Annotated in this window: 51 protein-coding genes (2 of these 51 cut by a window edge); 24 read left to right on the plus strand and 27 right to left on the minus strand. The window is 50.1% G+C overall.

Translation table 11 applies throughout. The features are described from left to right. Together P2H89_RS05925 and P2H89_RS05930 are read right to left on the minus strand one after the other, a co-directional pair. Window positions 1-18: the 5' end (the start) of a DUF58 domain-containing protein gene (locus P2H89_RS05925; RefSeq protein ID WP_275825653.1), read on the minus strand. Its footprint begins 858 nt before the window's first position; 18 of the gene's 876 nt are visible here — the first part of the coding sequence; it begins with the start codon at window positions 16-18; its stop codon lies beyond the left edge, outside the window. A 1-nt stretch (window position 19) separates the two neighbouring features. Continuing rightward, entirely contained in the window at window positions 20-1,015 is a 996-nt protein-coding gene (locus tag P2H89_RS05930) for a MoxR family ATPase (protein ID WP_275825654.1), read from the minus strand. Between the two features lie 259 nt (window positions 1,016-1,274). Here P2H89_RS05930 and P2H89_RS05935 point away from each other — a divergent pair, with 259 nt between their 5' ends. Both P2H89_RS05935 and P2H89_RS05940 read left to right on the plus strand, forming a co-directional pair. Further along, the gene (locus P2H89_RS05935) at window positions 1,275-1,901 is read left to right on the plus strand and encodes a DUF4159 domain-containing protein (protein WP_275825655.1); all 627 of its coding nucleotides are present in this window, start codon (window positions 1,275-1,277) and stop codon (window positions 1,899-1,901) included. 251 nt (window positions 1,902-2,152) lie between these two features. Then, on the plus strand, window positions 2,153-4,147 hold the full coding sequence (locus tag P2H89_RS05940; RefSeq protein WP_275825656.1) for an ATP-binding protein: 1,995 nt from the start codon (window positions 2,153-2,155) through the stop codon (window positions 4,145-4,147). A 135-nt stretch (window positions 4,148-4,282) separates the two neighbouring features. Here the strand turns inward: P2H89_RS05940 and P2H89_RS05945 are convergent, their stop codons facing one another. Continuing rightward, window positions 4,283-4,849 carry a hypothetical protein gene (locus P2H89_RS05945; RefSeq protein ID WP_275825657.1) on the minus strand — a complete coding sequence of 189 codons (567 nt, stop codon included), beginning with the start codon at window positions 4,847-4,849 and terminating at the stop codon, window positions 4,283-4,285. 367 nt (window positions 4,850-5,216) lie between these two features. On the opposite strand from P2H89_RS05945, the gene P2H89_RS05950 reads away from it, so the two are divergent. Continuing rightward, complete coding sequence (locus tag P2H89_RS05950; RefSeq protein ID WP_275825658.1) at window positions 5,217-5,570, plus strand: nuclear transport factor 2 family protein; 354 nt, start codon at window positions 5,217-5,219, stop codon at window positions 5,568-5,570. Window positions 5,571-5,673: 103 nt separating this feature from the next. On the opposite strand, the gene P2H89_RS05955 is transcribed toward P2H89_RS05950, so the two are convergent. Beyond that, entirely contained in the window at window positions 5,674-6,027 is a 354-nt protein-coding gene (locus tag P2H89_RS05955; RefSeq protein ID WP_275825659.1) for a carboxypeptidase-like regulatory domain-containing protein, read from the minus strand. A gap of 159 nt (window positions 6,028-6,186) precedes the next feature. Here P2H89_RS05955 and P2H89_RS05960 point away from each other — a divergent pair, with 159 nt between their 5' ends. The 4 genes from P2H89_RS05960 to P2H89_RS05975 all read left to right on the plus strand — a co-directional run bounded on the left by P2H89_RS05960 (window position 6,187) and on the right by P2H89_RS05975 (window position 15,210). Next, window positions 6,187-9,243 (plus strand): TonB-dependent receptor, encoded by a 3,057-nt coding sequence (locus tag P2H89_RS05960; protein ID WP_275825660.1) that lies wholly within the window; start codon window positions 6,187-6,189, stop codon window positions 9,241-9,243. A gap of 93 nt (window positions 9,244-9,336) precedes the next feature. Beyond that, window positions 9,337-10,683, plus strand: a complete 1,347-nt coding sequence (locus tag P2H89_RS05965; protein WP_275825661.1) for a RagB/SusD family nutrient uptake outer membrane protein — start codon at window positions 9,337-9,339, stop codon at window positions 10,681-10,683. A 62-nt stretch (window positions 10,684-10,745) separates the two neighbouring features. After that, window positions 10,746-13,346: a M14 family zinc carboxypeptidase gene (locus P2H89_RS05970; protein ID WP_275825662.1), complete on the plus strand. Its 2,601-nt coding sequence runs from the start codon at window positions 10,746-10,748 to the stop codon at window positions 13,344-13,346. 166 nt (window positions 13,347-13,512) lie between these two features. Next, window positions 13,513-15,210, plus strand: coding sequence for a glycosyl hydrolase family 28 protein (locus tag P2H89_RS05975; RefSeq protein WP_275825663.1), 1,698 nt, complete (start codon window positions 13,513-13,515; stop codon window positions 15,208-15,210). A gap of 9 nt (window positions 15,211-15,219) precedes the next feature. Here the strand turns inward: P2H89_RS05975 and P2H89_RS05980 are convergent, their stop codons facing one another. The 5 genes from P2H89_RS05980 to P2H89_RS06000 all read right to left on the minus strand — a co-directional run bounded on the left by P2H89_RS05980 (window position 15,220) and on the right by P2H89_RS06000 (window position 19,362). Beyond that, window positions 15,220-15,993 carry a slipin family protein gene (locus P2H89_RS05980; protein ID WP_275825664.1) on the minus strand — a complete coding sequence of 258 codons (774 nt, stop codon included), beginning with the start codon at window positions 15,991-15,993 and terminating at the stop codon, window positions 15,220-15,222. Between the two features lie 17 nt (window positions 15,994-16,010). Continuing rightward, complete coding sequence (locus P2H89_RS05985; RefSeq protein WP_275825665.1) at window positions 16,011-17,285, minus strand: nodulation protein NfeD; 1,275 nt, start codon at window positions 17,283-17,285, stop codon at window positions 16,011-16,013. Window positions 17,286-17,367: 82 nt separating this feature from the next. Then, complete coding sequence (locus P2H89_RS05990; RefSeq protein ID WP_275825666.1) at window positions 17,368-18,450, minus strand: glycosyl hydrolase; 1,083 nt, start codon at window positions 18,448-18,450, stop codon at window positions 17,368-17,370. A gap of 18 nt (window positions 18,451-18,468) precedes the next feature. Then, on the minus strand, window positions 18,469-18,741 hold the full coding sequence (locus P2H89_RS05995; protein ID WP_275825667.1) for a MoaD/ThiS family protein: 273 nt from the start codon (window positions 18,739-18,741) through the stop codon (window positions 18,469-18,471). 3 nt (window positions 18,742-18,744) lie between these two features. Further along, the gene (locus P2H89_RS06000; protein WP_275825668.1) at window positions 18,745-19,362 is read right to left on the minus strand and encodes a DinB family protein; all 618 of its coding nucleotides are present in this window, start codon (window positions 19,360-19,362) and stop codon (window positions 18,745-18,747) included. A gap of 769 nt (window positions 19,363-20,131) precedes the next feature. Between P2H89_RS06000 and P2H89_RS06005 the strand changes: the two genes are divergently transcribed. Continuing rightward, window positions 20,132-20,770 (plus strand): hypothetical protein, encoded by a 639-nt coding sequence (locus P2H89_RS06005; RefSeq protein WP_275825669.1) that lies wholly within the window; start codon window positions 20,132-20,134, stop codon window positions 20,768-20,770. Between the two features lie 41 nt (window positions 20,771-20,811). On the opposite strand, the gene P2H89_RS06010 is transcribed toward P2H89_RS06005, so the two are convergent. Next, window positions 20,812-23,481: a DUF5916 domain-containing protein gene (locus P2H89_RS06010; protein ID WP_275825670.1), complete on the minus strand. Its 2,670-nt coding sequence runs from the start codon at window positions 23,479-23,481 to the stop codon at window positions 20,812-20,814. 63 nt (window positions 23,482-23,544) lie between these two features. Between P2H89_RS06010 and P2H89_RS06015 the strand changes: the two genes are divergently transcribed. The 5 genes from P2H89_RS06015 to P2H89_RS06035 all read left to right on the plus strand — a co-directional run bounded on the left by P2H89_RS06015 (window position 23,545) and on the right by P2H89_RS06035 (window position 27,481). Continuing rightward, window positions 23,545-23,943 (plus strand): hypothetical protein, encoded by a 399-nt coding sequence (locus P2H89_RS06015; protein ID WP_275825671.1) that lies wholly within the window; start codon window positions 23,545-23,547, stop codon window positions 23,941-23,943. 301 nt (window positions 23,944-24,244) lie between these two features. Beyond that, window positions 24,245-24,643 (plus strand): hypothetical protein, encoded by a 399-nt coding sequence (locus P2H89_RS06020; protein ID WP_275825672.1) that lies wholly within the window; start codon window positions 24,245-24,247, stop codon window positions 24,641-24,643. Window positions 24,644-25,093: 450 nt separating this feature from the next. Next, window positions 25,094-26,659: a radical SAM protein gene (locus P2H89_RS06025; RefSeq protein WP_275825673.1), complete on the plus strand. Its 1,566-nt coding sequence runs from the start codon at window positions 25,094-25,096 to the stop codon at window positions 26,657-26,659. Between the two features lie 12 nt (window positions 26,660-26,671). Further along, window positions 26,672-26,887, plus strand: coding sequence for a GDCCVxC domain-containing (seleno)protein (locus P2H89_RS06030; protein ID WP_275825674.1), 216 nt, complete (start codon window positions 26,672-26,674; stop codon window positions 26,885-26,887). 102 nt (window positions 26,888-26,989) lie between these two features. After that, window positions 26,990-27,481 (plus strand): GNAT family N-acetyltransferase, encoded by a 492-nt coding sequence (locus tag P2H89_RS06035; RefSeq protein WP_275825675.1) that lies wholly within the window; start codon window positions 26,990-26,992, stop codon window positions 27,479-27,481. Between the two features lie 24 nt (window positions 27,482-27,505). Here P2H89_RS06035 and P2H89_RS06040 read toward each other — a convergent pair whose 3' ends face one another. The 7 genes from P2H89_RS06040 to P2H89_RS06070 all read right to left on the minus strand — a co-directional run bounded on the left by P2H89_RS06040 (window position 27,506) and on the right by P2H89_RS06070 (window position 34,956). Further along, entirely contained in the window at window positions 27,506-27,973 is a 468-nt protein-coding gene (locus P2H89_RS06040) for a (2Fe-2S)-binding protein (RefSeq protein WP_275825676.1), read from the minus strand. A 27-nt stretch (window positions 27,974-28,000) separates the two neighbouring features. Then, entirely contained in the window at window positions 28,001-30,280 is a 2,280-nt protein-coding gene (locus P2H89_RS06045) for a molybdopterin cofactor-binding domain-containing protein (RefSeq protein WP_275825677.1), read from the minus strand. A gap of 137 nt (window positions 30,281-30,417) precedes the next feature. Further along, entirely contained in the window at window positions 30,418-30,903 is a 486-nt protein-coding gene (locus tag P2H89_RS06050; protein WP_275825678.1) for a cupin domain-containing protein, read from the minus strand. A 5-nt stretch (window positions 30,904-30,908) separates the two neighbouring features. Next, window positions 30,909-33,092 carry a flavodoxin gene (locus P2H89_RS06055; protein WP_275825679.1) on the minus strand — a complete coding sequence of 728 codons (2,184 nt, stop codon included), beginning with the start codon at window positions 33,090-33,092 and terminating at the stop codon, window positions 30,909-30,911. 16 nt (window positions 33,093-33,108) lie between these two features. Continuing rightward, entirely contained in the window at window positions 33,109-33,561 is a 453-nt protein-coding gene (locus P2H89_RS06060) for a nuclear transport factor 2 family protein (RefSeq protein ID WP_275825680.1), read from the minus strand. A 183-nt stretch (window positions 33,562-33,744) separates the two neighbouring features. Beyond that, window positions 33,745-34,077, minus strand: coding sequence for a hypothetical protein (locus P2H89_RS06065; protein WP_275825681.1), 333 nt, complete (start codon window positions 34,075-34,077; stop codon window positions 33,745-33,747). A 36-nt stretch (window positions 34,078-34,113) separates the two neighbouring features. After that, on the minus strand, window positions 34,114-34,956 hold the full coding sequence (locus tag P2H89_RS06070; protein ID WP_275825682.1) for an aldo/keto reductase: 843 nt from the start codon (window positions 34,954-34,956) through the stop codon (window positions 34,114-34,116). A gap of 270 nt (window positions 34,957-35,226) precedes the next feature. Here P2H89_RS06070 and P2H89_RS06075 point away from each other — a divergent pair, with 270 nt between their 5' ends. Genes P2H89_RS06075 through P2H89_RS06085 form a run of 3 tightly spaced genes read left to right on the plus strand, consistent with a single transcriptional unit; the run spans window position 35,227 to window position 36,951 of the window. Then, window positions 35,227-36,123 (plus strand): helix-turn-helix domain-containing protein, encoded by an 897-nt coding sequence (locus P2H89_RS06075; RefSeq protein ID WP_275825683.1) that lies wholly within the window; start codon window positions 35,227-35,229, stop codon window positions 36,121-36,123. 22 nt (window positions 36,124-36,145) lie between these two features. Beyond that, window positions 36,146-36,544, plus strand: a complete 399-nt coding sequence (locus P2H89_RS06080) for a putative quinol monooxygenase (RefSeq protein ID WP_275825684.1) — start codon at window positions 36,146-36,148, stop codon at window positions 36,542-36,544. A gap of 5 nt (window positions 36,545-36,549) precedes the next feature. Next, window positions 36,550-36,951 carry a cupin domain-containing protein gene (locus P2H89_RS06085; protein ID WP_275825685.1) on the plus strand — a complete coding sequence of 134 codons (402 nt, stop codon included), beginning with the start codon at window positions 36,550-36,552 and terminating at the stop codon, window positions 36,949-36,951. Window positions 36,952-37,045: 94 nt separating this feature from the next. On the opposite strand, the gene P2H89_RS06090 is transcribed toward P2H89_RS06085, so the two are convergent. Then, entirely contained in the window at window positions 37,046-38,176 is a 1,131-nt protein-coding gene (locus P2H89_RS06090) for an RtcB family protein (RefSeq protein WP_275825686.1), read from the minus strand. A 265-nt stretch (window positions 38,177-38,441) separates the two neighbouring features. Between P2H89_RS06090 and P2H89_RS06095 the strand changes: the two genes are divergently transcribed. From P2H89_RS06095 to P2H89_RS06110, 4 genes are all read left to right on the plus strand, one after another. After that, a complete protein-coding gene (locus P2H89_RS06095) occupies window positions 38,442-38,981 on the plus strand; it encodes an HAD family hydrolase (protein WP_275825687.1) in 540 nt (179 codons plus the stop codon). 146 nt (window positions 38,982-39,127) lie between these two features. Beyond that, on the plus strand, window positions 39,128-41,416 hold the full coding sequence (locus P2H89_RS06100) for a histidine kinase dimerization/phosphoacceptor domain -containing protein (RefSeq protein WP_275825688.1): 2,289 nt from the start codon (window positions 39,128-39,130) through the stop codon (window positions 41,414-41,416). 103 nt (window positions 41,417-41,519) lie between these two features. After that, entirely contained in the window at window positions 41,520-42,146 is a 627-nt protein-coding gene (locus P2H89_RS06105) for a hypothetical protein (RefSeq protein ID WP_275825689.1), read from the plus strand. 43 nt (window positions 42,147-42,189) lie between these two features. After that, on the plus strand, window positions 42,190-42,774 hold the full coding sequence (locus P2H89_RS06110) for a hypothetical protein (protein WP_275825690.1): 585 nt from the start codon (window positions 42,190-42,192) through the stop codon (window positions 42,772-42,774). On the opposite strand, the gene P2H89_RS06115 is transcribed toward P2H89_RS06110, so the two are convergent. The 4 genes from P2H89_RS06115 to P2H89_RS06130 form a co-directional block, all read right to left on the minus strand. Beyond that, complete coding sequence (locus P2H89_RS06115) at window positions 42,771-43,433, minus strand: hypothetical protein (protein WP_275825691.1); 663 nt, start codon at window positions 43,431-43,433, stop codon at window positions 42,771-42,773. The two genes, P2H89_RS06110 and P2H89_RS06115, sit on opposite strands and share 4 nt — an antisense overlap. A 141-nt stretch (window positions 43,434-43,574) precedes the next feature. Beyond that, complete coding sequence (locus P2H89_RS06120; protein ID WP_275825692.1) at window positions 43,575-44,663, minus strand: type I restriction endonuclease; 1,089 nt, start codon at window positions 44,661-44,663, stop codon at window positions 43,575-43,577. Window positions 44,664-45,187: 524 nt separating this feature from the next. Next, a complete protein-coding gene (locus P2H89_RS06125; protein WP_275825693.1) occupies window positions 45,188-46,177 on the minus strand; it encodes a T9SS type A sorting domain-containing protein in 990 nt (329 codons plus the stop codon). A 21-nt stretch (window positions 46,178-46,198) separates the two neighbouring features. Further along, entirely contained in the window at window positions 46,199-47,383 is a 1,185-nt protein-coding gene (locus P2H89_RS06130; RefSeq protein WP_275825694.1) for a tail fiber domain-containing protein, read from the minus strand. 284 nt (window positions 47,384-47,667) lie between these two features. On the opposite strand from P2H89_RS06130, the gene P2H89_RS06135 reads away from it, so the two are divergent. Beyond that, entirely contained in the window at window positions 47,668-49,260 is a 1,593-nt protein-coding gene (locus P2H89_RS06135; RefSeq protein ID WP_275825695.1) for an arylsulfatase, read from the plus strand. An 87-nt stretch (window positions 49,261-49,347) separates the two neighbouring features. Here the strand turns inward: P2H89_RS06135 and P2H89_RS06140 are convergent, their stop codons facing one another. Together P2H89_RS06140 and P2H89_RS06145 are read right to left on the minus strand one after the other, a co-directional pair. Continuing rightward, complete coding sequence (locus tag P2H89_RS06140) at window positions 49,348-50,991, minus strand: tetratricopeptide repeat protein (protein WP_275825696.1); 1,644 nt, start codon at window positions 50,989-50,991, stop codon at window positions 49,348-49,350. Window positions 50,992-51,364: 373 nt separating this feature from the next. Then, window positions 51,365-51,769: a hypothetical protein gene (locus P2H89_RS06145; RefSeq protein ID WP_275825697.1), complete on the minus strand. Its 405-nt coding sequence runs from the start codon at window positions 51,767-51,769 to the stop codon at window positions 51,365-51,367. A 159-nt stretch (window positions 51,770-51,928) separates the two neighbouring features. On the opposite strand from P2H89_RS06145, the gene P2H89_RS06150 reads away from it, so the two are divergent. Further along, window positions 51,929-52,633 (plus strand): hypothetical protein, encoded by a 705-nt coding sequence (locus P2H89_RS06150; RefSeq protein ID WP_275825698.1) that lies wholly within the window; start codon window positions 51,929-51,931, stop codon window positions 52,631-52,633. Window positions 52,634-52,637: 4 nt separating this feature from the next. On the opposite strand, the gene P2H89_RS06155 is transcribed toward P2H89_RS06150, so the two are convergent. Beyond that, complete coding sequence (locus tag P2H89_RS06155) at window positions 52,638-53,474, minus strand: AraC family transcriptional regulator (RefSeq protein WP_275825699.1); 837 nt, start codon at window positions 53,472-53,474, stop codon at window positions 52,638-52,640. A 146-nt stretch (window positions 53,475-53,620) separates the two neighbouring features. On the opposite strand from P2H89_RS06155, the gene xylA reads away from it, so the two are divergent. Both xylA and P2H89_RS06165 read left to right on the plus strand, forming a co-directional pair. Next, entirely contained in the window at window positions 53,621-54,949 is a 1,329-nt protein-coding gene (xylA, locus tag P2H89_RS06160; RefSeq protein WP_275825700.1) for a xylose isomerase, read from the plus strand. A 1-nt stretch (window position 54,950) separates the two neighbouring features. Beyond that, on the plus strand, window positions 54,951-56,057 hold the full coding sequence (locus P2H89_RS06165) for a glycoside hydrolase family 43 protein (RefSeq protein ID WP_275825701.1): 1,107 nt from the start codon (window positions 54,951-54,953) through the stop codon (window positions 56,055-56,057). 98 nt (window positions 56,058-56,155) lie between these two features. Here the strand turns inward: P2H89_RS06165 and P2H89_RS06170 are convergent, their stop codons facing one another. Beyond that, window positions 56,156-56,677 carry a hypothetical protein gene (locus P2H89_RS06170; RefSeq protein ID WP_275825702.1) on the minus strand — a complete coding sequence of 174 codons (522 nt, stop codon included), beginning with the start codon at window positions 56,675-56,677 and terminating at the stop codon, window positions 56,156-56,158. A 460-nt stretch (window positions 56,678-57,137) separates the two neighbouring features. Beyond that, window positions 57,138-57,671, minus strand: the 3' portion of a protein-coding gene (locus P2H89_RS06175) for a hypothetical protein (protein WP_275825703.1). It continues 297 nt past the right edge of the window; the window shows 534 of its 831 coding nt (coding positions 298-831); the start codon falls outside the window, past its right edge; it ends in the stop codon at window positions 57,138-57,140.

The following is a 57,671-nucleotide window of genomic DNA, read 5'->3' on the forward strand; positions in this document are numbered from 1 at the left end:
GGGATCAGCTATGGGCATTCTACCATGCTTTGGGCCTTTCTATTACCTGTAAGAGTTTTTCGGTGACCATATCGGAGGTGACCTTCTCCGCATCTGCTTTGAAGTTCATGAGGATACGGTGGCGCAGTACGGGATAGGCCATGGCCTGTATATCGGCCGGGGTTACGGCATAACGTCCGTGCAGGAGCGCGCGTGCCTTGGCGGTCAATATCAGCGCTTGTCCGGCACGGGGACCGGCGCCCCATCGTACCCATTCTTTTACATAGTCGGCCGTTGTAGTATCGGGCCTGGTGGCGCGGACCAGTTTGCCTGCCCAGGCGGTGAGGTCGTCGCTGACGGTTACTTCCCGTACGAGGGTCTGCAACTGGATGATCTCTTCGCCGCTGACAATGGCTTCTACTTTATTTTTCTTTGTACCGGTGGTATTGCTGAGTATTTGTATCTCTTCCTGTTCGGACGGGTAGCCAATCTTTACATAGAGCAGGAATCGATCGAGCTGTGCTTCGGGCAGGGGGTAGGTGCCTGCCTGTTCGATGGGGTTCTGCGTAGCCAGGATAAAGAAGGGCCTGTCGAGGTGATAGGTTTTGCCTGCGTAGGTCACTTCAAACTCCTGCATGGCTTCGAGCAGGGCCGATTGTGTTTTCGGCGGGGTGCGGTTGATCTCATCGGCCAAAAGTATATTGGCAAAGAGAGGGCCTTTGGTAAAGGTGAACATCCGCTTGCCGGTTACGAGGTCTTCTTCGAGTATTTCGGTGCCGATGATATCGGACGGCATCAGATCGGGCGTGAACTGTATGCGGCGGAAGCTGAGGTGCAGGGCCTGCGACATGGTGCGTACCATGAGTGTTTTCGCGAGTCCTGGTACACCTTCCAGCAGGCAGTGGCCGCCAGCGAGCAGGGCAACGAGTATTTCTTCGAGTACTTCATCCTGTCCAACGATCACTTTCTGGATCTCTTGTTTCAGTAAGGATACCTTTTTAAGCAGGTCGCCTACTTTGTGCTCTGTTATTACCAACGTCGATAATAGTTTTGGTGATGATGATTATCTCTCTCTATGGAAGCAAAGACCGTGATCCTGTTTTACATGGCGTGGTGGGTAATTTACCCGGTAGCGACGGAAGTTCGTAATTTTTGACGTCATAACACCTGTTTTCTTTTGCCTGCCATTAAAAAAATAGAATTTTAATCTACATTTTATTCCGCTAATTTGTCGACCTCCAGGTGTGATGCTTAGATTGCATCGATCTGTAATGTGACAAGGCGCAAGCAGTTTTATGAGGCAAGGCAATACTTTTACTTTTACCCGCATCAGTTATCGTTCCGGCGACTGGGATACCGACCAGCGCATGCCGTCAAATTTATTGAACTCACTGGTCGAGTACACTACCATTCCTGTAAATCCGAAAGAGCGGATCGTGGAGCTGGGCAGTGAGGATATGTTTACGGCGCCCTTCTGCTACCTGAGCGGGCACAAGCTGGTGCAGTTCGATGCGCGGGAGCAGGCCAACTTCAGAAAGTATGTGCAGAACGGCGGCTTTGTTTTCGTAGACGACTGCAACCATGATATCGACGGGTTGTTTGCCAAATCGTTCGAGAGCCAGATGGCGAATACGTTTGGTCCGCCCGCTTTGAAAAAGATCCCCAATAACCACGAACTCTATCGTTCTTTCTTCACTTTTGAAAAGGGACCTCCTCCTACGTCATTCGAGCTCAATGGCTGGGGCGACGACCTGGTGCATGATTACCTCAAAGCGATTGAAATAAACGGCCGTATTGGCGTGCTGTACAGCAATAAGGACTATGGCTGCGAATGGGATTATGATTTCCGGAATAAGCGTTTTATGGCTGAGGACAATACGAAGTTTGGGCTGAATATTATTTTGTATGCGATGCAGACGTAGGGAAGGCACCTAGGCAACCAGGCGCCTAGGAATCGAGGGGGAAAGGCCCCGAGGCTGCTAAACAGTTAGGCAACGTAGATTCCCGACAAGCGCCGGGGTAACTCATCCAGGGAGGGCCGGATTAAATGTTTCTTACCTAAGACTTTACAGATTATGTTTTGATACCCTGGCAGGTGGATAAATTGGCTGCTGCGTAATGCTAATTAATTTAGTATTTATCCGTAATTTAGCTAACTACATTACCAATAGCTATGGCGGATATTAAGATCACGGGGAAGGGGATTCAGCGTGTGCTGAGCAAATTTGACTACCGGCAGGCAATTGCCGAATATATCTGGAACGGGTTTGATGCGCAGGCCACGGCGGTGAGCCTGGATTATGAAGCCAATGCGCTGGGGTTCCTTTCCAAGATCGAGATCAGCGATAACGGGTACGGTATCCATCGCACCAAGCTCGCGGAAAAGTTCTCTCCTTTCTTCGATTCGCAGAAAGCCATCGAGATCGAATCTCCCAAAAACACTTCTGCCGTGCATGGCAAAAACGGAGTAGGGCGGCTGACCTTTTTCAAGTTCGCCACAGAAGCCATCTGGCGCACGGTGTATGCCGAGAAGAAAAAGAAGTATGAATACTTTATCAATATCAAGTTCGAGTCGATCAATAAGTATGATAGTCCGGAGTCGGCTGTGCGGGAAGTGAAGTCAAAGACAGGTACTTCCGTTACCTTTTATAATATTCTTCCCGATCTCAATGAGGCGAAGTTGCAAGAGGAGTTAATGAGTTTCCTGTGCCTGGAGTTTGGCTGGTACCTGGAGTTGCACAAAGAGAACAGTTATGCTTTGCTCATCAATGGTCAACCCCTCGACTACTCGGCCCTGGTAGGGGATACCCAGCATTTCATGCTGAACCATGAAGATACCAGCACCCAGTTTGAAGTGCGGTATGTGCGGTGGAATGAGAAGATCAATAAAGAGTTCTCCAAATACTATTATATCGGGTCGGATGATACGGAGCGGTATAAAGAGTTTACCTCCCTCAACAACAAAGGGGATCATTTCTTTCACAGTGTGTTCATCAAGAGCGATTATTTCAACCAGTTCCGTTTCAGGGGTACGGGCACCGACCAGCAGTTGGCCCTTATTGGTGGTAACCGCATGGATGCTGTATTCCGGTACCTGCACAAGCGACTGCATCTCTACCTGCAGGACAAACGGAAACCTTACCTGAAACAATATACTGATGTGCTGATCGAGCAGTATGAGCAGGATAAAGTTTTTCCTGTATTCCCGGCCAATCCCTGGGATGGCCTACGCAAGGCTGAACTGGAGAACCTGGTGCGCAACCTGTACGAGATCCAACCCAAGTTATTCCTGAACCTGAACATCGAGCAGAAGAAAACCTTTGTGCGCCTGCTGAATCTGCTGCTCGATAGCCTGGAACGCGATAAGCTCTTCGCCATCCTGGATGGGGTGGTAGAGTTGTCGGCCGAGGAGCGACAACAGATGGCGGATGTGCTGCAGGTGACGCAGCTGGCGCGCGTTAACCATACCATCCGGCTGATCGAAGACCGGTACAAGACGATCGATCACCTGCGCGACCTGATCGTTCGAAAGGAGCTGAAGGCGAATGAGCGCGATCACCTGCAACAGCTGATCGAAGCGCATTACTGGATCTTTGGCGAACAATATCACTTAGTAACGGCGGCAGAGCCGAAGTTTGATGAAGCGTTGAGAAGGCATATTCATTTGTTGCGGGGCGAGGCGCCCGTGCGGCCGGTTGATCATGAGGACAAGTATCGCGAGATGGATATTTTCCTTTGCCGGCAGGATGTGCTGACGAATGAGATCAGGAATATCGTGGTAGAACTGAAGCACCCGAACCTGAAACTGGGTGAACAAGAACTGACGCAGGTGAAGAAATATATGAACGTGATCATGGACGAGCCGCAGTTTAACGGCGCCAATATGAGTTGGACCTTTTACCTGGTGGGGACGGATTTCAACAGCAAGGGAGAGATCGAAGCGGCGTTGGACAATGCGAAGCCGCATGGGGAGCCTTCGCTGGCCTTTAAAACCGGCCAGTACAAGATCTATGTGAAGAAATGGAGCGAACTGATCAACGAGTTTGAGATGAAGCACAAGTTCCTCAACGATAAGCTGCAGCTGGAGCGTAAGCTGTTGCACCAGCCGCTCGACACGGCGGGCGAAACAGTGGCAGCGGCGCGGGCTAATACGGCAGCGGTGCTGTAGGGTTGGGCGCGTGGGTGCAGGTTGCGTTGGTGGGGCCGGGTTGAGCTCGAGGGTAAGAGGTGGCCGGGGCGCTGGTTGCACAGGGGATTGCAAGGACCAGGTAGACCGCGGGCTGCTGTGGCACGAAGGGCATTCTTACAGAACCTGGTACTTCCGAATGATCCAGAAGAAGTTGTACAGTATAAAGAAGATGACGAGGGCGGCGTGGAAGCGTTCGTTGCGGGTGCGGATGGCGACCAGACACAGTATGACATGAATGGCGATGCGTATGAGGTATTCGGTGCCCAGCGATTGATAATACTCCACTCCCTTGAGGAAAGTGTCGCCTACATCAAACAGGAAGGATAAGCCGAGGAAAGAGAATATCCAGTTCTTCCTCGAATAGTAATACTCTTTATACCCTGCATATTCCTTCATGTCGTCGGGGAAGAGCAGGGAGCAGGTTATATAGTATACCACCACATAACTGATGATGAACAGGTAGACCTCGAAACTCCATTCTTTTACCCCTTTGAGCCTGATCTCCCACCACCAGAAATCGATGAGCGAGAGAAACACAAATGCCACCCAAAGCAGGTGGACCCAGTATATGCGCACTTTGGTGGGGTGCTCGATCAGTTTGGCCACTCCCTTCAATAATGTAGCTACACTAAGGCTGACTATGATGCTCATGAGCATCCTTATATGGAAGAACTGGTCCATGAGAAATGTCTTTTGTCTATAATGGGGGGATTGAAGTTCAGGGTATTGACTGTCAATTTAACGATTAGTATTCATAAATGGGGGTTTCGCTTAAAACCGGGCGAGGGGCTTGGGGCGGGGAGGCCGTGAAGCGGGCTGTGTGGCGGCCAGGATGAATGAAGAGTAACCGTGGGTGTGGCGGGTAGGATAGGTGTTGGTTTGAAGGGTAACCTAAGGTGAAGCCGGTAGTGTGCGGCCAGGATGAATGAAGGGTAACCGTGGGTGAAGGGTTGTCGCCATAGCCCCTGCTTTTTGTCAGGCCCGTACCCCATTTATTAGGGGTGCTGGCCCTAGTTTTGTAGTGTATTCATCTATAAAACTTAATGCTATGGACAACAGAAAAATTATCACGGAGTTCCTGGACGCTTTCGATAAAAATGATCTCGAGGGTATTCTTAGTCATATAGCTGAGGACGCGAGCTGGGATATTTTGAACGATCAGAAGATCGTGGGAAAAGAAGCGTTGCGCAAATTCTTCTACGACAATCAAAACATGAAAGTGGTAAGTGCCACGCGGGAGCATTTTATCGTGGATGGTGACCGCGCTTCTGTAGGTGGAGAGGCGATCTGTAAAAATATGGACAGCGGCGACGAGTACGATATGTACTATTGTGACGTATACGGTTTGAAGAATGGTAAGATCAACAATATGGTGACGTATACCATCAACAAGAAAAAATAATTGCCTTTGTATAATGGGCCCTGCTGTTCAAAAGACAGCGGGGCTTTTTTTATGCCTATTTTCAGGTGCCCTGTTGCTCTATAGCAACGGGTCTTTTTTGTGCTTACTGGTTTTTCTTTCTGCTGAGGGAGATATTGTATTCGCTCGCTGCGGTGAGTTTAACTTCCAGCGTGTCGAAGTCGCAATGGCTGAATACCAGTATGGAATCTTTTTCGGTGACCGGGATATAGTATATACCATCTGCCTGCGTGCCGGATACAGTTTTGGTTCCTTTTACTGCTACCGATACTCCTTCTATCGGCGTGCTTTCTCCAGCGGCCAGTATGGTGCCAGTGATAGTGCGTTGTGATCTTCGCTGTTGTGTGGTGCTGTTCCTTTCTTCCCGTGTTACTGCTTTCCAGGATAGCTGCAATATGCCAACCGTCATCAACAGCAATAGGGCGTGTTTGCGTATCATATGCGGTTATTTTTATTAGTCTACTAAAAATATAGACAAATATAGGTCATTATTTGGTAGAGTACGAAATATGCTTTTATATTTGCTCACTTCATCAACAGGGTACGCTTTTCTTGCTTACGAAATAGATCAGCAATTCTCATTCATTAAAATTTTGTCATGAACCCAAGACTTGTGTTTTTGACAATGCTGTCTATTGTGCTCCATTCAATTAGTAGCATTGCCCAACCGACACCCCGCACCATTCGCGGAACTGTTTTATCAGAAGATCAACTGCCTTTGGAAGGCGCCAGTATTACCATCAAAGGAAGCGGACAGGGTACGGCTAGCCGTAAAGACGGGAGCTTTGAACTTCCCGTTACGCCGCAAGCAAAAACGCTCCTGGTTTCTTTTGCCGGTTTTGAATTCCAGGAAATTCCCCTTTCTCAAAAAGACGTTTACCGTGTTGTTTTAAAAAAGTCGAGCACCCAGCTGGAAGATATTGTGGTGACCGGCTATAGTACGCAGCGGAAACGATTTATTGCCGGCGCCATTACCACCGTGGGTGGTGATGAGATCAAGAATAGTCCGGCGGCTGGCTTTAACCAGCTGCTGCAGGGCAAGGCCAGCGGTGTGCAGGTGTTGTCGAACTCGGGTGTTGCCGGTGGCAGTATTACCTTCCGCATACGGGGTAATAATTCGATCAATGCAAGCAGTGATCCTTTATATATTATCGATGGCGTTTTTGTGAGCAATGCTGAGACGATCCAAACAGGATTGGGTCAACAGCAACCTACGAACCCGTTGGCGACGATCAATCCTTCCGATATCGAGAGCATCACCATTCTTAAAGATGCCAACGCTACGGCGATCTATGGGTCGCAGGGGGCGAATGGTGTGGTGATCGTTACGACGCGACGCGGTAAACAAAATACGCGGGCTAAGATATCGCTCAATACTTACCAGGGCTGGTCGAAGCCGGTAGGTGAATTGACCGTTGCCAATGGTGTGGAGACGGCGAAGCTGGCGAATGAGGCCGTCGTGAATACGGCGAAGGACAATGGGATAGACCCGAGTACGGTGGTGTTGCCGTTTCCCAATCCCGATACGTTGAAGACCTATGACCGCCTGGGTGATGTATACCGCACGGGGCGTACCTCGAGCTATGAACTCTCGGCCCAGGGTGGGGCGGACAGGAATACGTATTATGCCAGTATCGGTTACCTGAAGCAGGAATCGGTGACGCGGCCTACGGATTTTGAGCGCTTTACCGCGCGGTTGAACTATGATAACCAGCTGGCGAAGAAGCTGAAGCTGGGTACAAGTATCGGTATTACGCGCACGTTCCGCAATGTGAGCAGCAGTGATAATAATCCGCAGGGGGTGATCAACTCTGCTTATTTCGTGCGTAGTTACCTGCCTGTGTACAATGCCAATGGCACTTATGCGCGGTATGGCAGCTTCGATAACCATCAGGCGCTGATCGACCACCTCGATAATAAAGCAGTGGGCTGGCGTATCATCGGCAATGCCTTCCTCGAATATTCCTTTTTGCCGGAGCTGAAGCTGCGCAGCAGCTGGAGTATAGACAAGGCCGATGAGCAGGAAAATAACTATGCGAGTACGTTGATCAGTGCGGGTGTTTCCTCGAACGGTTCGGGGGCTGCTTTTGAAACGCACAACCTGGTATTGCTGAATGAGCAGGTGCTTACCTGGATCAAGTCTTTTGGCACCGACCGGCAACATGCCATCAATGCGCTGGTGGGTAATACGATCAGTAACACGATCAGTGAACTGACGTCTGCATCCGGTACCGGTTTCCCCAGCAATAATATTACGGCCATTTCGGGTGCGTCTATCCGCTCGGGTTCTTCTTCGCGTTCGGTGGCCAAACTGGCTTCCTTCTTCGGCAAGGCGAGCTATACGTATAACGATAAGTATACCATCGATGCGAGTTTGCGCGCTGATGGTTCTTCGCGCTTCGGGGCCAATAACCAGTGGGGTTATTTCCCTTCGGGTGGTGTGACCTGGAGAGCGGGACAGGAGTCGTTCATTGAAAGCCTCCACTTCTTTGATGACCTGAAGCTGCGCGCCAGCTTTGGATTGACGGGCAACCAAAATGGCGTTGGCGCTTATGCTGCCAAGGGCCTGTGGGGTGCGGGCGCCAACTACCTGGAGATTGCGGGTACGGCGCCATCGCAGCTGGCCAACCCAGACCTTACCTGGGAAACGACCAGACAGTTCGATGCCGGTGTGGATGTGACCATCCTGAACAAACGCTTAAGCGTTAGCCTGGACTATTATCACAAGTATACATATGACCTGTTGCTGAATGTACCGGTGCCTAACCGCCTTGGTTTTGCTTCTGTGCTCCAGAACTATGGGACCGTGAGCAACAAGGGTTTTGAGGTAAGTGTGCACAGCAATAACCTGAGCAGCCGCGACTTTGTGTGGACGACAGACTTCAACATTTCTTTCAACACGAATAAGATCGAGAAGCTGGCGGCTGATATCAGTCTGGGAGCTTCTGGCCGTAATATCTCGATCCTGCGCCAGGGTTATGCCGTCAATTCTTTCCAATTGTACAAACAATTGTATGTGGACCGGAACAGCGGTAATGCCGTGTATGATGATGTCAATAAAGATGGTTCCATTACCAATGCCGACCGGCAGATCGTGGGCAATGCGCTGCCGAAGTATTCCGGTGGGCTGACGAATAACCTGCAATACAAAAACTTCGATCTGAACGTGTTCATTTATTTCCAGCAGGGAAACAAGATCATGGACATGAATGAATTCTTCATGGTGCATGGTGGCCTGCAGGCCAATATCGGCTTTGCGCCGAGGCAACTGGAGCGCTGGCAAAAGCCGGGTGATGTTACTGACATCCCGCGCTTAACTACGGCGAAAGCCAATCCCAATGATAACGGCGGCGCTGCCAATAACTACGGCGGTTTTGTGGCCAACCTGAGCAGCCGCTACCTGAAGGACGGTTCTTTTGCCAGGTTGAAAACGCTTTCGCTGGGCTATACTTTGCCCGGCAGCTGGCTGAGTGCGGTGAAGTTCAGTTCGGCCAGGTTGTATGTGCAGGCCACCAACCTGTTTACAGTAACGAACTATACCGGTGCTGATCCTGAGGTGAGCTCGCAGAGCGGCAATCAGAATACGGCGGGTTATGATTGGGCTACCGTGCCTCAACCGAAAACGGTGCAGGTGGGGCTTACTGTAAGCTTCTAGTGCCTCCTGACTGTGGGGCGCCGATGCCTTGTGGTTGTTGGGCTTGCCGATGGGCCGATGTTTTTTTGATCTTAACTGTTTAAAGGATTTACCATGAATCGTATAACTATAATTCTTGTGGCTGCAGGTTTGGTCTCCTTGTCGTCCTGCTCCAAATTCCTCGAAGAGAACCCTAACAATGCGATACCGTCGGAGACGGCGGTGACTGATGTGGGTACGGCCCGTGCGGCCATTACCGGCGTATATGACGCTATACAGGGATATTTTGCCTCCAATTATGTTACCCTGGGTACGATCACTGCCGATAATGTGATCGCCAATGGCACGCTGACCCAGTATTTGCAACTGGATCAGAATGCGATCCCTACCGATAACGTGACTACCGTTGCGGCCTACCAGGGGATTTATAAAGTGATCAATGCTGCGAATAGTGTGATCACTTATGTGCCGGCTGTGACTGACCCGCTGCTGACGACCGCTGAAAAAAATAAGATACTGGGTGAGGCTTATTTTGCCCGGGCCCTGGGGTATTTTGACCTGGGCCGTGGCTGGGGCGGGGTGCAGTTGCAACTGAAGCCTACTACGGTGGTGAGTGATGCCAAGGGCATCAAGCGCAGTACCCTCGACCAAACCTATGACCAGGTGCTGGCCGATCTTATTGAAGCCGAAAAGCTGCTGCCCGAAGATGCTACTACGCGTAACCGGGCACAGAAGAGCACGGCACGTGCGTTGCGTGCGCGGCTGCATTTGTATCGCAAGCAATGGGCGGATGCGGAACAATATGCTTCGCAGGTGATCGCCAATACGGCCAAGTATGAACTGATCCCGTATAAGAATTTCTTTACGGCCCCCTTTTTGACGAAGGAATCGGTCTTTGAACTTACGTTCTCGGCCAATGACCGTAACAGCTACTGGAACCTGTGGTATCCCAGTTCTGGTGGCGGTCAGTATACGCTGAAACCTGCCGCTGGTTTTGTGACGAAGGTTAAAAATGCGGCGATCGGTGGTTCAAGAACGAGTCTCATCGCCGGAAGTGGTACTGATGTGTATGGTGTTTTGTACAATGCCAGTGCCACGAGTACCGATCCGTCGTATGTGATCCGTATAGCGGAGTTGTACCTGATCCGCGCGGAAGCCCGTGCGCAGCAGGGTAAGCTGACGGGGACCGATGGCGCCATTGCCGACCTGAATGCCGTACGCGCACGCGCCGGCGTGGCTGGCACGGCGGCTACGACCAAAGACGAGGTATTGCTGGCGATCGAGGAGGAGAACGGTATCGAGTTTGCGTTTGAGGCGCACCGCTGGTTTGACCTGGTGCGTACGGAAAGAGCTGGTGCGGTGCTGGGCCTTACGAACCGTAATTTCTGGTTGTTTCCTTTGCCTTTCGCTGACGTATTATCTGACCCGGACCTGGAGGGTAAGAACAATCCTGGTTATTAATAAGGTTTATGTGTCGCTTGTTTTCGTTTTGCTCTGTTTCTTCTATTCTCAAAAAATAATTTATGCTTCGTCGACTTGTTCAACGCTCACTTTTCCTGTTGCTGTTGCTGGCTACCTGGGTTGCCGGTGTTGCGCAGAATGATTATTTCTTTTCGAAATCTGAATCCTTTGATCCCAAGGTCCCTACACCTGAGCAGTTTTTGGGTTACCCGATCGGGTCACATTATACCAGGCACGATCAATTGATCGCTTACCTGCGTGAACTTGCGCGGGTGAGTGATAAGGTGCATTACCAGGTGATCGGCAAAACCTATGAGCTGCGCGACCAGGTGATCGTAACGATCACGGCGCCGGAAAACTATGCTAAGCTGGAAGCCATCCGGCAGGAGCATGCGAACCAGGTAGATCCTTCTAAACCTGCTTTGCCGGCTGATGCGCCTGCGATCGTGTTGCTGGGGTACAGCGTGCATGGCAATGAAACGTCGAGCGGAGAGGCTGCTTTGCTGACGGCTTATTATCTGGCTGCGGGTCAAAGTGCGACGACGCAAAAATGGCTGAAGGAGTCGGTGGTGTTCATCGATCCTTCACTGAACCCGGATGGGCGTGACCGCGCTGCCAACTGGCATAATTCTTATAAATCTTTTCCCAATACCGCCGACCCGGCTGATAAGGAACATATTGAAGGCTGGCCCAATGGGCGGAGCAACCACTATCTCTCCAACCTCAACCGCGACTGGCTGAGCGCCACGCAGGTGGAGAGTCAGAACCGGCTGGTGTTCTTTCACCAGTGGTACCCGAACGTGCACATCGATTTTCACGAGATGGGTGGCAACAGTACTTATTATTTCGAGCCTTCGCCCAAGCGGACGCAGAGCCCTATTGTGCCGCAGGCTTCGTACGACTTCAACACCACGCTGGCGAAATACCATGCGGCTGCGCTGGACCAGATCGGTTCACTGTACTTCACCAAGGAGCAGTTTGATAATCTTTCGCCGATCTATGGCTCTACGTATCCCGATTTCTATGGCGCTGTAGGTATCACGTTCGAGCAGGGCAGTTCGCGCGGGCTGGAGCAGGAAACTGAGACGGGTGTGCTTACTTTTCCCTTCACCATCCGCAACCATGTTACGACTGGCCTTGCCACCGTGAAGGCTGCGGTGGAAGAAAAGAAGGGTTTGTTCAACCTGCAAAAGGAGTTCTTCAAGACCGCCCAGGAGCAGGGTAGGGCCTATCCTTATAAAGCTTTTGTGTTTGGTGATAGCCGCGATCAGTCGCTGACACGTTCGTTCCTCGATCTTTTATTGAAGCATCATGTTCATGTGTATGAGTTGAGTGGTGATGTGGCGCAGGAGGGAAAGAAGTTTGAGAAGGGCAAGGCTTATGTGGTGCCGGCCGATCAGCCTAATTTCCGCATTGTGCATTCTTTGTTTGAGGAAACGGCCAAGCTGAATGACAGTTTGTATTATGACAATACATCGTGGAGCCTGATCCATGCTTATGGTTTGCAGTATGCGCGGCTGACGGCTGCTCCCGCTACGCGTGGCGCTGCCGTTACGGCGGTTCCTGTTGTGAAGGGTGAAGTGAAAGGCGGCGCTGCGGGTTATGCCTATTTGGTGAACTGGAGCGAGTACAATGCTTCGCGGGTGTTGTTTTACCTGCAAAATAAAGGTGTGGTGGTGAAGGCGGCGTTTAAGCCGGTGACCATTACGACCACTACGGGTGTGCGCGAGTTCAGCTATGGCAGCCTCATTATCCCCGTGGCTGCACAACGAGTGTTGCCTGACAGCTTGTATGCTTATGTAAAACAAGCGGCTGAAAAAGCGGGTGTGGATGTGTATGGCGCGGCTGGCGGTTTTAGCACGGAAGGCATCGATCTTGGCAGTAACAATATCAAGGTGGTGCAGAAACCTTCGGTGGCGGTGATTGCCGGTACGGGTACCAATTTTGAGGAGGTGGGTCAGGTTTGGTTTTTGCTGAACCAGCACCTTGGTTTGGCGGTGACGAAACTGGATGTGGCTTCTATTGGCCGCGCCAACCTGAACCGGTACAACAATATCGTTTTGGTGAGTGGTAACTATAATGGCGTGGATAAGGCTGTAGTGGCCCGTTTAAAGAACTGGGTAGAAGAAGGCGGTACGTTGATCGCTTTCAAGAATGCGGCCGACTGGGCGATTCAACAGGAGTTGATCAAAGAAAAACTCTTTATCGATTCTTCGGCGCTGAAGGGCAGCAATGAGCGGATCGACTATGTGCAGCAGGAGGTGACGGAGGCTGCGCGCCGCATCAATGGCGGCATTTTTACCGGCGATATCGATATCAGCAACCCGATCGCTTTTGGGTTGACGAGCCGGAAGATCTTCTTTACGAAGAACAGTCAGACGATTTTGCAACCCAGCCGCAACAAATATGCGACGATCGCGAAGTATACGCCGGAGTCGTATGTGGGTGGTTATGTTTCGAAGAAGAATATTGCGCGTATCAATAATACGGCTGCGATCCTGGTGAGCCAGGCTGGCGGCGGCAAGGTGATCTCGTTTGCCGATGATCCTACTTACCGCAGCTACTGGCATGGTACGGACCGGCTGTTGTTAAATGCTTTATTCTTCGGTTCCAATATCCAACTGGGAAGTGGTTTGAACTTTGGTGAGGAGCACGAAGAATAAGTTCTTTTCCGCGTGTTTATGTTTTCAATGAAGGCGGCCCGGGCGTATGCGCGGGCCGTTCCTTTTGGGGTGTGGGCGAGTGTATGTGGTGGTGGCGTTAAGATTGCTTAGTCAATGGCTATTATTGTTGTGTGAACGTGTGTTCTTTTGACGAATATTCGTTGGTATGAATAACACGCCTTCTTTTTCGCGCCGCCAATGGCTGGAGCGCCTGGCCCTGCCGGCTGTAGCGGCAGCCGGTGCAGGTCTGGTTGGTTTGCCAGCTGCTGCTGCCCCTGTGCATAGTGCCTTGCCTATTGCCGCCGCGCCGCCTCCCAGCGCCGGTGTCTTCAATGTAAAGGACTATGGCGCCAAAGGGGATGGAGATACGGCTGATACCCTTGCGATACAAGCGGCGATCGATGCCTGCCATACGGCGCGTGGTGGTGTGGTGCTGTTGCCGGCGGGTGATTTTATTTGTGGTACCATTGAGCTCAAATCGGGTGTTACGCTTCATGTGGCGGCTAATGGGCGGCTGCTGGGCAGTAAGCGCCGGGAAGATTATTCGGCGGGGAAGGGCGTGCCTTCGGGCAATGGTAATATCGTTTTCATCTATGCAGCGAATGCCGACAATATAGCGATCGAGGGTTATGGTACCATCGATGGGAACGGGTTGGCTTTCTATACTGGCAAGGGTGATAATACGGGTCCGGGGCAGAAGGGTGTGGGCGGTAATTTCGACCGGCCGCACCTGATCGTGTTTTATCAATGTACGCGGTTTACTGTGCGGGATATTTTTCTGACCAACAGCGCCTATCACTGTTTCCGTATTCTGAAGTGCAAGCACGTACAGCTGCAGAATATCCGTATCTACAACCGGGTGAACAAGAACAATGATGGTTTCCATTTCAACGATACGCAGTATGTACATATTACGGGCTGCGATGTGCAATGCCAGGATGATGCGTGTGCGTTGTTTGGCAGCAACCAGTTTGTGACGGTGAGCGATTGCAGTTTCAGTACGCGCTGGTCGGTTTTCCGGTTTGGCGGCGGTGAGGCGCAAAATATTACGGTGACCAATTGTTTGATCTATGAAACCTATGGTTGCCCGATCAAGATCAGCTCGGGCAAGGCGCGGATCGAGAATCTTCATTTTTCTCATATTACGATGCGGAATGTAACGGGGCCGATCGGTATTGGCTTTACCGGTGGCGGCGACGCCGGCGCTGTTGATGGTGGTGGGGCTGCCTCGTTTGTCCGGAATATTTCTTTCAGTAATATCCGGGCTACGGTGGTGGAGAAACCGGTGAACCACCCGGATATTCATTTTGGGGTGAATGTTTTTGACGGCGAGCTGAATTCCTGTATCACGCTGAATGGGGTGGGGAAGGCTTTCCTGGAGAATATCAGCTTCTCGGATGTGCATGTGGTATATGCGGGCGGTGGTACCCAGGAACAGGCTGCGAAGCGGCAGGTGCCGGAGCTGAGTGCGGAATACTTCGGGGTGTGGGGCACGAAGCCTTTTGGCCCGCCGGCGTATGGTTTGTATGCCCGCAATGTGAAAGGGTTGAGTTTACACAATGTGCGCTTTTCTTTTGATAAGGCCGATGAACGGCCTGCTATTGTTTTTGATCATGTGACGGATGCGACGGTGCATGGTTTGAGTGCACAGGGTTCGCCGTCGTCGGAATTGATCCGCCTGGTGAATTCGAGTGATATCATTTTTACGGCGGTACGGGTGTTAACGCCTGCGGCTGTTTTTATGAAGGTGGAAGGTGCGGCTTCGGAACACATTAAGGCGGATGGCGATCTCGGCAGGGCCGTTAAACCGCTGGTGCTGGATGCGGCAGTGGGTAAGAAAGCAGTTAGTATCCGTTCGTTGTGATGGCGGGTGCTAGTCTCTTTGCTTGTTTTGCTCAAGAAATGGTTTCAGTAAGTCGATGGGCACGGGGAAGATGGTGGTGGAGTTCTTTTCGGTGGCTATTTCGCGTAAGGTTTGTAAATAGCGCAGCGTAAGCGCGCTGGGTTCTCCGGCCAATATCTTCGCAGCGTCGGCCAGGCGTTGTGATGCCTGGTATTCGCCTTCGGCTGCTATGACCTTGCTTCGACGTTCGCGTTCTGCTTCTGCCTGTTTGGCCATGGCCCGCTGCATTTCCTGTGGCAGGTCGATCTGTTTTACTTCCACGTTGGATACTTTTATGCCCCATGGTTCGGTATTGGAGTCGATGATCTGCTGCAGTTTGTGGTTGATCTTTTCGCGTTGTGACAGCAGGTCGTCGAGTTCGGACTGACCTAGTACGCTGCGCAGGGTAGTTTGCGATAGCTGGGAGGTGGCCACCAGGTAATTCTCTACGCCAACGATGGCTTTTTGTGGTTCGATGACGCGAAAGTATACGACTGCATTTACTTTGATGGATACGTTGTCCTGCGTGATGACGTCTTGTGTGGGTACATCCATCACGACGGTGCGCAGGCTTACGCGTACCATTTTATCGACGATGGGTATCAGCAGTATAAGTCCTGGTCCTTTTACGCCATTGTTGCCGATGAGGCGCCCCAGTCTGAATACGACTGCGCGTTCATATTCTCTGAGTATTCGGATGGCGTTGGCCAATAGTATTACCAGGAACAACAAGAGTACGGCGGTTACGATGGGGAATTGTGGCATATCTTTTTGTTTTTGAATTATCGATCCACTGGTTCCACGTACAGGGTGAGGTTTTTGATCTCCTTTACCTGTACTTTTTCGCCTATGTTGATCACTCCCGTGGTGGACACTGCATTCCATACTTCTCCCTGGTACGAGACTCGTCCGGTGGGGGCCAGGAGGTCGAGCGCATGCGCTATAGCCCCTATCATTGCTTCCCTGCCGGTGGCTACTTTGGTTTTTTGTGCTCTCAATCCCATGCCAACGACAAACAGGAAAAATAGGGCGCTGGCAATGGTGATGCCAATGATGGCTGCCCTCGATATATTAATCAACTCCAAGGAGGATTGGCTTCTGATGAGCATGATGGATCCGAGGAATAAGGATACTATTCCTCCGATGGCCAGTATGCCGTGGCTGGCTATTTTGATCTCCAGTAAAAAAAGTATGATGGCAAACAGGATCAGCGCCAGGCCGGCATAATTGACGGGCAGGGTATGCATCGAGTAAAATGCCAGGATGAGGGATATGCCGCCTATAACGCCGGGGAGTATGGAGCCGGGGTTGAACAGTTCGAACATGATGCCGTAGATGCCGAGCATGAGTATGATGTAGGCGATGGTGGGATCGCTGATGACATTGAGTACCCTTTCGGCAAAGTTCATTTCGTAGGGTACTATGCGGGCGCCTTTGGTGTGCAGGGTGATGGTGGCGGTATTCATTTGTACCTGTTTGCCTTCTAACTGATCAAGGAGGTCGGCATCATTGAATGCTATGATATCGATGACCTGTTGCCGGAAAGCTTCTTTTTCGGTGATGGATACGCTTTTGCGTACTGCGTCTTCGGCCCATTGGATATTGCGGTTCCTTTTTTCGGCGATGGCGCGGATAAAGGCGGCGGCATCGTTGGTGCCTTTTTCATTCATGATAGAGTCGGTGGGTTGTTGAAAGCTTACCGGGTGTGCGGCACCGATATTGGTGCCCGGCGCCATGGCGGAGATATGGGCTGCGAGGGTGATGAAGACTCCTGCGGAACCCGCATGCGATCCGCCCGGCGCTACATATACGACTACTGGTACGGGCGATTCCAGCATATTGCTGACGATGACGCGGGTAGAATGCAGCAATCCTCCGGGTGTGTTGAGGTGTATCAGCAAGCAACTTGCCTTTTCCTTTTGGGCAAAGCTGATGCCTTTGCGGATATAGTCTGCCACGACGGGATTGATGGCGCCATCAATGTGTAAGGATGCAACTGTTTGAGCAGTCGATATGATCGGCAGTAAGAAGAGGCAATATGATAGAAGGTACTTCACGTGACCATCCATTGGTTGAAGATGCCTGAACCTGGCGTAAAGAGCTATGCTAATTTACCAAATTCAGGCGACAACCAGGCGATCAATCTGCAAACTGCAAGGAGTAGATCATGGGCAGGTAGTTGTTGATGACCTGCCAGTGATCTCCTTTGTCGTTAGAGATGAAGAGGTTACCCGTGGTGGTACCGAATGCTACCGCGTTGCCGGAGGTGGCCAGGGCGTGGCGGTATACGATATCGAAACAGTTTTCCTGGGGTAGTCCGTTCCGTTGTTCCTTCCAGGTTTTACCGCCGTCGTCGGTGCGGCAGATGACCAAGGCGCCTTTAATGGCGGTGCGCGTTTCATCGGCAGTGGCGGGGGCTACCCATGCCTGATCGGGATTGTCTTCGGCTACGGCGATGGCGAATCCAAAGTAAGCGGTAGTTCCTTTCTTGCCAATTTGGACCCATTCCTGTGCTCCGTTGGTGGTACGGAATATGCCGCAGTGGTTTTGTTGCCAGAGGTAATCGGGATTGGTGGGTGCGGCGACTACGATATGAGGATCGTGTCCTGTTTCGGGTGGCGGATCGGGCAGGAACTCGGCGGTGAGGCCATTGTTGCGGATGGACCAGGTTTTGCCGGCGTCGGTGGTTTCGAAGACTCCGGCACAGCTGATGCCGATATGGATATGATCTTCATTGCGTGGGTCAACGACGATAGAATGTATTCCGGGGAGATCGCGTCCACCGCCGAACCAGCCTTCTTTGCGGGTGGGATGGTTCCATAATGATTCAACCAGTTGAAAGCTGTTGCCTTCGTCTTCACTTACGAAGAGACCACCGGGATCGGTGCCAGCCCAGATGCGGGAGGGATGTTGCGTGCCTCCGTGGGCCATGGACCAGATGTAGCGCGTGGTGGCAGGTGTGCCGTCCTTTACTTCGGCGCCTTCGGGATAGGCGGGGGCGGCTACTTCTTCCCAGGTTTTACCACGGTCTTTGGAGCGATGGAGCTTTACGCCCCAATGGCCGTGATCGAGGCAGGCCCACCAGGTGCCGTTGCGCGGATCGGCGTAGGCGATGGATACGGGTACTCCTTCGAAGGAGAGGTTGGTGGTGTTCCATTGTCCGTTCTTGTGTTCATAGGCGATGAACCCTTTGCGGGTTCCGAGCAATATCGTTGATTTCATGTGATGATGGTTTGTGTGTTATCCTCCCGACAAGGCTTGCATGATGTAGATCTCGCTGTTGTCGTGAAAGGCATCGCTGAGTTTTGTTTTGTCTTTGATAAGGGTGCCGTCGATGAAGATGTTGACGTGCTTGCGCAACTGGCCCTGTTCGTCGAGCACATAACTGCGCAGGCCGGGATAGGCGGTTTCCATTTCTTCGAGTACGGCGCTGAGGGTAGTTCCCCGGGCTGGTGTTTGCTGCAGTCCGGGGAAGAACCGTTTCAGTGCATAGGTAAATTTGACGGTGGGCATTGTTTAGTTGGCTTTGGCTTTTGGATATCCTGCATCTGCCATTACTTCTTTGATCTGGTTCGTGTGGCGGTTGGTGTGACCTGCCATGAAGAGGATCATCTGGTAGCTGTCGACTTGTCCGAACTGGAGGGCGACTACATGGTTGCGCAGGTCGTCGCTGGTGGATTTGATATAGTTTTCCAAATTAGCCCTGCTTGTTTTGAAGGCTTCGAGTGCTTCCGCCGCTGTCTTGTACTTAGAGTTTTCCGGTTGGAGGTTGGTGAAGGTCTTGCGTTTTTCGCTGCGGTCTTCTACCATTTTTACGATCTGTTCGTCGGTGACCTTGATCTCGGCGCGCTTGTCGGGATTGGCGGGTTGTTTGATGGCGGCGTCGGTCATTTGCCAGAGCATGTCTTCGGTGGTGGCGATGTGGATGACGCATTCTTCAATACTCCAGCGATCGGGGGCTGGTTTGTATTTCAATTGTGCTTCATCGAGTCCTTTGAGTACGCTGGTGAGGTCTTTTTCGGTGGACTTCAATAATTGAAGGGCGCCTTTTCTTTCTTTTTTACTGAGTTCGTTTGTTGCGGGAATGAATGACAATGTTGCCAGTGCGATGGCAATGAATAGCATCTTTTTCATAGCTGTGCAATTGAGTTGATGGTGATGTGTGAACGGTTTTGGCGGGCAGGAGGCTACTAAAGTTAGTGATATTTTTTTTATGGATATGCGGCCGGAATTTCGTATATTAATGGTATGCGTTTCGTTATGCGCAAACCTTCTTTCATATTGTCTATATACTCCTTCGACGGGCATCTACGGACCCGTTTATCCTCTTTTGCCTGTCATTGAGATACGCTCCCCCTACGGTCATCGTACGGTTGTGATACGGTCGTGGTACGGTCGTTACCACTGCTTACCCAAGACTTGATCAGGGCCTGATCACGGCTTGCTACCTGGTTGATCAGGACTTCATCAGCGGGTGATTACGGAATGTCCACGGCGCCATCGGGAGTGAAGGGGCAGGGTGTGGGGCGTATGGTTGAAAAATGTACCAAAGATGGAAAGATGTTCCGAATTGCGACATGGTCATATCGGTGCTGTTGTAAGTTTGATCAGGGATGTTTTTGCGCAAGGGGTGGGGGTAGTTGGGGGCGTTTTGGGAGTTGAAGATAGGGAGCATGAAGAGGTGTTGCGACTGGCATTTGGACATTTTTAGATTTGAACGGAGACTGCGTCGGTGGGTGGTTGGGGCGTTTTAGACCGGTCAAAACCTGTCAAAACATGACATGAGTGCCGCTTAGCGACACCTGCGTTTGGAAAAATGGCCCCTGTAGGGGTATGTTTAACTATACACGGTGGGGTACCGGGGACGGGTGTTTCACCGGATTATTAACCTAAAAACTATGTTATGGGTAAGCAAAAGGGTCAACATCCGTTCACCGGGAAAATGGGCGGTACGATCGGGTATAAGGTCAAAGACGAATACCTGGAGCGGGAGAATGGTAACAAGGAAGGCAAGTCTTTTCGCCGTGATCCGAAGCGGGCGCGTACGATGCAGTGTGCCTATGCTTTTGGTGGTGTGTCGAAGGCGATGAAGCCTTTTTACCGGCTGCTGCCTGCAACACAGCGGCAGCATGGCGTTTTCGGGGCGTTAACGGGCAGGGCTACGAAGCTGATGCGGGCGGGAAAAACGATGGAGGAGGTGCTGGCGCTGTTTCAGGAATGGTACGTGGTAGAGGGGCGGCCGGTGCTGGTGGAGAAAAAGGGGGAGGTGGCGGATGGTGCGGTATCAGGTGAGGCTGGTGCGGGTGCTGCGGGTGGAGGTAGTGTGGTGAGTTCGGCGGGAACGTCTTCGGTTGATGAAGTGGGCCCGAAAGAGGCGTCTTCGGGGCAGGGGAGTGTAGTGGCTTTGGGTGAGGCAGGCGTGGTTCCTTCGGTTGGCGTGGCGACTTTATCACCGGAGTGGCCATCTTCGGGTGGTGTGCCTCCGCAGCCATTCTATGTTATTGCCAGTGTACCGGCGCCCCGCTATTGGCAATCGATGTGATGATCGCCAATAGTGGTCGTGGTGAATTTGATGGTTGTGTTTTACCTCACAAACCGATAGGTGCATTTTATCAGGAAGATATTTCTTGCCTGTTCATTGCTGAAGGCATTTTTGGTGAGGCTTTCTCCCAGGGGGCGGTCAATGTCTGCAGATGCATCTGGTGTATTGCCCTGCGACCATACGAGGTATAGCTCAGACCCTGGCTTGTATTCCCACCGTACTACGAAGTTGGAGCGGAACTGTACGAAATTGAAATCGGGCTTATTGAATGAGTAATCGGTGTTGCCGTCTCCATTTTCGTCTACTTCGAATTTGCCATTGGTGTATTTAATCTCATTGGGGCTGTATTGGTGAAAGCGATCATTGTATTTATTCGCCAACGGATCTGATACATAGGCGAAATGGTCATAGAGCGGCCGGGTAGTATAGGGTTGTCCGTAATACTGGAGCGTAAGATCGGGTGTGATGTTGTAGCTAAGGCGGCCGGTAAAGCGCAGGGTATTCTGTTTTACTTCTCCCACGATGGTGCGGGTGGTTCCGTTATAATCTGCGGTACTCACGTATTGATCCTGGCGGCGCCAGTATTCGCTATAGCCGGCATCGAAGCTGATGCGCAATGCATTGATGGGTTGATAGTTGATGCCGGCGCCATAATCGTGGTTGCGGACAGTGTTGTCGAAGCCCCAGCTATTGAACATGCTGAAGGCAAGAAATACTTTTTTGCGGGAGTCAGTGTTTAAGTAAATGTTATGGTTGAGCGAACCAGGCTGGCGCATTGAGGAGGTTCCCCGCAACGCGGTGTTGCTGACCTCATAGACATTCCAGGTGAGGCCTGTGCCTGCCTGATAATTGTTTTTGAAGGTAGCGTGTGTATTGGTGTTGAAGGCCTGATAGAGGAACTGGCCGCCATAATCCCACCGTGACCAGTGGTTGTAGTTGATGCGTGCCTGGCGGAATACAGAGAAAGGGGTTTGCCATTGCATGCCTGCCCAGGCGAAATAGTTGATCTCGTTGGAGGTGAGCATGAAGCCGATATCGTTCAGCTCCAATTGGGGCGAGCGGAAGGTGAGGCCTGTTTCGAAGCGCAATATCTCGCCATGTTTGCCACGCCTGCCCCCGATCTTCCCAAAGCGTACAGTGCCACCGAGACCCGTGAGTGAGGTGCGATTGCTGTCGACCGATACTTCGGGTGCGTCGCCCCTTTGGAACAGGTGTTCGAAGGCGGTTTGTGTATTGAGGATGGCTTCTTTGCTACCTTGTACCTGGCTGAACACGATGTTGCCGCGGAGGTACCAGGCGCGGTTCTTCCAATACTGGAGGAAATCGATGCCGCCGGAGTAGGCACTGCGGTGCAGGATATCGTTCAATCCTTTTTCACGGTTCACGGCGGTGAAGATGCCACCAATGATGGTGTTGCCGGACTTGATGTCTTTTTGTACGCGGCCTACAAAGTAGTTGCTGAATGGCTCTACCAGTTCTTTGCGGCGGTTGCCTGATTGGTCGATGGTGGCCATTTCGCGTTCGGTTACGCTTTCCAGTACGCCGATGCTCCAGCCTTTCTTTGTTTTGCCGCTGAATTTGGCGGCGCCAAGAATGGAGGTGTTCTGCGGGTATTTGAGGTATTCTCCGTTGTTGATGTTGGGGTAGCCGTGGGGGGAGCCGCCGATGCGGCGGGAGTAGAAGAGGAGGTCGGAGTCGTAATCGCCTCCGGCTTCAGATCCCGTCAGCTGGTATTCGAAGATGTTGCGGCTTTCGATGAAGAAGGGCCTGCGTTCGCCAAAGAAGTTCTGGAAGCCATCGATACGCACCTGGGAGGGGTCGGCTTCTACCTGACCGAAGTCGGGGTTGATGGTGAAGTCGAGGATAAGGTCGTTGGTGACGGCCAGTTTACCATCGAGACCCACGGTGATCTTTTTTTCGGAGCCCTTTGCGAAGGGATTGCCGGGTTCTTTTTTGTATTTATCGGCCTGGGCGATGACGTAGGGGGCGATCTCGACCTGGCGATGCATGGGGATATTATTTAAGCCGTGAAGCTCTCCGAAGCGGCTGACCCACACGCCAGAGTTTTGGGGTATATATTGCCAGTAAGACCTTTCTTCCTTGCGGAAGAGGCGGCGGTTTACCTGCAATCCCCAGACTTTATTGGCTTCATTTCCATAGCGCAGCTGGCTAAGGGGGATCTTTACCTCGGCGGTCCAGCCGTCTGTGGCCGTATGTGTTTTGGCGAACCAGATGGGGTTCCAGTTGGCATCCCAGTTGTTGCCATCGTTGGAGGCAAATTCGTCGCTGCGTACTCCGGAGGCGGAAAGGGTAAAGGAGAAGCAGGTACGAAGATCATGATAACTATCTATGTTGATCTCGACCCAGTCGCCGGGGAACTGATCGCGCCGGTCCATGCGACGTACGATGGAGTCGGGTGCCGAATCGTGACACCGATAGGCTACGTACAGGAATTTTTCGTCGTACATGATCTTGAAGCTGGTAGGATGGGAGGGGGCGTGGCCTTCGTTGGGCATCCACTGGGTAAAGTCGCCGCCCCATTGTACGGTATTCCAGGCTTCTTCGTCGGGTATGCCATCGAGGGTGACTGTGCCGGCTATGTGTTGGGTATAATAGTGCTTTCTGACGATTGCCGTGTCGCCCTTAACGGTCTGGGCGTTTGCAATTGTACAGGCTATACTAAAGAGAGCAAGCAGGGTGGTCTTGATCATGTGTCAATGTTACACAGAGGTTCCGTTAGCAAGATGGTAATTTTGACCAACGGCCAATTTTTCATGATGTCAGGTGGGGGGAGGGGCAACTGTGTGGGGATAGCCTGTAGTCCGTCTGAGCAATGGGAGTATTGCAAGGTATTGGTGGATGAGTTTACTGATGATAAATTGGTGCAGTTGTGTGAGCACCGGAACCCGGTTGTGCGGTTATACTCTTTTGAGGCTTTGCAGGAGAAATGCAGTGACCGCGTATATGGTGTACTGTTGAAGCATTTAACCGATACGGCCGGTTTTCTCCAGATTGGCGGTTGTTTGGGCGTCAAGACTACGGTAGGTAAAGAGTTCCTGAGCCGGGTCGATTTTGTGCAAAAGGAACAGGTTGGCTGCGGGCTTTCGGATGTGCAGTGGAGACAGCTGGATTCGTTGAGGAAGGAAATCGTGGTCCTTCCGGATAACAGGTGAAAGACATGATGGTCGAAAAGGGCCGGAAACCTTAGTTGAACATAAGGAGCGAGAGCGCGCGGAGTATATGCGCGGATGGTAGAGGTTGAGCGGTTTGTTGTTGGGGAACAGTGGTGCGGGAGTTCGCAATTTGTCACGGAATTATAAACTTTGGCTGGTTTGCCTGATTTGATAGTTGCAAAGGTTTATAATTCGGTCCAATCGTTGCTGTTAAAGTGGCAATTTATGCGATCTATTAACTATTTTGTATGATAGTTCGATCAAGCCTCTCAGTCATATGAGTCTACTTAAATAGTCAACTTTGTTAATTAGAAAGGTCAGCATTGCGATCATAGATAGTGGTAAGGAAGATCTGGAGATTTTTCAACGTGCTCTCCATGATTTTGACATAGACGTGACAGTAGACCTTGATCTCATACGAAGCGAAGCCTTTGAGCGTTGGCAGTCAACATTTGATGAGAAAATAGCAATGGTTATTGTCTGTTTTCGAAGAGAAGATCCAGGGGCGATCCTATTCCTCGTGAACGTTGTAAATACATTTTATCCGCGCAGGACTCCTGTCTATGTATATTCAAGCAGCTCGTTGAAGGATGTTTTTGGCGAGCGATTGCCTCCCGGTTTGGCTGGCTGGCTTCATGGGCGTTTTAGTTGTGGTGCTCTTCAGGTATATTTAAAAATGCTGGTAGGGGATTTAGTGTAAACGTTTAGGTTATGCTATAGGTAAACCTTTACGTGGCGCAGACGGGCCTCCCGGTGACGGCTCACCCAGGCCCGCGGCGCTGACAAGGAGGGTTGCCTGCCGGCTTCGGATGCGCAGTGGACAGAACTGGATTCCTTTAGGAAGGATTTTCTTGCTTTGACGGAAGAACAGTGATGTTAATGTGCTATCATTTGAGGTGATATGCAGTGTGTAAGGAAAATAGTATATTTGTATTTGCAGGGTGTTTTGCTATAGGGCCATCGTTTCCTTTGATGAACTCTCTATATCCACTGGAATTACTTCACTACCCCCAAGGATGTGTTAGAAACATTTGGTAAATAGCCTATCATGTAAGGAACAACCTGCTTTGCCAATAGTCGGGAGGAATTTCCTATTCGGTATACTTCAACGGGCCCATCCTATGCCCCCCGTTGACGCTAAAATGTTAGTATGCAAAAGCTACAAATTTGCGTGTTGGACCTGGTATGCAAAGGGCCAACTAATACATTATGGGCCAGGATAATGCATGCCAATCTTGCCAGCATCATGCCCCAGGTGATCGCTACCTGGTGTGAACAGGAAGGACATCAGGTAACCATGATCTGTTACACTGGCAGTGAAGATCTGAGTAAAGAAATCCCCAGCAATGTGGACTTGCTATTTATCAGTTCCTTTACACAGGCAGCCTTACTGGCCTACGCGATCAGCAACTATGCCAGGAGCAAGGGGGCGGTGACGGTGCTTGGCGGGCCACATGCGAGGTGTTATCCTGATGATGCTATTCAATATTTCGACTATGTGCTGGGGTTCACTAACCGATTGACTATTATGGAAGTGCTTAGTTCGTGTACAGCACAACGTCCTGTAGGGAAATATTTATCAGCCGGCAAACAGCCGGCTGATCTATGTGGCGTAAGAGAACGCTGGAAATTCATTGAACCCACCCTCCAAAAAGCTCCATTCCTGAAAATTGTACCGATGCTGGGAAGTGTGGGATGCCCCTATACCTGCCCTTTCTGCATTGATGCATCGGTGCCCTACCAGTCGTTGGATTTCCAAGTAATAAAAGAAGATCTCCGGTTCCTGCTTGAGAAATTCAAGAGACCCTGGGTTGCCTGGCACGATCCAAATTTCGGGATACGGTTTGAGGAGAATATGGAGGCCATCGCATCAGCAGCGCCTCCTAAGAGTTTCCGTTTTATCGCGGAAAGCAGCTTGTCGGTGGTTACCGAGCAACGGGTTAAAGTGTTACAGGACAATGGATTTATGGCCCTGCTGCCAGGTATAGAGTCCTGGTTTGACCTGGGCAACAAGTCTAAAACAGGCCGCATCACCGGCGATGAAAAAGTAAGGCAGGTGTCTGATCATGTCAATATGATCTTCGGCCATATTCCCTATGTGCAAACGAACTTTGTGCTTGGGCTTGACAGTGACTCGGGAACGGAGCCTTTTGAGCTTACGAAGCGGTTTATAGATCGTACCCCCCAGGTATTTCCAGGTTATTCGCTTTTGACGGCTTTCGGCGAGGCTGCGCCGCTGAACCTCGAATACCAACAGGCAGGCCGTGTGCTTCCGTTTCCTTTTCATTTTCTCAACAACCATCTCGCCATGAACATTAAGCCGAAAAACTATGACTGGGTTGACTTCTACGACAAAGTGATTGACCTAACGGCCTATTCGTTTTCGCCTAAGGCCCTTTATAAGCGTTTCAAAAGCGCCTCTAATTTTTCGACCCGGTGGATGAATCTGATGAGGGCTGTGTCATCAGAAGGGTATGGCCGGTTGCGGTTTTTCAGGCAGGTTAGGAAGAACCTGATCAGTGATAAAAGCTTTCGCGCCTATTTTGAAGGCGAATCAAAACAGTTACCGCCATTTTACTATAACGTTATTAAGAAGGATTTGGGTGTATGGTGGGAATGGTTGCCGGAAAAGGCACTTTTGCATAATGAAAATGCATACTATGAAAAAACGAGTGAATGCAAAATATGCACTGCCCCTCCAGTAAAAGTCGGGTAACTTTACTAGCTAATGCAAGCTACTCTAATACTTGAATCGATAATCACCTGTCCGCGTTGCGGCTTTCAGAAAGCGGAAACGATGCCGGTAGATGCCTGTCAGTATTTTTATACCTGCACCAACTGCCAAACCCTCCTTAAGCCCAGGCAGGGGGATTGTTGCGTGTTTTGCAGCTATGGAACCGTGAAATGTCCTCCTATACAGCTGAATAAATCCTGTTGTACGTAAACCCAGTCCTTAAGCAGAATAAGAAATAACTTAGTAGGGAAAAGATGGCTTGCCGATCCCTTCGCCAGCCTATGATACTGTGATATTCAATATGTAAAAATTATGATTGAAAAAAGTGTTCAGGAAGATTTCGATACGATCTATGAGATAATAAATGATGCAGCCTCTGCCTATCGCGGGGTTATTCCCGATGACCGGTGGCATGAGCCGTATATGTCGAAAGAAGAGCTGCAGAAACAAATCGAGGATGGCGTTCAATTTTGGAAATACACGGAGGATAATTCTATTATTGGAGTGATGGGAATTCAACCAAAGGAAGATGTTACCTTAATTCGCCACGCGTATGTTAGAACGATTGCAAGGAAAAAGGGAGTGGGTGGCAAGTTGCTCGAATATCTTCGTCAAATGGCCTCCACACCTATTTTGATCGGCACCTGGGCTGAGGCAAGTTGGGCCATCAAATTTTATCAAAAACATGGCTTTCGGTTATTGCCAGCCGATCAGAAAAATAGTTTACTAAAAAAGTACTGGACCATCCCTTCCCGACAAGTTGAGACTTCAGTGGTATTGGCAAATGATTATTGGAAGAGTTAGATTTAATGTTGTTGTGGTGGTTTCTCACTTCGATCCTTCGCGTTGCATCTCAGCTGCCAGGTGAATAGCCTTGTGGATACGCAGGTAGGTGCCGCAGCGACAAATATTGCCTTCCATGGCCTGATCGATATCTTTATCTGTCGGGTTCTTATTCTCCCTCAGCAATACTGCTGCCGACATGATCTGCCCGGCCTGACAATAGCCGCATTGACTTACATCCAACTCGAGCCATGCTTTTTGCAAGGGATGGTCGTTGTTTTCCGCCAGGCCCTCGATCGTCACTACCTGTTTCCCAACGGCCCTGCTTACCCTGGTTACACAGGAGCGCACGGCTTCGCCATTGAGGTGCACTACGCAGGCACCGCATTGTGCCATGCCACATCCGTACTTGGTGCCCACCAGGCCAATTACATCCCTGAGTGCCCATAGCAGGGGCGTTTCCGGATCGATGTCGAGTTCGTAGGTTTTCTTATTGATGGTTAGTTTGAGCATGGTTGATAGTTGATGGTGGAAGCTTTGTTAAAATGATTTCCTGTTCTCCGACTTGTTGGTTGAATTTAGGAGCTGGTCGAGGTAGGGCTGATCATACAACCTCTTGTTGGTGGCTTTATACAGCGCGTTGGCTACGGCGCCGAACACCGGCGGAAAGGGTGGTTCGCCCAATCCGGTAGGGTCGATATCATTCTGCACAAAATGCACTTCTATTTGATCTGGCGCCTCGCTATGGCGTATCATCCTGTATCGGTGGAAATTGTTTTGCTCTGCGGCGCCCTCTTTATGGCTGAGCCTGCCATAGAATGCATTGCCGATGCCATCGATGACGGCGCCTTCGACCATGTTGGCTGCGGCATCCGGGTTGATGACGATGCCGCAATCAATGGCGCTGTAAACCCTTTCAACAAATGGTCGTCCATTTTTCATCACGATATCGACCACATGGGCTGCATAGGAGTTGTGGCAGAAATAGGCCGCCACTCCGCGGTTGTATTTTTTATTTTCCGGGTTGCCCCAGCCGGATTTTTCTTTGACCAGGTTTAATATGCCTGCGTACCGGTCGGCATCATACTCATTGTTTTTGCCCACCGGGTTTTCTTTAGCTCTTTTCAAAAGCTCCAACCTGAGGTCGATCGGATCTTTGCCCATGGCTTCTGCCAGTTCATCTAAAAAAGATTGTTCTGCTGCCGCGTTAAAGTTTGAGCGTGGTGCCCGGAATGCGCCGATCGTGATATTGGAGGGTATTTGCCATCCTTCGGCCAGGTAATTGTCTACGGCGCCAGCGGGAAATCTGTTTGCGTGAATGGCATGCTCGGGGATGCCACCACCTTTTACATGAAATGCGATCAGGTTTTTGTTGGCGTCCAGTGCTGCCCGATAGGTTGCGGTGTACATGGGGCGATAGATGCCGTAGGTCATATCATCTTCGCGGGTGTATATCAGTTTGATGGGCGCGTTGACCTTTCTGGAGATCAGCGCTGCTTCTGAGAGATAGTGTCCGTATGCCCTGCGACCGAAGCCCCCGCCCATACGTGTCATCTGGATCTCGATCTTGTCGGGCGGCAGTTTCAGGAGCTTTGCCAGGGTGGGTTCCGTCCAACCGGGCGCCTGCAGCGGCCCTACTAAAAGGGCTTTTTCTTCCGTGACATGGGCGAAGAAGTTCATCGGCTCCATGCAGTTGTGGGCCAGGAACGGTGCATTGTAGGTGCGCTCGATCACCTGGGCGGCATTTTTAAAGGCCGTTTCGGGGTCCCCATCTTTTCGTAATTGCTGCGCAGGCCTTTTGGCATACTCCTGCATTTTTGCGAGTTGTTTGCTGGTAGTTTCCAAATCACCGGGTACCACTACTTCTCTTTTTTCTCCGCCGCGGCCTGCCATGGTATTTTTTGTATCCCCGGTGGGTTCCCACTGCACGATGAGTTTTTTGCGGGCATTCATCACTTCCCAGGTGGTTTTGCCTACAACGACCAACAGATCGTTGAAGCTGCGGGTGTCGAAGCCTGCCTGTTCGAATCCCTCTTCGTATAATTTAAGGGTAAAGACGTCTTTGATGCCTGGCATCTTCAGGGCTTGTGCTGCATCGAATGATTTCAGTTTCATGCCGAAGGCCGGGGGATGGTGGATCATGGCGATCAACATGCCTTCGTGTTTATAATCCAACCCGAAGAGTGGTTTGCCGGTAACGATCTTCAGGCCTTCAACATTCTTCTGTGAGTTGCGGACTACCTTGAAATCCTTTGCCTGCTTTAGTTTCATCCCTTTGGGGATGGGTATGGTGGCGGCTTTGGAGGCGAGGTCGCCATAGACGGCTGACCGGCCGCTTTTTTCATGGTAGATGGTTCCGGCCTTTGCTGTGAGTTCCTCCACGGGCACGCCCCAGGTTTGGGCGGCGGCTTCGAGCAGCATTTGCCGTGCTGCGGCTCCTGCTTCGCGCAGTGGCTTCCAATACATTCGCACTGAATTGCTTCCGCCGGTAAACTGGGCGCCTAGTTTGACACTATCGTGCGGGCCCATTTCTACTACTATTTTTTGCCAGTCGGCCTCCAGCTCTTCGGCTACTATCATGGGGAGTGACGTCATCACGTTTTGTCCGAACTCCGGATTGGGGTTGTAGATCTTTATGCTATTATCCGAAGATATCTTTATATAGCCCGTTAGTTCATTCCATTGGTCGGGAAGTTCTTTGGGGGAGGCTGCCTGTGCTGCTTCGGGCAGCCAGGTGAAGCTGATCATAAGACCACCACCTGCCAATAAGGATGATCTTAAGAAGGAACGTCTGTTGTAGGTTGACTTGGTTTGTTCCATGGTAAAAGGTTAATTAGTATTTGATCGGACGGTCGGCTTGCACGGGGGTAATTTACCCAGGTTTCCCCGGGGCGGGCTTATATAAGTTACTGATTTTTTTACCAATATTACTGATTGGTGTTACGGCGAGGTTATTGTCAGGGTTTTCGGTATACTGAATCTGTGACGGCTTCCAGCCAAACCGTTTCCCCTTTTTCCCGTCCGGTTATGGCCACCTGCACGAAATTGCTGTCGATACTTGCTCCGTGCCAATGGGATACATTGGGAGGACATTTTACAATATCTCCTTTTCGCAGGATGCGCTTTGCGGTTCCTTTTTCCTGGTAATAGCCGGCGCCCTCCAACGCGAGTATGATCTGGCCTGCAGGATGACTGTGCCATTTGGTTCTTGCGCCAGGCGCGAAGGTTACACTGCCAACAGCTATTGAGTTCAGGCTGTCTGCATTAACCAGCGAGTTTAACCAAACGTCCCCTGTGAAATTGCTATTGGTGATCTTTTCGCCTTTGGGGAAAAGGGGAGTAGATAGTTGTGCGACGGCAGTGTTCTCTTGTATGGCATGTTGTTTACAGGAGATTGCTATTACTACCATCGCAAGCGCGATCTGAACAAATGCAATTTTCATGATGGCTATTTGAGGTGTTGGGTGAAAAAGTCAGTCAGTTTTTTGACGGCCTGGGGTACATATTCGGGCTTGTCGTACATGTCGATGTGCGACGCGCCGGACACTTCAAACAGCTCTTTTGGCTGTGCGGCCCTGTTGAATGCGTCATCACTGAAATATTTGGAGTCGGCCTGGTTACCCACTATCAGCAACAGCGGACGAGGAGCGATCATTTCTACATGGTCGAGGGCTGTAAAGTTCATCAATTTATCCAGGCTGGTGAATGCATACTTGTTCTGCGAGTTGGGGTGCTGTCCTCTTGAGGTTCTATAGTAATCGTATCCTTCTTTGTACATGCCGGTTGCTGAAGCTGGAATTTCCTCGCGGGTATTGAATACGTAGTTCACGTATTTAATGGGTTCTCCATTGGCTTCCCGTGTGCGTTGCCTGCCTACTTCTTCCAGTCGCTGTTGCATTTGCGGCTTCAGTACGCCCGCCAGTCCCTCGCGGCGAAGCTGCCCAAGATCCACCATGCTTACAGTTGCTACTGCTTTTAACCTGCGCTCGGTTTCGGCTGCTTTTATGGCAAAGCCGCCACCCGCGCAGATTCCCAGTACGCCGATTCGATTGGGATCAATTGATGGATGGGTACTTAAATAGTCGGTTGCTGCCCTGAAATCTTCGACCCGCATGGCGGGGTCTTCTAAAAACCTTGGATAACCGCCGCTCTCTCCCTGGTAGGAGGCATCGAACGCCAGTGTAATGAATCCCTGCTCTGCCAGTTTTTGCGCATAAATGCCCGCGGTTTGTTCTTTTACGCCGCCTGCAGGATGGCCCACCAGGATGGCCGGATACTTCCTGTTTTTATCAAATCCTTGCGGCATGTAGAGATTTCCCACTACACTGATGTTCTCGTTGGGGAAGGTGACCTTTTTTACAGTTACTCCATTGGCGGTAGAAGCAACTGCGGCATCCTGTGTTCTATACATTTCGTTGATGTTTTTAGTCATGGTGTTTCCCTCTTGCCAGCCGACCCTGGTGGATATGGTGAATGCAATGGCTCTAAGCTGCTGTTCGGTGAGTCCGACGTTTCTGCCTACATTTAAGTGTCCCCGCAATTGTCCTTCTGTTCCGCTCATGCTTGCGAGTGCTGAAATTGTTGCAATTTCCCGGCTTTGATAGTCGAGGTTATCCCGGCTGAATATATCTGCAAACAGGTGTTCCTTCAGGAAGGTATCAATTACAGGAACATAGCGTTGTGGCTCACCGATGGCGGTTGTTCCGGTTAAGGTTGTTTGAACTTCTTTCCCAAACGCAAACCTTCCCTGATTGTACGCTACTGCCGATGGCATTTTTCCTGCAACATCCTTTTTGCCTGCCTGTTTACGTTCATTGGCCACGGCCTGCAGTGTGTTGATGGCGTTAAGGCTACGGGGAAATCCGGCATAGGCGTATAGCTGTACCAGAATTTCCTTTGTTTCATTCATACTCAGGCCTGCCTCCAGTCCGTCATTTAAGGCGCTTCTTAATAATGTTTGGTTGCCGGTTGCTGTTGCCGCTGCAATGGGAACAATGCTTACCTGCCTGGGCGTAAGTGCTGCTGTTGGTAATAAATTGATCCTTTTCAGCCAGGCTTTTACCAGGCTTTCTGCTTGGGTCGCTTTTTCTCCCTGTATTGTGAGCAGTTTACCATCTCTTTCCGAACCGCCTTCCATTGAAAATCCTTCCACTACTTTACTGTTGGGACATAATTCTTTTACTGTGTCGAAACTGCTTCCAATTCCGTAACCTCCGTTTGTGTTGAACGGGGCTATCGTTTTGCCGCTCAGATCATATTGATGCAAAAACGTTTTCATGGGAGGCGGCAGTTTCATACCCCAGGTTGGAAAGCCGACAAATACAATATTGTACTTTTCAATGCTATCTATTTTTGTTTTCAGCGGTGGCAGATAGCCACTTTCATTCTCCCGTACGACCTGCTGTACCGTTTGCTGGTAATTGGCGGGATAAGGGTTTTGCAACTCAAGCGCCACCAGATCACCTCCCATATTTTTATGTATTATTTCGGCTATTGCTTTGGTATTGTTGGTGCGCGATAAGTACACGATCAATATCTTGCCGTCTGAACTCACTTGCTGCGCTTTTGAGCATTCTGCGAGCAGTATTGCTGCCACCGTCAACAACCAAAGACTGGTACTGAACTTTTTCATACGTGTTTTGCTGACGCTACTGGCCAACAAGTTTCGTGAAGGAAAGAGATACCAATTTCCAGGCTCCATTTTGCCGGACATACACCTCAGTGACCATAAATGGATTGGTTACTTCGTTTCCCCCTACCACTGCTAACAGCGTTATTCTGTTTAATAGTATGGCCGTGTTGTCAATAATATTCACAGAGACCGAATGGATGTCTGCTTTCTTATAATGTATCCCACCACTTCTGATTATATTGATTTCCTGTTCTTTTCCCCAACTGCCTCCCATATGGACGAACATGGACTTTTCATGGAAAAGCCCTGCAAGTGTGTCTGCTTTCTTGTCTGCCATCCAACTCCATTTTTGTTTGGAAAGATTGATGATTTCCTGATCTGCAGGGGAGGGACTCGAGTTTGATTGTTGCGAATGAGCATATTGCACGCTCATAAGGATAAGAAACAGTCCGATAATTGATGCTTTCATAAAATGGTTTGTTTTGAATTTTTCCCGATTGGGTAAGTTGATTTTTTGCAGGTAGAATTGTTTATTTCCCACTTTTGTATTCTTCGTCCGTTACTTTTTGCAGCCACACTGTGGGGCCTTTTTGGGAAGGGCTGGTAGCCAGGTAAGTAACCCCGGTTTCAATGGATGCGCCATGCCAATGTTCTACGCCAGGAAGGCATTTGATAACTTCTCCTTTACGGACAATTTGTTTGGCTTGCCTTTTTCCTGGTAATAACCTATGCCCTCTGTTATGAGTAAGATCTGGCCGCCAGGATGATAATGCCAATCTAATTTTTTGCCTGGGGGGAAGCTCGCCACCGCTATACTGAAATTGAAAATGCTGTCAGCGGCATTTAATTCAATAAGCGTATTGTTTCCCGTATTTCGAACTGGCAATGCGATGCCATCTTTCGTATAGACAGCTGTGTCTTGTGCGGCAACTTTGTTAAACAGCGTAGTGGATAACAATGTCAATAAAAGCAGGAATTGTTTCATGATTGGTTTCCTTTTATAGGTCATATGATTAATAAATTATTTTCTCTCACCCAGCCACTTTACCATGGCGGGGTCGCGGTGATCAAAGAAGCTGCTTGCGTTTGTATCCAATGTTTTGATCATCTGCATGTCTTCTGCACTCAACTCAAAGTCGAATATGTTGAAGTTCTCTATCATCCTTTCTTTACGAACGGATTTTGGGATGGCAACCACGCCGCGTTGGTTTAGCCACCGCAGCACTATCTGTGCGATCGTCTTGTTGTGCTTCTTTGCGATCGAAAGCAACAGCTCGTTTTGAAAAAGATTGTTTTTGCCTTCTGCAAATGGTCCCCAGGATTCGATCTGCACATTGTTTTCTTTCAGAAACTGCTGTGCTTCTATTTGTTGGTGAAATGGGTGCGTTTCGATTTGGTTTACTGCTGGAATAATGTCGTTGTGGATGATCAGGTCAATTAGCCTGTCGGGGTGAAAGTTGCTGACGCCTATTGCTTTTACTTTTCCTTCCCGGTACAGATCTTCCATAATTCTCCATTCACCATATACGTCTCCATAAGGTTGATGGATTAGGTACAGGTCGATGTAGTTTGTTTGCAGCTTATTCAGTGATTCTTCGAAGGCCTTCCGGGTGCTGTCATAGCCATCGGTTTCTATCCACAGCTTGGTTGTGATGAATAACTCTTCGCGCTTAACACCGCTTCGTTTAATGGCATTTCCAACTGCTTCTTCGTTTTGATAAGACGCTGCTGTATCTATTAGCCGGTATCCTGTTTCGATGGCGTCCATTACGCTTCGCTCGCACTCAGCCAGGTCATTTACCTGGAAAACACCAAAGCCAAGCATAGGCATCCCGACTCCGTTATTTAGTTTTACCGTTTTCATTCGCTTCTTTTTTGTAATGCAAAGGTCCAACTGTTTCCTGTAGGTCCTGATATATGGATTACGGGTTTCCTTACCAATGCTACTGGTCTACGATGAATGCTTTTTGTGGTGTGGGCGGGGATAGGGCAGCTCTTTACAAAGATGGGTTCTATTGATTTGGCAATCCTTATACCATTTACTGGGATTATTACCATTATTACTGAAGTAGGAGCAGGCGGGCCAAAACGGGCTAAATATGGCGTAATTTTAATAGTGCTAAACAGTGAAACTATGGATAATATGCTGAAGTTCAATTCAATTAACGACTACAATGTCTTTAATAATAATACAACGCTGCACCCATTGGTCAGTGTGGTTGACCTTTCTAAAGCCAACCCCAGATCGGGTTCCCGTATGTACTTCGGGTTTTACACTATTTTTCTGAAGGATGTTGTGTGTGGCGACCTCACCTATGGCCGGGCTACCTACGACTACCAGGAAGGGACGTTGGTTTTTCTGGCTCCGGGTCAGGTGGCGGGTATGAACAGTAATGGTCAGCTGTATCAGCCTAAAGGATATGCCTTGGTATTTCATGCCGACCTTATCCATGGTACAGAGCTCGGCCGTCATATTAACCAATACAGCTTTTTTTCATACGATACACGAGAAGCGCTTCACGTTTCGGAAAAGGAAAGGCAGATCGTTTTGGACTGTTTTGCGAAGATCCAGTATGAGCTTGAACATGCTATTGACAAGCACAGTAAAAAGCTGATTGCGTCCAATATCGAGCTCTTCCTTGATTATTGTCAGCGGTTTTATGATCGTCAGTTTATTACCAGGGAAAATGTACACAAGGGAATTCTGGAAAGGTTTGAAGGTTTATTGAATGGTTACTTCGAATCTGAGCATCCGCAAACGATAGGATTGCCTTCGGTGGCGTGGTGCGCGAACGAGCTTAATTTGTCGGCCAATTATTTCGGAGACCTGATCAAGAAAGAAACGGGGCGAACGGCGCAAGACTATATTCAGTCAAAGATCATTGATATTGCCAAGGGGAAAATGTTTGATTTGGATAAGTCGGTGAGTCAGGTTGCTACGGAGTTGGGCTTTAAGTATCCTGCTCATTTTACCCGTCTATTCAAGCAGCGGGTGGGTATTACGCCCAATGAGTTCAGGTCGCAGAATTGAGTAATCTTATAAAATGGTCGAAATGAGAATGCGTTTTGTATGTTGCTTTTCGAGCCTGCTGGGGGCTCTGCTAATTTGCTCCTCCTGTAGTCTCTTTGCCCAGGACGGCAAGCCTTATGTGCGCATCGCGAAGATCGTTGTTGATAGTGCTCAGTTGAAGGAGTATAATGCTGCCCTAAAAGAACATGCTGAGGCGGCTATTAAGAAAGAGCCTGGTGTGCTGACCTTGTATGGTGTCTATGATAAAGAAAAGCCGACTCATGTTACGGTGTTTGAGATCTATGCCAGTGTTGCTGCTTACCAATCGCATATCAAGACGGAGCATTTTCTGAAGTATAAATCTACGGTGCAGCATATGGTGACTTCGTTGGTGCTTACCGATGTTGTTCCGATCGCGCTTGAGTCGAAGTATGAAAAATAAAAATAATGGAAATAACAAGAGTAGGTTCAAAGCAATCGGGTAAAGGACCTGCGGATTGGTTCACCGGTGCGGTAAGGATTGATCCGCTTTTTGACGCTAACGAAGCCAGGCGGGCGGTGGCTGCCAGCGTGACCTTCGAGCCGGGGGCGAGAACGGCGTGGCACACGCATCCGCTTGGACAGACCCTGATCATTACTGCCGGCTGCGGCTGGGTTCAAAGAGAAGGCGGCCCCATACACAATGTGTTCCCGGGTGATGTGGTGTGGTTTGCCCCCAATGAGAAACATTGGCATGGCGCTACCGCTACGAATGGTATGACGCATATCGCCATTCAGGAAAACCTGAACGGAAAAGTTGTAGAGTGGATGGAGCAGGTGACCGATGAACAATATGCCAATATACTGTGAGCCTGGTGAGTGCTGATAAGCGAATGAGCTTTACAGCGTATCGGGTGATATCAAAAGGCGAAATGGAGCCATGTTGGCCCCATTTCGTTTGTGATCAGATCTCAGAATACTTTACCGTTACTATTGGTGTGGTTTGCGTTACCATCTGCAGATAGGGCATTTGGACGAGCAGGTCGCCGGCCTCCTTGTAGGCAAAATCAAACTCCTGTATGTAACCGGACGGGAAATTGCCTGAGCGGTCGAGCAGTTCGCGAAACTGCACTTTGTAGGCTTTCCGTTGTTTCTCCTTCAACACCGTTTTCCAATGCTTCATGGCATCGAAGCGCGACAGCTTTCTGCCGGCGCCATGGGCGCAGGAGTTTATTGCTGCCGCTGTTCCGGTTTGGTTGCCGGCCTTTACCAGCAGGCTGCCCCTTGACATCGACAATGGAATTACTACTGTTTTGCCAGGCTCCAGTTCGGTGCTTCCTTTACGGTGAATGATCGATCCTTTGTTCCAACGTATGTGGTTGTGGATTGAGTCTTCCAGTGTATACGGGGTACCGTTCAGGGTATCCTGGTGCGGGGCGTCTTTGAAATTGCTGCGCAGGAATTCCTTGTTTAACGACGATTTGTTGCAACGCAGGTAGTTGGCGTTTTGCAAAAACAGCATCGTTTTGATACAGAAATTCTTGCGGCGCTGGTAGCCATATTCAAGTGTCGACCCATAATACCTGATAAACGCTTCCTCGAGAAAATCGCGGTGGATGTAGTCAACATCTTGCCCCAGTTCCTTTGAATAGTCGCGGGTGAGCTGGAGGCAATGCTGGTACAGAGCAATACCGCGGTCGCGTGTTCCGGTATGACAGATGATGTAAATGGCCTCATCATCTTCCTCGATGGAGAGGAAGTGATTGCCGCCACCGAGTCCGTCGTCGGTCATTTGGGCGTGTGCCCAATGGAAGGCGCGGTAATGCTCCACTTTATCGAAGGGCTTTTGCCAATAGGCCTTTTCGATCTTGAGGTACATAACCCCGCAGCCGATGTCTTTTCCAGTGATGAGCGGATAGCAATGATCGGTCGTTTCAAATGCTACGCCTACGGGCAGGGCTTTTTCTGCGCAGTAGTGTATGTCGGTAAATGCACAGATGGCCTTGATGTCCGGCCGCTGTGCGTATTGCTGAAGCTGTTCCATAGCGTTTTGTTCGACGCTATGGGCATCGCAATAGAATGCAATAGTTCGCATGTTCCTTAATTTGGGATAAAAAAAAGATTAGTTCGCGGGGCTTGGCGGGAACATCTGCCCCTTACAGAGATGTCAGCAGCCGGAGTATTCCGGGGACGCAAAGATAGAAAAGTGTTGGGGTTTTTGCAAGTGGAGCATGCGCGTGCGGTTTCCTTTGGGAGTTTAGGGAATTCAAGACTGAAATATCTGGATGACCGTTACCACGCGGAAAGGTTGGTTGGGATGTGCCCTGCTTTGTCGTAGATTTGATGCCCCCGTCGAATATATGGAAGAAAAATGCGATAAGCTATTGGTGCTCGATCTGGACGAAACCTTGATCCATGCAACTACCACTGAGTTGGATGTTCCGTTTGCCTTTAGGGTCGATCAGTATTTTGTATACGAAAGGCCAGGCGTAAAGGAATTCCTGGTAAATATTTCCCGGCATTTTTCGATCGCCGTGTGGAGCACGGCCAGCGATGCGTATGTTGACAAGATCGTACAACAAATTACTCCTCCTGGTGTGGAGATGGTGGCTGTATGGGGCCGGTCAAAATGTACTTCCAGACGCGATCTGGTATATGACACGTTTAGTTTTGAGAAGCGACTCGACAAGCTAAAGAGCAAAGGATATACTCTTGATAAAATCCTGATCGTTGATGACTCGCCTTCAAAATCGAGGTCGAACTACGGAAATGCTATTTACATTAATCCGTTTACTGGAGATGCTGGTGACCAGGATCTACGTCTATTGTTCGATTATTTGGTGACACTGAAGGATGCTCCGAATGTACGTTCCATTGAAAAACGTGGCTGGAGAAAGTAGTTCTTGCCATTAACCGTAAAATGTACAACTGGTCGCTGTTGCAGGTTTTGGTCTTGTTGTGCGGCACGTTAAAGTGTTTCTTTCCCTAGTTTTGCAGGGTTCGCTGCCGGGCTGTGTTACTGCCGGTTGGCGGTTAAACCCCTCACATGAGAATACCGATCCTCGTTGTTTTATGCTGCTGTTTACTGGCGCCCTTTCTGCAGGCGCAGGATAAATCTACCGAGCCTATTGCTGTTTTATTGAAAAAGCTGTCTGCTACCAAGGGGGTAGCGCAAGCGAAGCTGTTGCTGACCATTGCCGATTCCTATATTCTGAAACAAGGCGAAGACAAGCTGGATATGGATTCGGCGAAGCGGTTCATCGATCAGGCTGTTGACCTCAACCGTACGCTTAACAATGCGGAAGTTACCGGTACTGCTTATATCATCTGGTCGAAGTGGTACCGTGAGCGGGGTGAACAAGCGCAGGGGAAAGGTTTTGCTCAAAAGGCGCTCGACTGGGCGGGGCAGCATGAGTTGCCGGTTCAACTGGCGTATGGACATGCAGAAATGGCCGCTTATTTTAATTGGGAAAAGCCCAGCGATCTTGATGTTAAGATCGATCATGTACGTAAGGCAGCGGAGCTGTTTCGTAAAACAGGTCGTTTAGAAATGCAGGCGCGGACTCTCGAGCACCTGGGCGACTGCCTGTTGATACGGGGTGTTGATGAAGAAGCGCTGACTGTGTTGCACAGGGCTGTTGACCTGTACAAAGCTGCGGGTGTCGATGATCTTCATGGTGTATATGATCTGCTGGGTGGTTTCTATGCTTCCAGTGGTGATTATCCTGAGGGACTGCGCTATGGTTTGCTGGCGGTAAAATCGATGGAAGTCCAAAAGGATACTTCCGGCCATTGGCTCGCTATTTATAATACGGTTGGTTTGATCTATAACCGCCTGCGCGACTGGCAAGCCTCCAAAGATTATTTTGAGAAAGCTGCGGCTGTTGCCGAGCGCTTTAAGGATAGCTCTGCACTCCGGATTCTCTGGAACAATATTGGCAATTGTTATCATTCGATGGGCAAGGAAGCCGATGCTTTGCGGATGCTGCGAAAAGTGGGACAGATCTTCACGCCTAAGGACGACGATCCTTTTTCCATTGGCTATTTTCATTCCCTGTTTGGCGTTTACCTCGAACTCAAAATGATGGACAGCATACGTGTCTATTATCATAAATCGTCTCGTATTCACGACAGGCTACCTTATGATAACCCGAGAAATACTTATTACTACTACGTTGCCATCCGATACCATTTGGCCAATAAGCAATTTGACCGTATGCTGATGGCGGCCGACAGTATGAGGGCCTTCGCGCAAAAAAGCAAACTCGCCAAGGAAATAGAGCGTTCTTATTACTTCCTGTTCCAGGCAGATTCTGCGTTGGGCAATTTTCCGGCGGCCATTAAACACTATCAACAGCATATTGCTTTTAAGGATTCTATCCAGAGCGAGGCCAGTCAGAAGCAGGTGAACCGGTTGAAGATCGAATTTGAGACCGATAAGAAAGATTCGGATATTAAGAGCTTGCAGTTGCAACAAGAGGAAAAGGATTCGCAACTGCAAGCTGCCAGTCTGCGATTTAAGGTGATCATTGCGGGCATCGTGATGCTACTTATCCTGCTTGTGCTGGTGTACAGCCGCTATCAGCTCAAGATAAAGAGCAACCGGCAGCTCCTTGAACAGAAGGAATTGATCGACAGTAAAAATGAACGGCTGGAAGTGATGAACAAAGAGCAGGAAAAGCTGCTGGAGGAGAAGGAGTGGCTGATGAAAGAGATCCACCACCGGGTAAAGAACAATTTGCAGGTGGTGATCAGTTTGCTCAATACCCAATCGGTTTACCTCGATAACGAGCGCGCCAAAGAGGCTATTATGCAAAGCCAGCACCGGATGCACGCCATGTCGCTCATTCACCAAAGGTTGTATCAATCCGACAGTCTGGCCGTGATCGATATGCGCACATACATTCATGAGCTGATAGGATACCTGCGGGATAGTCTGGACATGGCGGGGAAGGTCCGCTTCCTATATGAAGTGGATGATATACGGCTCGATACAGTGCAGGCGGTGCCCATTGGCCTCATTCTGAATGAAGCCATCACCAATTCGATCAAATACGCTTTTCCAGACAATGCAAGGGGTTCTTTGATGGTTTTCTTGAGCAGACAGCCGGAGGGACTTTTGCTTTTGAAAGTGGAAGACGACGGCGTAGGCTTGCCTGAAGGGTTTGACGTGTTGAAAGCGCAGTCGATGGGCATGAACCTGATCAACATCCTGGCGCGGCAACTGGGCGGGCAGTTAACCTACATGAATCGTTCGGGATTCTGCTTGCAAATTAGCTTTGCAGCGGATGAAGCGGGGGCTGCGACGAATGAATTGGAGCGAATGGTGGTGTGAAGCGGTTTTTGAAAAAGGAAGGCTGTGTGTTTCGGAAGGCTGTCGTTGCCGATGCGTGTCCGTAAGGGTTGTGAATTTGCGGGAGGGTGATTATCTTACGTGCATGAAGAAATGTTTTTACCTCTTAGCCAGCATGGTTTTTCTGGTTGCATCCAGCGGTTTTGCGCAATTGACCACCACAAAAGTACCAATCAATCAACTTCCTAAGGATATTAAATACAGTGGTAAGGTAAAGGAAGCTATTAAGTTTTCCGATAAGGCGGGGGAGCAGCTCGTGATTATTACTGAAACGGGTGAGTACGTAGATAAAAAGCTGAAGCACGAAAATGATGGTCGTGACGCTGAAGTGTATGCATACCTGTTTCAGTTGACTGGAGGTACGGTTAAACAATCCTGGAGGATATACGACTTTATCCATGACTGCGAAGTCGATCTTGCGGCTTCGTTTGTGAAAAATACTTTACAGGTCACCGATCTGGACAAAAACGGAATTGCGGAAGTGTGGGTGATGTACACGACGGTTTGTCACGGAGATGTGAGTCCGATGGAAATGAAGGTGATCATGTACCAGGGCGCTCAGAAATATGCGATGCGGGGAGAAACAAGGGTGAAGGCCTCCGAGACGGAGACTTATGGCGGCGATTATAAATTTGATCCTGCTTTTGTGAAAGCGCCGAAAGTCATCAGGGATTTTGCGATGAAACTGTGGAAAGAGCATGTGGATGAATAGTTGGGATTAGGTTGATTTAGGTATTTAGATAATTTCATAATTCATGGCATCGTTAGCAGTCAATACGTTCCGCATTACCGGTTTTTTTAAAAAACACTGGAGAAGGATACTGTTTTATTGCGTATTGCTCCTGGTAGTTTTATACCTGGCGCCGCGGCAGCATGACTTTTACCTGGAAGACGACGTGGAGCGATTTGAGCAGGAGCAGGTGACGCCCTTTTTGATCTGGTTTGGTGCGATCGGATCGGTGGCCTTTTTTGTCTTGACATGGGTTTGGTTTAGGGAAATTGTTGGCGCGTTTTTGGGATGGGTAGGACTTAGTGTGGTCCTTTGTTGGTTCCTGTTGGTTTTTAATGATCAGTGGCTGGCGGCAGGACTTTTTGTGAACCGGTTGTTTGATAGAGGTGCCATTGAAAAGAAGTTCGTAGTGGGTTCGCTTGCGGGACTGGAGTTTAATAGGAAGAATTTTCTACTCCATGAGGCTTCGACCGGTACGAGTTTACGCGATGATCGGGTTACCGAGGTTGTCTACAGGCCCGATCTGAAAGTGAAGGATACAGTTCCGCTAGAATTGACGAAAGGCCTGTTTGGTGTTGGATATTATCCGGGTGGGTTTAAGAAAGATTAGCGGAATATCTCCTTTCCCGATGACAGCAGATCCATAGCGTGAAATAAATTGATGCGGCCGTCTTTTATTTGAAACGCTTCTTCGTTCAATATCGCCCTTATTGATACTTCAAAGCTTTGTTCCCCTTCAGTGGCCCCGTCTTCCAGTGTCCAGGTAGCTTGTATATTGTCGAGTGTGTGGGAGAAGGATGGGCATCCTTCCAAGCGGATGTCTTCATTGTACCAGGTGTCGTCATTGATGTAGAGTTTTGTGGATAGCTGGCCAAACAGCACCATCGAACCATGCGTGTGGAAGAACGCGAATTGATGCACTTTAATATTCCCCGTAACATAACCATAGGTTCTGGTAAGGCACATTCCACTACATTCTATGTTCCCCGCTACCATGAGTATGCAATGGATGCCTCCATAAAGTACGCCGCTTACTTTTAAGTCGCCGATGATATATGTATGTGCGTTTACGTATAAATCTCCCTCAACGATCAGGTTGCCTGCAAAAACATGGCCTTCGCGTTCGTCTAAATTTCCGGAGTGGGGGACGATTGTATCTTCTCTTGGGAAATCGGGGTCTGATTTTATCGTCTCCAGGATGCTTTTGGTTTCCTGTGAAAAGTCGTTTGGGTCGATCAGTGCCCTTAACTGGTTTTCGTAATCTTTCATGATGGGTAAGATAGCCTGATTTGGCTTTTACTCCCAATGATCCCGTTTCGACTGTTTATTTTGGTGGTGGAACAGGCATGGATAATATTGCAGCGGCCCGGCTGGTTCCTGCCGGGCCGTTGTGTAGTAATAAATTGTTACTTAATTGGCTGCCGCCTTCTCGGCATCATATTTCTCAACCGTTTTGTGCAACTGGTCGGCGTGTTTGAATATGTCATCGACGGTTATGATCTCGATCCTCGTTTCTTTTTTCTGTTCGTCGAAGGTGCCGATATAACGCTTTGAGCCGTTCAGGTAGAGTCTGCAGATCGTTTTCCGGTTGTTGTCGTCCAGTAGTATGGCGAAATAGGATTGGGCGTCCCGAAAGGCGATGCGGGAGGCATTGACCTTTTGCCGTAGGATGGTCTTGACGATCAGGAATCCTTCCCGCTCTTCCTCGGTCGTTTCAATCTTCGATCCTTTGTCTTCTTCTGTGAGGTTAACGGTTTCTGGTTCCGCTGCTGCCTGTTCGGCCTCATTTTCTTTCTTGAGGGCCGATTTTAGTCTTTCAGTGATCAGGTCATTGATGTATTGCTGGATCGACTTTTTCGTTAGTCCGGTAAACTGCTCAACAATCTTTGCGGTCAGCATTCCCTGGTATATCTGACGAGCGAAATGGCGCACAAAGCCTTCCGAAGGGTTCTGGAATTCTGCATTGATTAGTGTCTTCAGTTCGTTCATGTATTTCAACTCGCTGGCGGTGTTCTGGATATTGCCAACATCGAAGTAAGACTTGTGGAATTTCTTCAGCTCTTCAATCTGATTATCCCTGATATCGGTGACATTGAATTCGAAGAAGGGTTTTTCATCCATTTTGTTCGGCTCAACCAGGTCGGTATAGAACCGGTAGATGATGCCATTGGAGAGTAATCCGAACTTTGCTGAGGTGGTATGGAAATAGCGGAATAGTTGCGAGTTGTGCGGATCAAGGCTTTCACCCCAATGCTTGCATTCTATGAGTATACAGGGTTGGCCGTCTTTCATGATGGCGTAGTCTACTTTTTCGCCTTTTTTGATTCCGATATCTGCAATAAATTCCGGCATCACTTCAAACGGATTGAACACATCGTATCCAAGCGCTTTGATAAAAGGCATGATCAGGGCGTTCTTGGTTGCCTCTTCTGTCTGGATCTGGTCCTTTAGTTTTTCGACACGATCGGCAAAGAGTTTGATTTCGTCTCTGAAGTCCATGGTGAGTTTTTTAGGAGTTTATATATGAGATTTATGGAATTGTGGGTTTTGATCTGCTGGTAGCGAGCCTTGTATTGCCTGGCCGGGAAGCTGCTGTGCCGATCGGGCACTTTTCCCAAAAAGAAGCCCCGCATGGAAATGCAGGGCGTACACTAATCAAATTCGTTAACCATTAAACCTTATCCTTTATTATAGAAACAACTTTTCCGCACATCTGTACCAAAGGGAACCACAACTATTTTTAAAATAATTTGATTTCGATGATGCTGATCAAGTTTGACGTAAGTCATGCTTGGATTGGGTCATCGGTTCTGACCGGTTTCGCTAGAAATGTGGTTTGCTTGCACTCCTAGGCTACCGGGGTGCGGGCCGACTCGTCTAAGGGTGGCCAGGGAGGGCTACAGGAGTTGTACGGATATGGTAGTCCCGTAGAGCAGCCGCAGACCATTCCCTGACCACCCTCAGGCAACCCCCTCCCTGTGGTACTGCTATTAATCTGATACAAAGTGCCTTTGGGCCACCTATTACCTTACCAGTACCTGTTTGTTCTGTATTGTGCCATCCGCCAATTGCACCCGCAGGTAATAGTTTCCCGCCGATAATGCCGGCATAGTATACCTATCCTGGTATCCTTTCCAGGACTTTAACAACATACCTCCGGCGTTACACAGCTCAATACGGCCGATTTGGGCGGGTTCTGCTCCGGACAGCACAAAGTGTCCATTGACCGGATTTGGGTGTATTGTGAGGCTTCCTATGGTGTTTTCCGGGCCAACCCGTACCACCTTCGATAAGGTATGCCGGCCATCGAGGTCGGTTTGGCGGATGCGGTAGTACAGTCCGCCGCTATGGTTAGGCCGATCTGCTTGCCGGTATTCGCGTTGTGCCTGCTGGTTGGTGGCCGGTATCCGCGACAGCGCAACCACCCATTGTTGCCCATTGGTGCTGCGCTCTACATCGAAATGGCTCACCTGGTCTTCTTGCTCTGTTGTCCAGCGTATTATGACTTCTCCTTGCTGGCGGGAAGCTGTTACCGCACCCCAGCGTAGTGGCAGGGCCAGACTGGCTGCCAGTGCCAGCTCACCCAACGAAAGATTACTGATGCCCGTCGTATTGACGATGTTGTTGGTGGCGTCGACGGTACTGGCGCCCGCATTTTGCCAGGCGGTGCCATTGTAGGTGATGAGCTGCAGGGTAGTTTCGGTCAATCCGTTAAGTTCACTGTCGTCGTATTCGAATTGAATGTCGCCGCTAAACAGTAGCGGGGTGGGGTCGATGAGGTAGACGCGCGTCACGTATGGGTTTGGGAATGGGTGGGTGACTGCGTTGTTGCGTACGATCGATGTGCCGGTGAGCGTAGTTGGCGCAGAAGGCGTCAGTATCAGTCCATTGCCCGAGAGAGAACTTCCGCCGGAATACAGTACCAGCGAACCATTGGGGCCCACCGTAATCTGCTGCGCTATACTTGCGTACCCCATCAGCAATCCTGCTATTATGGCCAGTGTTTGTTTCATGGTCATTGGTTTGGTGATGGTTTATGCGATGCGGCGACGGAGGAGTACGATCAATAGAAATATGGCACATGCGATGAGCGCAATGGTGATGGGTATGCCGGCCCTGCTGCGGCCTACCTGTATTTCGAGCACTTCCAGTCTGCCGCGGAGCGCTTCATTGTCGGCCTTCATTTGTTGCAGGTCGATTGCCTGGCTGCGGGTGCGTGCTTCGAGTGCCTGGATGCTTACGAGTGACACGCCATCGGCATCGACGGTGCCAATGCTTTTTTCGTCACTGCCCAATTGAAAGGCTGCATAAAAATCCTGCGAGGTAGGACCGATGTGACGGATGTCGTTTGCTTCGGCCCGGTAGCTCCAGCGCCGGATGGGTAACTGGCGCAGCTTACCTAGTATCTCTTCGCCAGTTATTTCTTCAAACAAATGCTTGCGGCTTACATCGGAGGCATTTTGCCATACGCCGCCGGTGGTGAGCAGGGCGCCGGTAGAGGTGGAGATGACGGCGCTGGCTTGCCCCCAGTTACTGACGCTGGCGCCCGATTGAAGGGTTACGCCGGTGCTGAGGTTGGAGGAGGTGAAGATGCGGAAGCCGCCCGATACGCGCCAGTTGGCTGAATGGTTGACGCCCGCCCTGATGGTGTCGACGGTAGAGCGGTCGCCAAATACAAAGCTGCCCTGCCGTGCATTGGTATGCGAGTGGTAGCCCAGGGCTACGGAGGCTGCGCCGGAGGCGGTATTTTGTTCGCCCATAGCGAAGGAGGATGCCTGCACCGCCTGGCATAGTTTTCCGGCGGCAAAGCTATTGTCGCCCGATGCCCGGGTGTCTTGACCCATGGCTACTGACCACCAGCCTATATTGGCATCGTCCCATTGGGTGCCGGTTACATCGCCGGCCCGGAAGGCTGCTTTTTCCGGATACCACAGCATCCGGGTGCCGGCGCCTTCCGCCACGATATTGGTGGTGGGGCTGGCGTTATAGGCGCCGCCTACATAGAGCCCGCCATTCACATGCAGGCTTAACCGGGTGGTAAGTGTGGCATCGCGCATGGCGACGAGTGTGTCGGGCACCTGGGCTGTTGCGGGTGTGGCGCAGTTAAGTAGTGTGAACAGGACCAGTACAGCCCATCGATAGTTGCGCAATTTGGTGAAGGCCGCTGATTTGTTGCCGTTGCAAGCGATTGCAGATGCAGGTGTTGATGTAGCGATCATAAGTATAGTATTTGTTGGATGATGTAACGGGTTGATCTGGTGCGGCCAGGGCATGACAATGGATGTCGCCGTCGTTGACGGAGAATCAAAAAGGATGAGGATGCTCGTGAGGTTGTTCTGGAAATGTGGCGTTACCGTTGACGGTTGGATGGGGGATGCGGGAACGGATTGTTGTTTGAGCAGGTACGGCTTACCGGATAAAGTTAAGGCAATCGGTTTGATTTTGGATACAGGTGGTGGTTTGTGTTATCTTTAGTGTCTTTCGCCCACCAAAACTGTTGTCCATGAAAAAGATCCTGATCTCCTGCTGCTGGTTATGGCTTCCCTTTTTGTCTACAGCACAACAAAAGCCCAATATCGTGCTCATCATGACGGATGATATGGGTTTCAGTGATATCGGTTGCTATGGCAGTGAAATTCCTACACCCAACATCGATCAACTGGCGTCGAAAGGCATCCGGTTCAGCCAGTTTTACAATACTGCAAAGTGTTGTCCAACGCGGGCGAGCCTGATGACGGGTTTGTTTCCCCACCAAACCGGTGTGGGGCACATGAGCGAAGATCCGGAAAGCCGCCAGCAGGGTAAGGATTCGCATGACTGGGGCACGCCCGGTTACCGGGGTTACCTTAACCGTCACAATGTTACGATTGCGGAGGTGTTGCGCACAGCAGGTTATCATACGTATATGGCGGGCAAGTGGCATTTAGGGATGCATGAAAAAGAAAAGTGGCCTTTGCAACGGGGCTTCGATCAGTTTTATGGTATCCTGTCTGGCGCGGCCAGTTACCTGAAGCCGCAAGGCGGCCGTGGCCTTTGGCGCAACAATGAGCATTTGCCCACGCCTGCGGACAGTAGCTACTATACCACAGATGCTTTTACGAGTAACGCTATCGACTTTGTGCAACAGCAGCAAGATGATAAACCCTTCTTTTTGTACCTCGCGTTCAACGCGCCGCACTGGCCGCTGCAGGCGAAGAAAGAAGATATAGATCTGTTTCGGGATAAATATAAGGCTGGGTGGGATAGAGTACGCGCGCAAAGACATCAGCGACAGCTTGCCCGGGGCGTCATCCGGCAGCAGCCAGTGTTGAGCGGACGCGATACCGGTGTGCGGGCCTGGGATCAACTTACCGCTACCGAACAGGAGAAGGTGGCTTATCGTATGGCGGTGTATGCCGCGCAGGTTAAATGCGTGGATGATAATGTGGGGCGACTGATCGCCGCGTTGAAAGCCCGTAATCAGTTTGACAATACCCTGATCATTTTCCTCAGCGATAATGGGGCCTGCGCAGAGGCTTACCAGGAGCTGGGGTCAATGCCGGATGCGCGTATCAATGATCCTGATTTTGCGGGTATGGTTTCTTATGGGATGGGCTGGGCGAATGTGTCGAATACGCCTTTCCGTAAATGGAAGAACCGGATGGAGGAAGGTGGCATGGCGGCGCCCTTTATCGTACATTGGCCCAAAGGCATTTCGAAAGGTAACCGGATCGTTACGACGCCTGCTTACCTGATCGATATTATGCCTACCGTGCTGGCTGTTACCGGGGCCACTTATCCCACCACGTTTCATGGTGGTGAGGTTATTTATCCTTTAACCGGGTTTTCGCTGCAACCGGCTTTCCGGGGTAAAAGTTTGCAACAACACGAGTATATGTATTGGGAGCATGAGGACAATGCTGCGATCCGCAAGGGGAATTGGAAGGCTATCTACTCGCTTACTAAAAATACCTGGGCGTTGTATGATCTTTCGGATTCGAGGACTGAAGACAGGGATTGGTCGCCCGAGCAACCGGTTCTGCTGGAGGAGTTGAAAGCGAAGTGGTTTGCGTGGGCCAAAGATAATTTTGTGTTGCCCAAACGGGCGGGTCAATGAGGTGAACAATATTTAACGAAGAGGCCGGATCACACGATCCGGCCTCTTTATTTTTAGCAGGGTTTTGGCTCCTGTCCCTATATTCTTTTATAGCCCAGCCTTTTTGCGCAGTTCGTTCACTTTTTGTGCGGCGTACATGGGTTCTACATCACGGATGTTCTCAAAGTGTTTGATGGCCGTGGACCATTGCTGTTGTTGTTCGTACAGCAGGCCCAGGCTGTTCTGCGTATTGAACCATTGCTCGGGATAATCTTTTTTCGTGTACACGGTGAGGGCCAATTCGTATGCTTTTAACGCTTCTTCCAACAACTGCATGTTGCCGCCGGCTGCGCGGCCATTCTCTTCCCAAAGGGCGGTGCCGAGATTGTACTGGGTATTGGCCCAGGCGGTGGGGGAGCCTTCTTTGGTACGTACCGTAAGTGCGGAGCGGAAGGCGCTCACGGCATCGCTGAGCATGGCCCTGCCATCGAGGCGGCGACCCTGCTGGAATAGTGAAACGCCCATTTTGTGCTGCACCCATCCCCATTCGTCGGGGTTGTCTTTGGCGTTAAATACGGTTAGGGAAAGCTGATAGGCAGCGATCGATTGACGGAAGAGCTGCAATCCATCGGTGCCTTGTTTTTCGGCGGCCTGGAACTGCAGCATATTGCCCAGGTTGTATTGGGTGAGTGCCCAGTCGATCGCATATTCTTTGGGGTTGTAGATGTCGAGTGCTTCTCGGAAGGCTGTGATGGCTTCTTCGATGCGACCCAGTTTGCTCAACACTACACCGGTATTGTTCTGCATACGAGCCCAATCCTGCGGATGTTCGGCGCGCGTGTATATGATGGTTGCTTCGATAAAGGCTGCGTGGGCTGATTGGTACAGGCTGTCGGCGGCTTCTACCAGTTCGCCCTGCGCTTCGAGAATGGTACCGAGGTTGGCTTTGGTGCGTGCCCATTCCTTGGGATGCAGCTGGCGGTTGTAACGTACGAGCAATTGCTGCTCCAGCTGCAGCGCCTGTGCCAGCATGACATAACCATCGGCTCCTTCCATATGGCGACCCTCTGCGTATAGTGCTGTTGCCAGGAGTTCGCTGATAAAGTATTTTTTGTGGGCCATTGCCGGGGGCAGGTTATCGGCAGGGCCAAAGGATAGCAGGCTATCGGCTTTTTTGTAGAGGCGGATAGCGTGCGTACGGTCGCCGTTCTCATTGGCGCTGTTGGCGGCCAGCAGGTAAGTTGTGCTGGCTGATTCAATGGCTTCTGAGATGGTGGCATCGTGATAGTCGGCGCTATTTAGTTTGCCGGGCAGCATGCCTTCCTGCTGTTCAGCGGCCCGTTCGTAGTGGAGAGAGGACGATCGCAACTGGCGCAGGTAATACAAGCGGGCTCCCTGCAGCAGCGCGTTACCATCTGCCTTGACGGTGTCGGACTGTGCCCAGCTACTGATCTGGTTACGCAGTTCGCCGGCGGCGAGGTGGTGGGCCTGGGCGAATATATCGAAGCAGGGGAGTTGGTGTACCTGTGTATGGGTGCGCCCGGTGAGTGCCTGTTCGTTTACCTGGAGCGACAGTTGGTTGATAAAGGCAATAATGGAATCGCAACAAAGGGCGGAAGGTTGCTTAAAGATGATGGTGGTGGAGTCGGATTGGGCTATCGTTGGGGATATAGTTGTAGAGTCCTGTGCCGCTACTGATAACGGCCAGCATATAAATAATACTTGCGAGAGTCGGGTAAACTTCCGGAACATAGGCTGTACGATTAAAGTTCGTCGGGTACGTACAACTTATTTCAACATGCACATTGAATCAAACGATACAGGCAGGCAACAAACAGGTCTCATTTAAAAGGGTAGGCGAGTCACAACAGGAGTATGCCGATCGGGTACGGCTGATTTCCGGGTCAAAGATAGTCAAAAATGCTGACCGTCAAAGGGTTTTGCATAAATGGGCCGTGGTTGGCTGTGGGCGCGTGTTTGGGGAGGAGCCGGGAGGCGGGGCGGGGAGCGTGTGCGGGCGGGCGGTTTGTCGGGGGAGCTTCAGCCAAAAGGGCACAAAAAAAGAGAAGGAGCGAAGCTCTTTCTCTTTCGGACCAATATAGATGGCTGTAATTGTTGGGGTTGGCTATTGCCGCGTGATCAATAAGGTGGCGCCTGCCGACTGCGGTTGGCGATCGCGGGGAAAAGGGGCGATGTCTTGCAGCTCGATGTGGTAGCGGCCGATCGTGGTATCCGTACTATAGGTGCCTGCTTTGCCGGTGGCGAGGGTAAGGATATGTTTGTCGGCATTGACGGTGAACGTGAATTGTCCTACGGCTGGGCCTCCCCGAACGCATACGACGTCTTTGGGACAGCGGGAGTCCTCCACCAGTTTGTCGTAACACAGGGATACTTTATCATCACCCAGGTCTTCGGTATGGCATTTTCCCAGGCCTACATTTTCCTCACGGGTTCCCTTGTCATGGTCTTTGTCGCACGCGTTCAGCGAAAGCACCGCACTGATGGCTGTAACCAGTAGGATCGATTTCATGGTCGTCGGTTTTATGGTTTGACAGCACCTGGCAATATTTCGTTGCACATGCCAGTGATGAAAGTGATGTCGGCAGGCTTTTAAATTCAAATCTTTCCCTGTATTTTGGCACTGAACCGGAAAGCGACCAAGCCTGTTCATACTAAACCCTTTAATAATATGAGAGTTCCTTTGACCTGCCTCGCTGCCCTGGCCATCTTTATGCAGCTTTCCTGCAAATCCGTGGGCTTCTCCAAGCAGGAGGCTGCTGCCGTAGAGAAGATCTCCAACCTGTACGGCGGAGAATTAACGTACTCGAAAAGTTTCAAGACCTCAACAGACGGGAATTCCAGCACTTTTGAATTGCAGGTTGCCGGCAGTCCATTCCTGGAAGCAAATGCTCCACTGGGTGAAATGTTTGCTTCGCATATGGCGTATACTTTCTATTCTTATATTAAAAATGAACCCAAACAATATGGGAGGATCCAGTGTTCCATCGTTTTCGAAAAGCATGGCCGATATGCGTTTAGTTATGACACGGATTCGTTGAAGATCGTGGATGCCAAGTTGGATTATCTGCAGCGTGTTGCCAATAAATTGAAGCAAGGCGGAATTGATGCTGTTGCCGATAAGATATGGGTTGGCATGTTCAAAAAGCCGGAGGACAAAGTTAGCTACCTAAAAGACCTGCGGGGTGCTGATTCTACTTTAGGTAAGGTAACAGGCTGCACGTTTGCAGGATTTCAGTTCAAAGAGATAAAAGGAATTCCTGTTTTGCATTTATCGGCCACCCTTGACAGGGAAAAGCAAACAGGTCAGTTTAGCATCAATGTGAACCCGAAGCCTGATGAATACGATACTTACCTGGTGTCGTACGAATACTGATCTGTTACATGAACTGCTTTCTGAACTGGCTGGGCGTTTGTTCTTTCACTTCCTTGAATTGCTTGCTGAAGTGCGCCCAGCTTTTATAGCCGCTTTCATAACAGATTTCCAATATCGGTTTGCTGGTACTGGTAAGCAACTTGCAGGCGTGACTGATGCGCAGGTCGCGGATGAAGTCGAAATAGGTTTTCTTGATGTTCTTCTTGAAGAAGCGACTGAAGGTGGGAATCGTCATATTGGCTACTTCGGCTATCTCCTCCAGGGTGACGGGCTCCAGGAAATGCTTGAACGAGTAGTCGATGATCTTTTCGATGGCGGGGTTTACGGCGACTGCCGGATCGTGAAAGTCTTCGGTGAGCAGCTTATACTGATTCGAGGTGCCGATGGTTTGCAGGCCTTTGATGAGTAATAGTAATTTCTCCAATCCCCTGGCGACATGCAGCTCCTGCATGAGGGGCAATATCTCTTTCTTCAGCCGCTTTTGCAGCAATATGCCATTGTTCTTCTGCAGCAATGTTTGAATGGTCTTCATTTCGGGCATTTGCAGAAAGGCGGGCCCCCAGCAATCTTCGGTAAAATGCACCACGAGCACGGAACAACTCATTTGTGGATGGTTCTTGCGGAACCAGTGGGGGAGGTTTCCGGCAATAAAAAATACATCGTGCACTTTGTAGTCGCACACGTGATCGCCTATAAGGGCCGTGCCGTGCCCTTTGAGGATGGTGATGAGCTCGTACTCGGGATGTTTGTGCCAATTGGTCTCGAAATTGGGAGTCTCATACACCCGGCAGGCGAAGGATTGGTTGACATCTGGCTCTACCTTTTGGATCAGCGTCTTCACAATGAAATAGAAAGGATTTTATCAGTCTTTTGCCCTAAATGTAGCATCATTTGATAAGATAGCATATTTTCTTTTCCGGATAGCGGTTGTGAACGGGGGTAATTCCAATAATATTTGCAGACGCGTAAATCTATAAAAACGATTATATGAAAATTGTTACTGGTGCTACTGAATTCTTCAAAGGAATTCCCGCCATCAAGTATGAAGGCTTGCAATCTGACAATCCTTTCGCCTATCGCTGGTATGATGAGAACAAGACAATCGCCGGCAAACCCATGAAAGACTGGCTTCGCTTTGCTGTGGCTTACTGGCATTCTTTCTGCGGTTCGGGCGCCGATCCCTTTGGTGAAGCTACCCACCTGTTTCCCTGGGATGTGAAGAAAGACCCCATCGAGCGGGCTAAAGACAAAGCCGATGCTGCTTTCGAATTCATTACCAAGCTGGGCCTGCCTTATTATTGCTTCCATGATGTAGATGTGGTGGACTATTCCAACGACGTGGCAGACAATGACAAACGTTTGGCTGCTATTACTCAATACCTGAAAGGCAAGCAGGACGCCAGCGGGGTTAAGCTCCTGTGGGGCACAGCTAATCTCTTCAGCAACCGCCGCTATATGAACGGTGCTGCCACCAACCCCGACTTCCACGTGTTGACGCATGCGGCAGCGCAGGTGAAGGCCGCGCTGGATGCTACCATCGCCCTGGGTGGTGAGAACTATGTGTTCTGGGGTGGCCGTGAAGGCTACATGAGCCTGCTGAATACCAATATGAAGAAGGAGAAGGAGCACCTGGCCCGTTTCCTGCATGTGGCGAAAGACTATGCCCGTAAGAATGGTTTCAAGGGTACGTTCTTCATCGAACCAAAGCCCTGCGAGCCTACTAAGCACCAATATGACTACGATGCCGAAACGGTGATCGGTTTTCTACGTCAGTACGACCTGCTCAATGATTTCAAGCTCAACCTGGAGGTGAACCATGCTACTTTAGCTGGCCACACCTTTCAGCATGAAATACAAATTGCTGTGGATGCCGGCTTACTGGGCAGTATGGATGCCAACCGCGGTGATTACCAGAATGGCTGGGATACCGACCAGTTCCCCACCAATATCAACGAGCTGACCGAAACCATGCTCATCATCCTGGAAGGTGGTGGCTTTAAGGGTGGTGGTATCAATTTCGACGCCAAGATCCGTCGTAACTCTACCGATCCTGAAGATCTGTTCCATGCGCATATTGGCGGCGTAGACGCTTTTGCCCGTGCGCTGATCACGGCCGATGCTATTCTGCAAAAGAGCAGCTACCGGAAACTGCGTGAAGATCGCTACAACTCTTACGAGAGTGCCGAAGCCAAGGCTTTTGAGAGCGGAAAATCGACGCTCGAAGATCTGCGCGATTATGCTATCAAGAATGGTGAACCTGCTACCCGCAGCGGCAAGCAGGAGCTCATTGAAAATATCATCAACAACTATCTGTAAGATGAATAAGCTAACGATTCTGCCTGCTGCCCTTGCTGCAGCACTTGCCCTGACCGCCTGCAACGACAGCGGTCAGACCGAACCCGGGACTGCCGACGAGAAGCCCATCCCCACCGATTCGACCGGTATGGACAGGTATATTTCGCAACCCCTGGTGAGTCATATCTACACGGCCGATCCTTCGGCGCATGTGTTTAACAACCGCATCTATATTTATCCTTCGCACGATACCGCTACGGGTACGCCGGAGAATGATAATGGCGATCATTTCAATATGATGGATTATCATATCCTCTCAATGGATGCGGTTGGCGGTCAGGTTACCGACCATGGCGTGGCGTTGAGCATCAAGGATATTCCCTGGGCGGGCCGCCAGCTATGGGCGCCGGATGCTGCGTTTGCCAATGGTACTTACTTCCTGTATTTCCCGGTAAAGGATAAGCAGGACGTATTCCGGATCGGCGTGGCAACCAGTGCCAAGCCTGAAGGTCCGTTTGTGGCCGAAAAAGAGCCCATCAAAGGAAGCTATAGCATCGATCCAACGGTTTTCAAAGATGACAATGGTTCGTACTATATGTATTTTGGTGGTATCTGGGGTGGTCAGCTGCAACGCTGGGATAACAACAAGTATGATTCGGCCGGTAAGCTGCGCAAAGGCGATGAAACGGCCATACTTCCCAGAATAGCCAAGCTGTCGGCCGATATGAAGTCTTTTGCAGAACCGGTAAAGGAGATCAGGATCCTCGACAGTGCCGGCAATCTCTTCAAGGAAAAGGATAATGACAAACGTTTCTTTGAGGCTGCCTGGATGCATAAGTACAAGGGTAAGTATTACTTCTCTTACTCAACCGGCGATACCCATAACCTGGTATATGCGACGGGAGATAGTCCGTACGGGCCTTTCACCTATCGTGGCGTGTTCCTGTTGCCTGTGGAGGGCTGGACCAACCATCATTCGATCATTGAGAAGGATGGCAAGTGGTTCCTGTTCTATCATGATGTACAGCTCTCCGGCAAAACGCACCTGCGCAACGTGAAGGTGACGGAGTTGAAGTACAATGAAGATGGTACTATTCAGCCGATCAAGGCGCAGAAAGACCTACAGTAATTAATCTTTGTTTATAGTGTTGAAATGTTCATTGAGCCCCATACTGGTAAAACGGTATGGGGTTTTTGTTGGTGGTGGCTGTGACAGCGCGATGGCTTTTATTCTCCCTGGTGTATCCATTTGTATTTTTTCCCGTCCCAGTAAATGATGCCGCCGGCGATGGCTGCACCATCTTCCATGTCTTCTATCAGTATGCCGGGCTTATTCAGATTGACGATATTGCTGCCCAGGATATCTCCTGATTTGGGATCGAATCGTGTTTCGCGGGCTGTTTTGCTGCGATAGACACGCCACCTGTCGGCCCAAACAAAATCATCGTCACCGGGTGCAACAGCCCGACCTGCACCAAAGACGCGGTAGGCCAGTGTCTTTCCCTCCATCAAAAGAATGCCGGATTTGCCTGTTTTAGTTTCTTTTACAAAGACTGCTATATCGCGGGTGTCGTCTCCATTGAAATCGGCTTGGAGGGGAGTAAGTTTAGAAGAGGAAGTAAATGTATAGAGAGTGTCAAGTCTCTTATTATTTAACGCATCGGTAAACCAGGATGGTAACGATGTGCTTTGGGCCTGTATAGCTAGTGAGCTGCCTGAAAGTAGACAGGCTATGAAAAATTTCAACATGTTGGCAATATAGATAGGAGTTAGTATATTGTCAAGTTGCATTGTGGTCTCATACAAATGATATGAAGCTTGAGTATTTACACGATTTAACTGAAGGAGGTTTATTTAATCAGGTTGTTTCAGAGAACCTTGTGCGGTTGTTTGATTTCGATGAGGAAGAAACTTCAAGGCTTTGCTCTTTAATTCAACTGTAGGTTTTAGAGAAAGGAAAAACGCTTCAATTGTCAGACGTTGATTTTGTTGATTCGACATGTACAGTTGCAGCTGGAGTTGGTAGAAGAGGACGAAGGTATTGTATGGTTGGAGTGGCCGGATATTCTTGTTTGCAGGCTAAGTCGTGATGGTTACAAGGTCCTTTTGCAACGAATGAAAAGTTCCGGATCGGGTTATCATTGGCTCTGCGATGCCTCAAATGCCAATATTGATTTTCTGTATTCTTCGGGAGGTGCCTGGTAAAATATCATTTCAACTGTATATGCAGGTGGTCGTCGTGCCTTACTGCCTGGCAGCCGTGAAACCGGATCTTGCCTGATTGCAGGTGGAGGCGGGTTTTCAGGTGAGGTTCAATGAAAATTTTTTCAACCTCTTCGCGCTGTGCGAAGAGTTCGGCCAATGTTTTTGTTCTGCTGGCGTCGAACAGTAGTTTGTCTTTTTTTCCTTGTGGTATGATATGGGTGAGGAAACTGTATTGCCAGTTGCCTTTACTGCTACAGGCGCAGTATGTACAGACTTCATCTGGTAATGGCTCCTCACAAACGCCGTAGCCGATTGGTGACGGAGCTTCGTTGGTAACCCTGTCGGTGGCTGCTTCCAAATAATAGAATGCGAGATCCAGTTTTTTGCCATCGTTGTGGCTGAGGTGGGGTATCAGTGGAAAGCCTTTCAAGAATGGGAAGTTGGCGTCGAGATAATTGGTTTCAGTGCCGGGATAGCGCTGGTTCATCTCTCTCGCCGTTTCGATGGCTACCTTTTTCATCGCAGGGACGACGTAATG

It is taken from the genome of Paraflavitalea sp. CAU 1676 (assembly GCF_029223285.1).
Lineage (GTDB): Bacteria > Bacteroidota > Bacteroidia > Chitinophagales > Chitinophagaceae > Paraflavitalea.

Bases quoted from the DNA above. Each gene is read 5' to 3' on its own strand.
- P2H89_RS05935 (WP_275825655.1), top strand. From the start codon at position 1,275: ATGAGGCAAGGCAATACTTTTACTTTTACCCGCATCAGTTATCGTTCC.
- P2H89_RS05940 (WP_275825656.1), top strand. From the start codon at position 2,153: ATGGCGGATATTAAGATCACGGGGAAGGGGATTCAGCGTGTGCTGAGC.
- P2H89_RS05945 (WP_275825657.1), bottom strand. From the start codon at position 4,849: ATGGACCAGTTCTTCCATATAAGGATGCTCATGAGCATCATAGTCAGC.
- P2H89_RS05950 (WP_275825658.1), top strand. From the start codon at position 5,217: ATGGACAACAGAAAAATTATCACGGAGTTCCTGGACGCTTTCGATAAA.
- P2H89_RS05955 (WP_275825659.1), bottom strand. From the start codon at position 6,027: ATGATACGCAAACACGCCCTATTGCTGTTGATGACGGTTGGCATATTG.
- P2H89_RS05960 (WP_275825660.1), top strand. From the start codon at position 6,187: ATGAACCCAAGACTTGTGTTTTTGACAATGCTGTCTATTGTGCTCCAT.
- P2H89_RS05965 (WP_275825661.1), top strand. From the start codon at position 9,337: ATGAATCGTATAACTATAATTCTTGTGGCTGCAGGTTTGGTCTCCTTG.
- P2H89_RS05970 (WP_275825662.1), top strand. From the start codon at position 10,746: ATGCTTCGTCGACTTGTTCAACGCTCACTTTTCCTGTTGCTGTTGCTG.
- P2H89_RS05975 (WP_275825663.1), top strand. From the start codon at position 13,513: ATGAATAACACGCCTTCTTTTTCGCGCCGCCAATGGCTGGAGCGCCTG.
- P2H89_RS05980 (WP_275825664.1), bottom strand. From the start codon at position 15,993: ATGCCACAATTCCCCATCGTAACCGCCGTACTCTTGTTGTTCCTGGTA.
- P2H89_RS05990 (WP_275825666.1), bottom strand. From the start codon at position 18,450: ATGAAATCAACGATATTGCTCGGAACCCGCAAAGGGTTCATCGCCTAT.
- P2H89_RS05995 (WP_275825667.1), bottom strand. From the start codon at position 18,741: ATGCCCACCGTCAAATTTACCTATGCACTGAAACGGTTCTTCCCCGGA.
- P2H89_RS06000 (WP_275825668.1), bottom strand. From the start codon at position 19,362: ATGAAAAAGATGCTATTCATTGCCATCGCACTGGCAACATTGTCATTC.
- P2H89_RS06005 (WP_275825669.1), top strand. From the start codon at position 20,132: ATGGGTAAGCAAAAGGGTCAACATCCGTTCACCGGGAAAATGGGCGGT.
- P2H89_RS06010 (WP_275825670.1), bottom strand. From the start codon at position 23,481: ATGATCAAGACCACCCTGCTTGCTCTCTTTAGTATAGCCTGTACAATT.
- P2H89_RS06015 (WP_275825671.1), top strand. From the start codon at position 23,545: ATGATGTCAGGTGGGGGGAGGGGCAACTGTGTGGGGATAGCCTGTAGT.
- P2H89_RS06025 (WP_275825673.1), top strand. From the start codon at position 25,094: ATGCAAAAGCTACAAATTTGCGTGTTGGACCTGGTATGCAAAGGGCCA.
- P2H89_RS06030 (WP_275825674.1), top strand. From the start codon at position 26,672: ATGCAAGCTACTCTAATACTTGAATCGATAATCACCTGTCCGCGTTGC.
- P2H89_RS06035 (WP_275825675.1), top strand. From the start codon at position 26,990: ATGATTGAAAAAAGTGTTCAGGAAGATTTCGATACGATCTATGAGATA.
- P2H89_RS06040 (WP_275825676.1), bottom strand. From the start codon at position 27,973: ATGCTCAAACTAACCATCAATAAGAAAACCTACGAACTCGACATCGAT.
- P2H89_RS06045 (WP_275825677.1), bottom strand. From the start codon at position 30,280: ATGGAACAAACCAAGTCAACCTACAACAGACGTTCCTTCTTAAGATCA.
- P2H89_RS06050 (WP_275825678.1), bottom strand. From the start codon at position 30,903: ATGAAAATTGCATTTGTTCAGATCGCGCTTGCGATGGTAGTAATAGCA.
- P2H89_RS06055 (WP_275825679.1), bottom strand. From the start codon at position 33,092: ATGAAAAAGTTCAGTACCAGTCTTTGGTTGTTGACGGTGGCAGCAATA.
- P2H89_RS06060 (WP_275825680.1), bottom strand. From the start codon at position 33,561: ATGAAAGCATCAATTATCGGACTGTTTCTTATCCTTATGAGCGTGCAA.
- P2H89_RS06065 (WP_275825681.1), bottom strand. From the start codon at position 34,077: ATGAAACAATTCCTGCTTTTATTGACATTGTTATCCACTACGCTGTTT.
- P2H89_RS06070 (WP_275825682.1), bottom strand. From the start codon at position 34,956: ATGAAAACGGTAAAACTAAATAACGGAGTCGGGATGCCTATGCTTGGC.
- P2H89_RS06075 (WP_275825683.1), top strand. From the start codon at position 35,227: ATGGATAATATGCTGAAGTTCAATTCAATTAACGACTACAATGTCTTT.
- P2H89_RS06080 (WP_275825684.1), top strand. From the start codon at position 36,146: ATGAGAATGCGTTTTGTATGTTGCTTTTCGAGCCTGCTGGGGGCTCTG.
- P2H89_RS06085 (WP_275825685.1), top strand. From the start codon at position 36,550: ATGGAAATAACAAGAGTAGGTTCAAAGCAATCGGGTAAAGGACCTGCG.
- P2H89_RS06090 (WP_275825686.1), bottom strand. From the start codon at position 38,176: ATGCGAACTATTGCATTCTATTGCGATGCCCATAGCGTCGAACAAAAC.
- P2H89_RS06095 (WP_275825687.1), top strand. From the start codon at position 38,442: ATGGAAGAAAAATGCGATAAGCTATTGGTGCTCGATCTGGACGAAACC.
- P2H89_RS06100 (WP_275825688.1), top strand. From the start codon at position 39,128: ATGAGAATACCGATCCTCGTTGTTTTATGCTGCTGTTTACTGGCGCCC.
- P2H89_RS06105 (WP_275825689.1), top strand. From the start codon at position 41,520: ATGAAGAAATGTTTTTACCTCTTAGCCAGCATGGTTTTTCTGGTTGCA.
- P2H89_RS06110 (WP_275825690.1), top strand. From the start codon at position 42,190: ATGGCATCGTTAGCAGTCAATACGTTCCGCATTACCGGTTTTTTTAAA.
- P2H89_RS06115 (WP_275825691.1), bottom strand. From the start codon at position 43,433: ATGAAAGATTACGAAAACCAGTTAAGGGCACTGATCGACCCAAACGAC.
- P2H89_RS06120 (WP_275825692.1), bottom strand. From the start codon at position 44,663: ATGGACTTCAGAGACGAAATCAAACTCTTTGCCGATCGTGTCGAAAAA.
- P2H89_RS06125 (WP_275825693.1), bottom strand. From the start codon at position 46,177: ATGAAACAAACACTGGCCATAATAGCAGGATTGCTGATGGGGTACGCA.
- P2H89_RS06130 (WP_275825694.1), bottom strand. From the start codon at position 47,383: ATGATCGCTACATCAACACCTGCATCTGCAATCGCTTGCAACGGCAAC.
- P2H89_RS06135 (WP_275825695.1), top strand. From the start codon at position 47,668: ATGAAAAAGATCCTGATCTCCTGCTGCTGGTTATGGCTTCCCTTTTTG.
- P2H89_RS06140 (WP_275825696.1), bottom strand. From the start codon at position 50,991: ATGTTCCGGAAGTTTACCCGACTCTCGCAAGTATTATTTATATGCTGG.
- P2H89_RS06145 (WP_275825697.1), bottom strand. From the start codon at position 51,769: ATGAAATCGATCCTACTGGTTACAGCCATCAGTGCGGTGCTTTCGCTG.
- P2H89_RS06150 (WP_275825698.1), top strand. From the start codon at position 51,929: ATGAGAGTTCCTTTGACCTGCCTCGCTGCCCTGGCCATCTTTATGCAG.
- xylA (WP_275825700.1), top strand. From the start codon at position 53,621: ATGAAAATTGTTACTGGTGCTACTGAATTCTTCAAAGGAATTCCCGCC.
- P2H89_RS06165 (WP_275825701.1), top strand. From the start codon at position 54,951: ATGAATAAGCTAACGATTCTGCCTGCTGCCCTTGCTGCAGCACTTGCC.
- P2H89_RS06170 (WP_275825702.1), bottom strand. From the start codon at position 56,677: ATGTTGAAATTTTTCATAGCCTGTCTACTTTCAGGCAGCTCACTAGCT.